The organism is Bifidobacterium sp. LH_417, assembly GCF_056357035.1.
Genome location: NZ_JBKEVI010000003.1, coordinates 1 through 56,666, shown reverse-complemented (window position 1 = coordinate 56,666; position 56,666 = coordinate 1). Strand labels below are relative to the sequence as shown.

General features: G+C 63.9%; 54 protein-coding genes, 3 tRNA genes and 1 pseudogene (1 of these 58 running past the window's edge). 9 read left to right on the top strand and 49 right to left on the bottom strand.

Annotated features, from left to right (window positions below; all coding sequences use genetic code 11):
* The 19 genes from sucC to holA all read right to left on the bottom strand — a co-directional run.
* Positions 1–878: the 5' portion of an ADP-forming succinate--CoA ligase subunit beta gene (sucC, locus tag AC1AYR_RS03250; RefSeq protein ID WP_476511437.1), read on the bottom strand. Its footprint begins 325 nt before the window's first position; the window shows 878 of its 1,203 coding nt (coding positions 1–878); it begins with the start codon at positions 876–878; its stop codon lies beyond the left edge, outside the window.
* Between the two features lie 85 nt (positions 879–963).
* Positions 964–1,545: an adenine phosphoribosyltransferase gene (locus AC1AYR_RS03245; RefSeq protein WP_476511438.1), complete on the bottom strand. Its 582-nt coding sequence runs from the start codon at positions 1,543–1,545 to the stop codon at positions 964–966.
* A 2-nt stretch (positions 1,546–1,547) separates the two neighbouring features.
* The gene (locus tag AC1AYR_RS03240) at positions 1,548–1,970 is read right to left on the bottom strand and encodes a preprotein translocase subunit YajC (protein WP_476511439.1); all 423 of its coding nucleotides are present in this window, start codon (positions 1,968–1,970) and stop codon (positions 1,548–1,550) included.
* Between the two features lie 50 nt (positions 1,971–2,020).
* Positions 2,021–3,103 (bottom strand): Holliday junction branch migration DNA helicase RuvB, encoded by a 1,083-nt coding sequence (gene ruvB, locus AC1AYR_RS03235; protein WP_034528298.1) that lies wholly within the window; start codon positions 3,101–3,103, stop codon positions 2,021–2,023.
* Between the two features lie 35 nt (positions 3,104–3,138).
* The gene (gene ruvA, locus AC1AYR_RS03230; RefSeq protein ID WP_476511440.1) at positions 3,139–3,762 is read right to left on the bottom strand and encodes a Holliday junction branch migration protein RuvA; all 624 of its coding nucleotides are present in this window, start codon (positions 3,760–3,762) and stop codon (positions 3,139–3,141) included.
* Between the two features lie 34 nt (positions 3,763–3,796).
* The gene (gene ruvC / locus AC1AYR_RS03225) at positions 3,797–4,381 is read right to left on the bottom strand and encodes a crossover junction endodeoxyribonuclease RuvC (protein WP_101622990.1); all 585 of its coding nucleotides are present in this window, start codon (positions 4,379–4,381) and stop codon (positions 3,797–3,799) included.
* Positions 4,382–4,388: 7 nt separating this feature from the next.
* Positions 4,389–5,144 carry a YebC/PmpR family DNA-binding transcriptional regulator gene (locus AC1AYR_RS03220; RefSeq protein WP_476511441.1) on the bottom strand — a complete coding sequence of 252 codons (756 nt, stop codon included), beginning with the start codon at positions 5,142–5,144 and terminating at the stop codon, positions 4,389–4,391.
* Positions 5,145–5,323: 179 nt separating this feature from the next.
* Positions 5,324–7,375 (bottom strand): threonine--tRNA ligase, encoded by a 2,052-nt coding sequence (gene thrS / locus AC1AYR_RS03215; protein ID WP_476511442.1) that lies wholly within the window; start codon positions 7,373–7,375, stop codon positions 5,324–5,326.
* Between the two features lie 199 nt (positions 7,376–7,574).
* On the bottom strand, positions 7,575–7,763 hold the full coding sequence (locus tag AC1AYR_RS03210; protein ID WP_476511443.1) for a hypothetical protein: 189 nt from the start codon (positions 7,761–7,763) through the stop codon (positions 7,575–7,577).
* Positions 7,764–7,936: 173 nt separating this feature from the next.
* A tRNA-Asn gene (locus AC1AYR_RS03205) sits at positions 7,937–8,009 on the bottom strand.
* 481 nt (positions 8,010–8,490) lie between these two features.
* Positions 8,491–8,754, bottom strand: a complete 264-nt coding sequence (locus tag AC1AYR_RS03200) for a helix-turn-helix domain-containing protein (RefSeq protein WP_476511444.1) — start codon at positions 8,752–8,754, stop codon at positions 8,491–8,493.
* The gene (locus tag AC1AYR_RS03195) at positions 8,751–9,668 is read right to left on the bottom strand and encodes a Fic family protein (protein WP_476511445.1); all 918 of its coding nucleotides are present in this window, start codon (positions 9,666–9,668) and stop codon (positions 8,751–8,753) included. The genes AC1AYR_RS03200 and AC1AYR_RS03195 overlap by 4 nt, the downstream gene beginning before the upstream one ends.
* Positions 9,669–11,001: 1,333 nt before the next feature.
* Positions 11,002–11,074 (bottom strand) — tRNA-Asn (locus tag AC1AYR_RS03190).
* Positions 11,075–11,123: 49 nt separating this feature from the next.
* Positions 11,124–11,196: transfer RNA gene (locus AC1AYR_RS03185), tRNA-Asn, on the bottom strand.
* Positions 11,197–11,638: 442 nt separating this feature from the next.
* Entirely contained in the window at positions 11,639–12,682 is a 1,044-nt protein-coding gene (gene tsaD / locus AC1AYR_RS03180) for a tRNA (adenosine(37)-N6)-threonylcarbamoyltransferase complex transferase subunit TsaD (protein ID WP_476511446.1), read from the bottom strand.
* On the bottom strand, positions 12,679–13,305 hold the full coding sequence (locus tag AC1AYR_RS03175; RefSeq protein WP_476511447.1) for a GNAT family N-acetyltransferase: 627 nt from the start codon (positions 13,303–13,305) through the stop codon (positions 12,679–12,681). The genes tsaD and AC1AYR_RS03175 overlap by 4 nt, the downstream gene beginning before the upstream one ends.
* Entirely contained in the window at positions 13,305–14,132 is an 828-nt protein-coding gene (tsaB, locus tag AC1AYR_RS03170) for a tRNA (adenosine(37)-N6)-threonylcarbamoyltransferase complex dimerization subunit type 1 TsaB (RefSeq protein WP_476511448.1), read from the bottom strand. Before tsaB ends, AC1AYR_RS03175 begins: the two co-directional genes overlap by 1 nt.
* An 88-nt stretch (positions 14,133–14,220) precedes the next feature.
* Positions 14,221–14,805, bottom strand: a complete 585-nt coding sequence (gene tsaE / locus AC1AYR_RS03165) for a tRNA (adenosine(37)-N6)-threonylcarbamoyltransferase complex ATPase subunit type 1 TsaE (protein ID WP_476511449.1) — start codon at positions 14,803–14,805, stop codon at positions 14,221–14,223.
* Positions 14,802–15,770, bottom strand: a complete 969-nt coding sequence (holA, locus tag AC1AYR_RS03160; RefSeq protein ID WP_476511450.1) for a DNA polymerase III subunit delta — start codon at positions 15,768–15,770, stop codon at positions 14,802–14,804. Before holA ends, tsaE begins: the two co-directional genes overlap by 4 nt.
* A gap of 76 nt (positions 15,771–15,846) precedes the next feature.
* Here holA and AC1AYR_RS03155 point away from each other — a divergent pair, with 76 nt between their 5' ends.
* Together AC1AYR_RS03155 and bcp are read left to right on the top strand one after the other, a co-directional pair.
* Positions 15,847–16,725 (top strand): D-hexose-6-phosphate mutarotase, encoded by an 879-nt coding sequence (locus tag AC1AYR_RS03155; RefSeq protein ID WP_476511451.1) that lies wholly within the window; start codon positions 15,847–15,849, stop codon positions 16,723–16,725.
* On the top strand, positions 16,722–17,225 hold the full coding sequence (gene bcp, locus AC1AYR_RS03150; RefSeq protein WP_476511452.1) for a thioredoxin-dependent thiol peroxidase: 504 nt from the start codon (positions 16,722–16,724) through the stop codon (positions 17,223–17,225). The genes AC1AYR_RS03155 and bcp overlap by 4 nt, the downstream gene beginning before the upstream one ends.
* A 343-nt stretch (positions 17,226–17,568) precedes the next feature.
* On the opposite strand, the gene AC1AYR_RS03145 is transcribed toward bcp, so the two are convergent.
* Positions 17,569–18,492 carry a hypothetical protein gene (locus AC1AYR_RS03145; protein ID WP_476511453.1) on the bottom strand — a complete coding sequence of 308 codons (924 nt, stop codon included), beginning with the start codon at positions 18,490–18,492 and terminating at the stop codon, positions 17,569–17,571.
* A gap of 287 nt (positions 18,493–18,779) precedes the next feature.
* Positions 18,780–21,659 (bottom strand): CAP domain-containing protein, encoded by a 2,880-nt coding sequence (locus AC1AYR_RS03140; protein ID WP_476511454.1) that lies wholly within the window; start codon positions 21,657–21,659, stop codon positions 18,780–18,782.
* A gap of 405 nt (positions 21,660–22,064) precedes the next feature.
* On the opposite strand from AC1AYR_RS03140, the gene AC1AYR_RS03135 reads away from it, so the two are divergent.
* Positions 22,065–23,354 (top strand): alpha-amylase family protein, encoded by a 1,290-nt coding sequence (locus tag AC1AYR_RS03135; protein WP_476511455.1) that lies wholly within the window; start codon positions 22,065–22,067, stop codon positions 23,352–23,354.
* Between the two features lie 26 nt (positions 23,355–23,380).
* Here the strand turns inward: AC1AYR_RS03135 and AC1AYR_RS03130 are convergent, their stop codons facing one another.
* From AC1AYR_RS03130 to AC1AYR_RS03120, 3 genes are all read right to left on the bottom strand, one after another.
* Complete coding sequence (locus tag AC1AYR_RS03130; RefSeq protein ID WP_476511456.1) at positions 23,381–25,204, bottom strand: DEAD/DEAH box helicase; 1,824 nt, start codon at positions 25,202–25,204, stop codon at positions 23,381–23,383.
* Positions 25,205–25,344: 140 nt separating this feature from the next.
* Entirely contained in the window at positions 25,345–26,052 is a 708-nt protein-coding gene (locus AC1AYR_RS03125; RefSeq protein WP_476511492.1) for an SDR family oxidoreductase, read from the bottom strand.
* 168 nt (positions 26,053–26,220) lie between these two features.
* Entirely contained in the window at positions 26,221–26,382 is a 162-nt protein-coding gene (locus AC1AYR_RS03120; RefSeq protein ID WP_476511457.1) for a hypothetical protein, read from the bottom strand.
* A gap of 211 nt (positions 26,383–26,593) precedes the next feature.
* On the opposite strand from AC1AYR_RS03120, the gene AC1AYR_RS03115 reads away from it, so the two are divergent.
* Positions 26,594–27,640, top strand: a complete 1,047-nt coding sequence (locus tag AC1AYR_RS03115; protein ID WP_476511458.1) for an AraC family transcriptional regulator — start codon at positions 26,594–26,596, stop codon at positions 27,638–27,640.
* A 49-nt stretch (positions 27,641–27,689) separates the two neighbouring features.
* Here the strand turns inward: AC1AYR_RS03115 and AC1AYR_RS03110 are convergent, their stop codons facing one another.
* The 10 genes from AC1AYR_RS03110 to AC1AYR_RS03065 all read right to left on the bottom strand — a co-directional run bounded on the left by AC1AYR_RS03110 (position 27,690) and on the right by AC1AYR_RS03065 (position 37,454).
* Positions 27,690–28,991: a uracil-xanthine permease family protein gene (locus tag AC1AYR_RS03110; protein ID WP_476511459.1), complete on the bottom strand. Its 1,302-nt coding sequence runs from the start codon at positions 28,989–28,991 to the stop codon at positions 27,690–27,692.
* A gap of 145 nt (positions 28,992–29,136) precedes the next feature.
* Entirely contained in the window at positions 29,137–29,967 is an 831-nt protein-coding gene (locus tag AC1AYR_RS03105) for a histidine phosphatase family protein (protein ID WP_476511460.1), read from the bottom strand.
* Positions 29,968–30,114: 147 nt separating this feature from the next.
* Positions 30,115–30,816, bottom strand: a complete 702-nt coding sequence (locus AC1AYR_RS03100; RefSeq protein ID WP_476511461.1) for a L,D-transpeptidase — start codon at positions 30,814–30,816, stop codon at positions 30,115–30,117.
* A gap of 133 nt (positions 30,817–30,949) precedes the next feature.
* Positions 30,950–31,927 carry an AEC family transporter gene (locus AC1AYR_RS03095; RefSeq protein WP_476511462.1) on the bottom strand — a complete coding sequence of 326 codons (978 nt, stop codon included), beginning with the start codon at positions 31,925–31,927 and terminating at the stop codon, positions 30,950–30,952.
* A 26-nt stretch (positions 31,928–31,953) separates the two neighbouring features.
* A complete protein-coding gene (locus AC1AYR_RS03090) occupies positions 31,954–32,286 on the bottom strand; it encodes a branched-chain amino acid transporter permease (RefSeq protein WP_476511463.1) in 333 nt (110 codons plus the stop codon).
* Positions 32,283–33,074 (bottom strand): AzlC family ABC transporter permease, encoded by a 792-nt coding sequence (locus AC1AYR_RS03085; protein ID WP_476511464.1) that lies wholly within the window; start codon positions 33,072–33,074, stop codon positions 32,283–32,285. Before AC1AYR_RS03085 ends, AC1AYR_RS03090 begins: the two co-directional genes overlap by 4 nt.
* Positions 33,075–33,223: 149 nt before the next feature.
* The gene (locus AC1AYR_RS03080; protein WP_476511465.1) at positions 33,224–33,775 is read right to left on the bottom strand and encodes a TetR/AcrR family transcriptional regulator; all 552 of its coding nucleotides are present in this window, start codon (positions 33,773–33,775) and stop codon (positions 33,224–33,226) included.
* A 205-nt stretch (positions 33,776–33,980) separates the two neighbouring features.
* Complete coding sequence (locus AC1AYR_RS03075) at positions 33,981–36,446, bottom strand: ABC transporter permease (RefSeq protein WP_476511466.1); 2,466 nt, start codon at positions 36,444–36,446, stop codon at positions 33,981–33,983.
* Between the two features lie 16 nt (positions 36,447–36,462).
* A complete protein-coding gene (locus AC1AYR_RS03070) occupies positions 36,463–37,164 on the bottom strand; it encodes an ABC transporter ATP-binding protein (RefSeq protein WP_476511467.1) in 702 nt (233 codons plus the stop codon).
* 83 nt (positions 37,165–37,247) lie between these two features.
* Positions 37,248–37,454 carry a hypothetical protein gene (locus AC1AYR_RS03065; RefSeq protein WP_476511468.1) on the bottom strand — a complete coding sequence of 69 codons (207 nt, stop codon included), beginning with the start codon at positions 37,452–37,454 and terminating at the stop codon, positions 37,248–37,250.
* Between the two features lie 124 nt (positions 37,455–37,578).
* Here AC1AYR_RS03065 and AC1AYR_RS03060 point away from each other — a divergent pair, with 124 nt between their 5' ends.
* Both AC1AYR_RS03060 and AC1AYR_RS03055 read left to right on the top strand, forming a co-directional pair.
* On the top strand, positions 37,579–38,178 hold the full coding sequence (locus AC1AYR_RS03060) for a TetR/AcrR family transcriptional regulator (RefSeq protein WP_476511469.1): 600 nt from the start codon (positions 37,579–37,581) through the stop codon (positions 38,176–38,178).
* 108 nt (positions 38,179–38,286) lie between these two features.
* Positions 38,287–39,147 carry a LysR family transcriptional regulator gene (locus tag AC1AYR_RS03055; RefSeq protein ID WP_476511470.1) on the top strand — a complete coding sequence of 287 codons (861 nt, stop codon included), beginning with the start codon at positions 38,287–38,289 and terminating at the stop codon, positions 39,145–39,147.
* Between the two features lie 1,326 nt (positions 39,148–40,473).
* Here the strand turns inward: AC1AYR_RS03055 and AC1AYR_RS03050 are convergent.
* The 7 genes from AC1AYR_RS03050 to AC1AYR_RS03020 all read right to left on the bottom strand — a co-directional run bounded on the left by AC1AYR_RS03050 (position 40,474) and on the right by AC1AYR_RS03020 (position 45,800).
* Positions 40,474–40,785, bottom strand: coding sequence for a DUF2442 domain-containing protein (locus AC1AYR_RS03050; protein WP_476511471.1), 312 nt, complete (start codon positions 40,783–40,785; stop codon positions 40,474–40,476).
* Positions 40,786–40,874: 89 nt separating this feature from the next.
* Complete coding sequence (locus AC1AYR_RS03045) at positions 40,875–41,069, bottom strand: DUF4160 domain-containing protein (protein ID WP_476511472.1); 195 nt, start codon at positions 41,067–41,069, stop codon at positions 40,875–40,877.
* 71 nt (positions 41,070–41,140) lie between these two features.
* Entirely contained in the window at positions 41,141–42,418 is a 1,278-nt protein-coding gene (locus AC1AYR_RS03040) for an ISL3 family transposase (RefSeq protein ID WP_476511473.1), read from the bottom strand.
* A gap of 319 nt (positions 42,419–42,737) precedes the next feature.
* A complete protein-coding gene (locus tag AC1AYR_RS03035) occupies positions 42,738–43,217 on the bottom strand; it encodes a flavodoxin (RefSeq protein WP_476511474.1) in 480 nt (159 codons plus the stop codon).
* Positions 43,218–43,294: 77 nt separating this feature from the next.
* Positions 43,295–43,693: a cupin domain-containing protein gene (locus AC1AYR_RS03030; RefSeq protein WP_476511475.1), complete on the bottom strand. Its 399-nt coding sequence runs from the start codon at positions 43,691–43,693 to the stop codon at positions 43,295–43,297.
* A gap of 125 nt (positions 43,694–43,818) precedes the next feature.
* The gene (locus tag AC1AYR_RS03025; RefSeq protein WP_476511476.1) at positions 43,819–45,129 is read right to left on the bottom strand and encodes a ferric reductase-like transmembrane domain-containing protein; all 1,311 of its coding nucleotides are present in this window, start codon (positions 45,127–45,129) and stop codon (positions 43,819–43,821) included.
* Between the two features lie 47 nt (positions 45,130–45,176).
* On the bottom strand, positions 45,177–45,800 hold the full coding sequence (locus AC1AYR_RS03020; RefSeq protein WP_476511477.1) for a flavodoxin: 624 nt from the start codon (positions 45,798–45,800) through the stop codon (positions 45,177–45,179).
* A 477-nt stretch (positions 45,801–46,277) separates the two neighbouring features.
* Between AC1AYR_RS03020 and AC1AYR_RS03015 the strand changes: the two genes are divergently transcribed.
* Positions 46,278–47,324 (top strand): helix-turn-helix transcriptional regulator, encoded by a 1,047-nt coding sequence (locus tag AC1AYR_RS03015; RefSeq protein WP_476511478.1) that lies wholly within the window; start codon positions 46,278–46,280, stop codon positions 47,322–47,324.
* Positions 47,325–47,340: 16 nt separating this feature from the next.
* On the opposite strand, the gene AC1AYR_RS03010 is transcribed toward AC1AYR_RS03015, so the two are convergent.
* The 3 genes from AC1AYR_RS03010 to AC1AYR_RS03000 form a co-directional block, all read right to left on the bottom strand.
* Positions 47,341–47,985, bottom strand: a complete 645-nt coding sequence (locus tag AC1AYR_RS03010) for a hypothetical protein (RefSeq protein ID WP_476511479.1) — start codon at positions 47,983–47,985, stop codon at positions 47,341–47,343.
* 412 nt (positions 47,986–48,397) lie between these two features.
* Positions 48,398–49,084, bottom strand: a complete 687-nt coding sequence (locus tag AC1AYR_RS03005) for an aldo/keto reductase (protein WP_476511480.1) — start codon at positions 49,082–49,084, stop codon at positions 48,398–48,400.
* A 104-nt stretch (positions 49,085–49,188) separates the two neighbouring features.
* The gene (locus tag AC1AYR_RS03000) at positions 49,189–50,727 is read right to left on the bottom strand and encodes an MFS transporter (RefSeq protein ID WP_476511481.1); all 1,539 of its coding nucleotides are present in this window, start codon (positions 50,725–50,727) and stop codon (positions 49,189–49,191) included.
* Between the two features lie 138 nt (positions 50,728–50,865).
* Between AC1AYR_RS03000 and AC1AYR_RS02995 the strand changes: the two genes are divergently transcribed.
* Positions 50,866–51,465: a helix-turn-helix domain-containing protein gene (locus AC1AYR_RS02995; RefSeq protein ID WP_476511482.1), complete on the top strand. Its 600-nt coding sequence runs from the start codon at positions 50,866–50,868 to the stop codon at positions 51,463–51,465.
* Positions 51,466–51,577: 112 nt separating this feature from the next.
* On the opposite strand, the gene AC1AYR_RS02990 is transcribed toward AC1AYR_RS02995, so the two are convergent.
* The 5 genes and pseudogenes from AC1AYR_RS02990 to AC1AYR_RS02970 all read right to left on the bottom strand — a co-directional run bounded on the left by AC1AYR_RS02990 (position 51,578) and on the right by AC1AYR_RS02970 (position 54,978).
* The gene (locus AC1AYR_RS02990) at positions 51,578–51,724 is read right to left on the bottom strand and encodes a hypothetical protein (protein WP_476511493.1); all 147 of its coding nucleotides are present in this window, start codon (positions 51,722–51,724) and stop codon (positions 51,578–51,580) included.
* A 29-nt stretch (positions 51,725–51,753) separates the two neighbouring features.
* A complete protein-coding gene (locus AC1AYR_RS02985; RefSeq protein WP_476511483.1) occupies positions 51,754–52,029 on the bottom strand; it encodes a hypothetical protein in 276 nt (91 codons plus the stop codon).
* Positions 52,030–52,583: 554 nt separating this feature from the next.
* Positions 52,584–52,754 (bottom strand): annotated as a pseudogene (locus tag AC1AYR_RS02980) (MFS transporter); the annotation flags it as partial.
* Positions 52,755–52,867: 113 nt separating this feature from the next.
* Positions 52,868–54,169, bottom strand: coding sequence for an MFS transporter (locus AC1AYR_RS02975; RefSeq protein ID WP_476511484.1), 1,302 nt, complete (start codon positions 54,167–54,169; stop codon positions 52,868–52,870).
* 143 nt (positions 54,170–54,312) lie between these two features.
* Positions 54,313–54,978 carry a TetR/AcrR family transcriptional regulator gene (locus tag AC1AYR_RS02970; RefSeq protein WP_476511485.1) on the bottom strand — a complete coding sequence of 222 codons (666 nt, stop codon included), beginning with the start codon at positions 54,976–54,978 and terminating at the stop codon, positions 54,313–54,315.
* 176 nt (positions 54,979–55,154) lie between these two features.
* On the opposite strand from AC1AYR_RS02970, the gene AC1AYR_RS02965 reads away from it, so the two are divergent.
* A complete protein-coding gene (locus AC1AYR_RS02965; protein WP_476511486.1) occupies positions 55,155–56,396 on the top strand; it encodes a Fic family protein in 1,242 nt (413 codons plus the stop codon).
* Positions 56,397–56,666 lie beyond the last annotated feature (270 nt).

Genomic DNA, 56,666 nt, shown 5'->3' with positions numbered 1-56,666 from the left:
ATATCGAGGAAGTTGGCGGGCTTGATGCCGGTTCCCTGCTCTTCGCCGGCACCGGAGACCGCGTCGAGCGAGCTCATGACAAGGCCCGCGCCGTTGCCGATCACGCCGACCTGGCCATTGAGATGCACGTAGTGCAGGCCATGGTCCTTCGCGCGGCGTTCGAACTCGTCGTTGGCGAGCGGATCGGCGAAGCGCTTCCAGCCATCGTGACGGAAGGTGGCGTTGTCGTCAAGAGAGATCTTCGCGTCGAGCGCGCACAGGCTCTTCGAGGATTCGTCGTCCGGGTCGCCGATCTTGGCGAGCGGGTTGATCTCGACGAGCGTCGCGTCGTTCTCCTTGAAGCACTTCCACATCTTGAGCAGGATCTGCGCGGCCTGATCGACGTCCGCATGGTAGAAGCCGATGCTTTCGGCCATCTTCGTCGCGGCTTCGAGATCGAAGTCGTCAAGCGCCTCGATATGCAGACGCTTGACCGCTTCCGGATGCTCCTTGGCGATCTCCTCGACCTCGGTGCCGCCGTTGGCGGTGGCGAGCACGTCGTAGTCGCGCGAGGTGCGGTCCACGGAGATCGACACGTAGTACTCGTGGAGGATGTTCTTGCCTTCGGCCACGAGCACGCCGTTGACCTTGTGCTTGTGAATGGTCATCGGCAGGATGTCTTCGGCGTCGAGGATGGCCTCGTCGCGCGTCTTGGCGAGCTTGACGCCGCCGGCCTGGCCGCGATGGCCGATTTTGACCTGCGCCTTGACGACGCAGGGGTAGCCGAGCTGTTCGGCGGCTTCGGCGACTTCATGGGAGTTCTGCGCGTAGATGGCCTTCGGGGTGGGGATGCCCTGCTCCTCGAGCAGCTGTCGCGCCTGGTATTCGTAAAGATCCATGGCTCTTCCGTGTGCTTGTGACTGTTGACTATTGATGTGGCCGTCACCATGGGGATGGTGACGGCCGAAAACCATTACGCCGGTTTCAGGCCGGCATGGAGATGAGCGTCGACGTGGGAATGTCTCCGAGCTTGTCGAGACCGTCAAGTCCTTCAAGTCCCATGACGAAGCTGAAACCGGCCACCGAACCGCCAGCCTTCTCGATGAGGTCGGCGCCAGCCTTCGCCGTGCCGCCCGTCGCGATGAGATCGTCGACGATGAGCACGCGCTCCCCCGGTTTCACCGCGGTCGTTTCGATTTCGACGCTGGCCGTGCCGTATTCCAGGTCGTAGGATTCGCCGATGGTCTCGGGCGGCAGCTTGCCGGCCTTGCGGATCGCGATGAAGCCCTTGCCGAGATGATGCGCGAGCGAAGGGCCGAACAGGAACCCTCGGGATTCGAGGCCGGCGACCGCATCGAATGCGTCGGCGGGAACCGGAAGCGCCGCCTCCAGTGCGCGCAACAGGATGTCCAAGCCGCGCGAATCCGCGAGGACGGGCATGAAATCACGGAAGATGATGCCTTCCTTCGGGAAGCCCGGAATCGAACGGACCAAGGATACGAGGTATTCGGCATCCTCGGCACCGACCTTGCTCAGGTCGCGAATGGTGATGTCGTTGCCGGTCATGGTCACTCGGCCTTCTTGGTTTCGGTTTCAGCTTCGGCGTTGTTCTGCTCGACGGATTCGTCGACATCCACCTGCGCTTCCTCGGACTGCGAGTCCTCGGCCTCGTCCTGAGGCAGCGGGTTGCCGTTCTCGTCCACCTCGTCATCGGAGATGAAGGCGGGGCGCTCGTATGCCTTGGCGATGCCGCTGAAACCGAAGCGCAGCAGCGAGCCTTCGGAGTCGATGACGATCTCCTCGTACTGCTCATCGACGGAGACGACCTTGCCGATGATCTGGCCGATGGTGATGACCTCGGTGCCGGGCTTGAGGTTGGCGCGGAAGTCCTTGACCTGCTGCTGGCGTTCCTTGTTCTTCTTGGACTGGAACCACATCATACCGCCCATGACCACGACGAGCACGACGATGAAAAGCATATTGGGGTCCATTGAGGGGTGTTCCTTCCGATCGGGAAAACGACTAGTCCAACTTCTGAAGTCTAGAAAAGCTTGTTGACAACATCATCTTTCGGCCGTATGCCGAGATGATCCCAAGCCTTCTGCGTGGCCACGCGGCCCTTGGGCGTGCGCACGAGGAATCCTTCGCGCACCAAATACGGCTCGCACACCGTCTCCACAGTCTCGGACTCCTCGCCCACCATGGCGGACAACGTGTTGAGGCCGACCGGGCCTCCATTGAAGTTGCGGACGATGGCGTTGAGTACGGCGATGTCGAGACGATCCAGACCTTCGGCATCAATCTGGTAGAGCGCCAGTGCCTCCTTGACGTCGTCCGGCCCCGCTGAGGGCAGATCGTGGACGATCACCCAATCGCGCACACGTCGCAACAGACGGTTGGCGATGCGCGGCGTGCCGCGGGAACGCAAGGCGAGCTGATGAGCAGCCCCCTCCTCCAAGGCGAGACCAAGCACTGTGGCGGATCGTTCGACAAGCTTCTCCAGCTCATCGACGGGATAGAAGTCCAGATGCGCGGTGAAGCCGAAACGCGCACGCAACGGCGAGGGCAGCATGCCTTCGCGCGTGGTAGCGCCGATCATCGTGAACCGCGGCAAGGTGAGTGGAATCGACGAGGCGCCAGGGCCTTTGCCGACCATCACGTCGACGCGGAAATCCTCCATCGCGATGTACAGGAGCTCTTCGGCGGCGCGAGGCAGACGATGCACCTCGTCGACGAACAGCACCTCGCCCGCGTCGAGCGAGCTGAGGATCGAGGCGAGGTCGCCCGCATGCTGGATGGCTGGGCCGGATGTGATGCGGATCGGCACGCCCAACTCGTTGGCGACGATCATCGCCAACGTGGTCTTGCCCAGTCCGGGAGGGCCGGCGAGCAGGATATGGTCCGGTGGCACCTCGCGTTTGCGTGCGGCATCGAGGAACAGCTGCAGCTGCGCCTTGAGCCGCGGCTGGCCGATGAAGCCGTCAAGCACATGCGGGCGCAGCTCCTCGTCACTCACTGGCTCGTTGCCGACCGGCTGCGAGGAGACCATGCGCAGCGATTCCTCGTTCGCGCCGATGTTCTCGTTGCCTTCCGTCACCGTTCCGCTGATGTAGGGTTCGTTCATCCATTCACCTCCTGTCCTGATCGTTCCGCGTCACGTCAGATGCCACGGTCCAGCGAGTTCAACGCGAGCTTGAGCACGCGAGGCACGTCGCTGGTCGGAATGGGCGTGGCGATGCCGTTCGCCTCGCACGCCTCGCGCACGGCGTGTTCGGCGTCCTGTTGTCTCCAGCCGAGCGAGATGAGTCCCTCCACGACCTGGAGCGCACCCTTGTCTTCCGGCTTGGCGGTCGTGACCGATGCCGAAGCCCCCTCGATCTCTTCGAGGTTGATCGATCCCTTGAGTTCGAGGATGATCTTCTGCGCGCCCTTCTTGCCAAGTCCCGGAGCTTTGGCAAGAGCCGTGGCATCGTTGTCGGCCACCGCTTTGGCGAGCTGGCCCGGGTTCAGCGTGGATAGGAGCGACAATGCGACCTTCGGACCGATGCCGGATACCTTGAGCAGCTGCAGGAATGTGCGTTTTGCCGCCGGTTCAAGAAAACCGTACAGCGTGATGGCGTCCTGTGAGACGTTGAGATACGTGTAGACGTGCGCTTCCATGCCGCCGTGGACACGTGACAGGTCGGCTGCGGGCATGCGCACTTCATAGCCCACTCCCCCGACCTCGATAAGCGCGGCCGAGGCGTCGACCGACTCCACCATGCCTTGCAATGAACCGATCACGGCGACTCCTTTCGAACAGCTGTTCGACAGTGTATCACATGCCGCGGTCGGCGTTGAACCGGCGCTTCGTCGCCTTCTTGGACGCTTCCGCCCACTGGCGCTGCGCTGGGGTGAGATGTTCCTCGCGTTCTCCGCCCTGCAGTGCACCGGCAGGACGCAGGGCGTGGCAGATTGCCAACGCCAGTGCGTCGGCGGCATCGGCCGGTGTCGGCATCGTGTTGAGATTGAGGATGCGCGTCACCATGCGCTCGATCTGGATCTTCTGCGCGTGGCCGTTGCCGGTGATGGCGAGTTTCGCCTCGGTCGGCGTGTGCAGCGCCACGGGAATGTTGCGCTGGGCGGCGGCGAGCATGGCGAGTCCCGCCGCCTGCGCCGTGCCGAGCACCGTATTGCGGTTCGACTGGGCGAAGACGCGTTCGATGGACACGGTGTCGGGCGCGTACGTCTCGATCTTCTCCACCAGTCCGTTGTAGATGGCGAGCAGACGCAGATCCTGCGACATGTCGGGTGAGGACCGCACGACATCCACGTGGATAAACGAAAGCCGGCGATGGGCGCCGGCTTCGATCACGCCGACCCCGCAGCGCGTAAGCCCGGGGTCGACGCCTAGGATGATCACGTGCGGACTACTCCTCGTCGAGCTGGGCCATGACCTCGTCGGAGGCGGTCCAGTTGGAGTAGATGTTCTGCACGTCGTCGAGGTCATCGAGCTTGTCGATCAGGTTGGAGACCTTGCGGGCGTCCTCGAGGGACAGCTCGACCTCGTTCTTCGGGGCCATGACCAGATCGGCGGAATCGTATTCGAAGCCCGCGTCGACCAAGGCCTGACGCACGGTGTGCACGTCGGACGGGTCGGTGACGACGGTGAAGACCTCGCCGTCATCCTGCACGTCCTCGGCACCGGCCTCGGCGGCGGCCTCGAACAGCTTGTCGAAGTCCACGCCCTCGGACGGGACCGCAATCTGGCCCTTGCGCTCGAAGTTGAAGGACACGGAGCCGGAGGTGGCGAGGGAGCCGTTGCCCTTGGTGAGGGTGGAACGCACTTCGGCGGCCGCACGGTTGCGGTTGTCGGTCAGGCACTCGATGATGAGGCCGACGCCGGCGGGGGCGTAGCCCTCGTAGACGATGTCCTCGTAGTTGGCGCCGCCGGCCTCTTCACCGGAGCCGCGCTTGACGGCGCGCTTGATGTTGTCGGCGGGCATGGAGGCCTTCTTGGCCTTGTAGATGGCGTCGTACAGGGACGGGTTGCCGTCCGGGTCGCCGCCGCCCATGCGAGCCGCGATTTCGATGTTCTTGATGAGCTTGGCGAAGAGCTTGCCGCGCTTGGCATCGATGGCGGCCTTCTTGTGCTTGGTGGTCGCCCACTTGGAATGACCTGACATATTGCTCCTAGCAGGTTATGAGACGGATAACTGACAAACGAAACGATTGTATGGCGCTAAGCCGACAACAGGAGGACGACGGGAACACGACATGCCGCCATGGGACCATCGCCCCACCTGTCGTCGGATTTCGGGTCCTGTTCCCGAAATCCGACGACAGGATGTTCAGGAGAGAGGCGTCACTCGGCTTCGACGGATTCGTCGGCCACGGCGGCCTTGAAGTCGTCGACGGAGTTGACCTGGACGCGCTTGGCGATAACCTTGAGGATCTGGGCGCGAGCCTCGTCGACCGGGACGCCGTTGAGCTGGCTGCCGTCGCGGAAGCGGAAGCTCACCGCGTTGTTGTTCATGTCCTCCTCGCCGACGATGAGGATGAACGGCACCTTGGACTTGGAGGCGTTGCGGATCTTCTTACCGAAGCGGTCGTCGGAGTAGTCGATCTCGCAGCGGACCATCTCGTCCTCGAGGCTCTTGACGAAGCCGGCGAGGTGCGGGGCGAACTCGTCGGCAACGGGCACGCCGAGCACCTGCACCGGGGCGAGCCACGCCGGGAACGCGCCGGCGTAGTGCTCGAGCAGCACGGCGAAGAAGCGCTCGATGGAGCCGAACAGCGCGCGGTGGATCATCACCGGACGCTGGTGCGTGCCGTCCTTCGCGATGTACTCGAGCTTGAAACGCTCGGGCAGGTTGAAGTCAAGCTGGATGGTCGAGACCTGCCAGGTGCGGCCGATCGCGTCACGCGCCTGCACGGAGATCTTCGGACCGTAGAAGGCGGCACCGCCCGGATCGGCGACGAGGTCGAGGTGGGATGCCTCGGCGACCTCGCGCAGCGTGTTGGTCGCCTCCTCCCAGATCTCATCGGAGCCGACGTACTTGTCCGGATCCTTGGTGGACAGCTCCAGGTAGAAGTCGGACAGGCCGAAGTCCTTGAGCAGGTTCAGCACGAAGGTGAGCAGGCTGGTCAGCTCGTCCTTCATCTGCTCGCGGGTGCAGTAGATGTGGGAGTCGTCCTGGGTGAGGCCGCGCACGCGGGTCAGGCCGTGGACCTCGCCGGACTTCTCGTAGCGGTACACAGTGCCGAACTCGAAGAGGCGCAGTGGCAGCTCACGGTAGGAGCGCTGGCGCGACTTGAAGATCAGGTTGTGCATCGGGCAGTTCATCGGCTTGAGGTAGTAGTCGGCGCCCGGCTTGGTGATGTTGCCGTCGGCGTCGCGCTCCTCGTCGAGGTGCATCGGCGGGTACATGCCATCCTTGTACCAGTGCAGGTGGCCGGAGGTCTCGTACAGGCCGCCCTTGGTGATGTGCGGGGTCTGCACGAAGCTGTAGTGATGCTTGCGGTGCATCTCGCGGGAGTAGTCCTCCATCGCGTTGATCACGGCGGCGCCCTTCGGGTGGAACACGGCGAGGCCCGGTCCGATCTCCTCCGGGAAGGAGAACAGGTCCATCTCGGCACCGAGCTTGCGGTGGTCGCGCTTGGCGGCCTCCTCAAGACGCGTCTGGTAGGCCTTGAGATCCTCCTTGGACGCCCAGGCGGTGCCGTAGATGCGCTGCATGGTCGGGTTCTTCTCGCTGCCACGCCAGTAGGCGGCGGCGGAACGCTCGATCTTGAAGGCCTTGATGAAACGGGTGTTCGGCAGGTGCGGTCCGCGGCACAGGTCCTTCCACACGACGTTGCCGTCACGGTCGACGTTGTCGTAGAAGCTGAGCTCCTTGCCGGAGATCTCGGTGGCGGTGGACGGGTCGAGGTGCGCTTCCTTGTCCTGGATGAGCTCGATCTTGAACGGCTGGTCGGCCTCTTCGGCGAGGGCATCCTCCTCGGTCACGACGCGACGGCGGAAGGACTGCGACGACTTGATGATGCGCTGCATGTGCTTTTCGATCTGCTTGAGATCGTCCGGCGTGAACGGCTGGTCGACCTGGAAGTCGTAGTAGAAGCCGTCCTTGATAATGGGGCCGACGCCGAGCTTGGCGTTCGGGAACAGTTCCTGCACGGCCTGTGCCATGACGTGAGTGGCGGAGTGACGCATGATGCCGAGGCCGTCCTCGGAGTCGAGCGCAACGGGCTCGACGACGTCGCCCTCGGTCAGGGGCGTGTAGAGGTCACGCAGTTCGCCGTTGAGACGCACCGCGATGATGTTCTTGTCGTCCGCGAAGAGTTCGACGCCGGTGGTGGTTGCTTCCACCTCCTTCGATTCGCCGTTGACTGTGATGGAGATGGAGCTTTGCGCCATGATGGTGTCCTTTGCTATCTGGGTCCGCGTTACCAATGTGCAGGCCTGGACGTGTAATCAACAGTTGCACACTGTAGGGCGGTGACGAGACATGCGCAAGCGCCGTCCGTCAGACGAACGCCCGGGTGAACCGGGTACATACGCATGATGGCTGCAAGACGACATAACAGGACATGCAATGCGGGTCATGCGGTGTTGCTCAGGCGCGTTGCACGAGCCATTCGGCGGCGACCTTCTTCGAGGGGAATACTCCCTGTGCGCCGTTGGCTCCGTCCGCGAGCCACATGCGTTTCAGTCCCACCGTCTGCCTGCGCACGGTTCCGGCGCCGACGCCGTCGTGCAGCACGGCGAACACGCCTCGCTCGATTTTCAGAATTCTCACGTTCATGACGACGGCCTCCTCGCCGTGATCCCTCTCGTTCGTTTTCGATGGTATCGCCACTCCCGTTTCCGCCATGGGGCGACGCGCCGAAGTTGTTGCGGCAAGGGTGCGGCTACGTTGTCACGACATCTCCGACATGCAGAAAGCCTCAGGCGCAAACCTGAGGCTTTCCAGTGAAGCTCCTGCGACTGGGCTTGAACCAGTGACCGTCCGATTAACAGTCGGATGCTCTGCCAACTGAGCTACGCAGGAATATTCAATTATCACATCCCATCCGAGCCGAGGCCCTTCCGGGGTGAAGCTCCTGCGGCTGGGCTTGAACCAGTGACCGTCCGATAACGCTCCCTGGGCAAGCTACCCGCAGGCTTTGCAACGAGTGGAAAATATACGCGCCGAACCACTCCGGCGCAACCCGGCGTGTCGCGGTGGTTCGTCTTGGCCGCGTGCTGCCTGTACGGTCTGTGTCTGGACCCAGACCGCATGGGCGCGGAGCGGTCGATCCGCCCGCCGTCGCCCATGTCCCCGCCCTGCGGACCGGTATGCCACGCCAGCGTCACCACCACCATGCGCTACGTCGAAGCTGTCGAGGACGAGATGCATGCCGCCGTCGGGGCCGCCACCCGCACCGGACTGGACGGCTGAACTGGCTCAACGGACGTATCCGGCGCGCTTCGACGACATCAACGAAGCACGCGCGTCTAACTCGTCCCGGATGATCGCGGTACGCAAGGGTTCACCTCGTACGAGTCCGAACCGGGATGCGCGAATCCGGTGTGTCGTACATGCCGATTTCCTCCGCGGCGTCCCTCATGTCCCCCAACGCGATCTTGCGTCGTCGCTCGGATTCCCGTTTGAACCTGAGCACGTCGTCGGCCGCGACCATTCGGTGCCCGGCGCGCCCGGCCCGCTCGAACGGGATCGCGCCGGAATCGAGGATGCGGGCGACCGTCTTGGGAGAGACGTTGAGCAGACGCGCCGCCTCACCGGTGGTCATCATCGCGTCGGCCCATCCGCCCTGTTCGTGGTGTCGTGGAGAAAGACATGGCCGGCGTCCCATCCCGTTTCGATGGGAGCCCCCCTGCGGAGATCGCCGACGATGCGTTCCTGGGCCGCGGTCTCGTGCAGGATTCCGTCGGCCAGGATCCGGCAGAACGGCAGCGGGTCCTTGTCGACCTGCCAACGTTCCAGGGCGGAGCCGTAGGAGCGTCCGGCGTCGTGCTTGAGCGCGACGGGCTGGTAGCCGGCCTCGATCAGCATGAAGTTCAGGAGCTGGCGGCCGGCGCGGCCGTTGCCGTCGGCGAACGGGTGGATGTTCTCGAACATTGCGTGGAACCCCGCGGCCTTGAGCACCGGGTGGGCGTCGCTCTCCGCCACGGCCCGGACGAGCTTCTCCACGTCCTCGTAGATCTCCAGGGGGTCGGCGGTCTTGACCCTCGTGGCGACAATGCGCGCCAAGTACCCGTAGGGGCGGAAACGGCCGCGCAGCACCGGCTGCACGTCCAACGCCGTGACCTCGTGGATTCTCTGGATCAGTTCGACGCTGAGGGGACGCCGTTCGGCGGCGTACCGCCGCGCGTAATCCATGCCGTCGGCCACGCCTCGCGCGGCGAAGATATACCGTGCCGGCGAATCGGTGGGCACGAACTCGCCCTCAAGCACCAGCTCGGTGTCCTCCAACGTCAGCGTGGACCCCTCGATCGCGTTCGAGTTGAACGTGTAGCGGGCGAGCCAGTCCCTCCGGTAGTCGTCCAGCGCGGACTCCTCGACCCCGTCGAGGGGCGAGAGGCGGGCCAGCCGTTCCTTCGCCGCGTCGACGTCGCGCAGCAGTCGCACGACCTCCGCGTCCCTGCCCACGGCCTCCAGCTCGCCGGGCAGGCCCTCGATCCGTTTCGTCAGTACGGCGTTCGGCATCCGTCCTCTCCTTTCCTGTCGATCCCCATGCTACGGCAAAACGACGGGGACGGGCGCTCCCGCTCCCAGCCCCTCTCCCAGCGTCATAAATCCCGGAGGACAACGGCTTCGTCCGGGATTCCTGACGCTGAGTCATTCCCAGCGTCACATATCCCGGAGATGAGCGGCTTCATCCGGATTTTGGGATGCTGAGCCATTCTCAGCGTCCCGGATTCGGGAGAACGGCCCCGTCGTCCGGGATTTCTGACGCTCAGTCCCCCCAGCGTCATAAATCCCGGAGAACAACGGCTTCATCCGGGATTCCTGACGCTAGGGAGGAGCGGCCGGGCTGGGAGCGACCTCCCGGGGTGATGCGGGAGGCCGGCCTTCGAACCTGGGGATGTCCCTGTGCTCCACAACGCTGTGCGGGAATGGTGTTGTGGAGCAGCGGTGCTCCACAACAGGGTCGTAAGAGGTGTTTCGTGGGAGTCGTGGCGCAATATGAGGGTCCTTCTGCTCCACAACACGCGGTGGGAGCGATACCGGCGGCTGTTGTGGAGCGGGCACGCTCCACAACAGGGACGGGAACGGGGATTCCAGGGAGTTGTGGCGCGGTTTACGGGCCTGGAACGCCGAAAACAGGGGTTTGCACGGAGATCGCAGCGGGAGGCTGCTCCACAACAGGCTCTCCGGCACGTGTCGTGGAGCAGCCCCGTCCGGGACACAGGACACAGGACACAGAGTACGGAGATGGGACACAGGCAGCGGGATATGGGAAGCCACGCGCCGCACACACCCCGAAAACGGCCGGCTCTACACCCGAAACACCCAGCCCCGCAACGGCGGACGCATCGGATTGCGGCCCGCGACCACCCTCCGACACCACGGCGTTCCAGCCGCGACCACCCTCCGGCGCCACGCGTCACCTCCCGCCAGCGGGAGGGGAATAACGATCACCCCGCAGTACAAACCCAATCACGGAGCGCACTGGCAGCAGCCTTGGGCATTCAGTGCTTCACGATGACCAATAGATGAAAGGTCGAGTTTCTTGGTCGGTGGCCACACACGCCGGCACGCGAGTCCGACGTGATGTGGCGTTGCGAGACCGGATTCAACCCGAGCCTGTCCAGGCCGAGCAGCACCCGGCCGTCGAACGCGCTAGACTCGGAACCAAGCCGCGCGGTTTCAATCACACACCGAATAAAACCGCACGGCCCATGCACACCCAAATGCGAAGAGCCCGATTTCCTCGGAACCACATCACAGTGCATTGATGGATGACGCTCTGCTGAAACAGCTTCGAGCCGTGGATAACAAGAAAGCCACCGGCGACACGCCGATGGCTTCTGATAAGCTCCTGCGGCTGGGCTTGAACCAGCGACCGTCCGATTAACAGTCGGATGCTCTGCCAACTGAGCTACGCAGGAATATTCAGTTATCACGTCCCATCCGGGCCGAGGCCCTTCCGGGGTGAAGCTCCTGCGGCTGGGCTTGAACCAGCGACCGTCCGATTAACAGTCGGATGCTCTGCCAACTGAGCTACGCAGGAATGCGTTCCGCACTTGATTTCTCTCGTGCGCACAAGACGAGTACTTTACAGCATCATCGCCCAAAACGGTAATTCGGCGTGTCTCGGCCTGTTGCAACGGTTTTGGCTCGTCAGACCGTCTCAGACCGTCTCAAACTGCCTCAATTCATCTGACTATGTTGCCGAAATGCCGTCCGCCGAGGCACCGCCAGCCGCGCCTCCGTCCCATTACCATGTTTGGTAGGCCTCGATGGTCGGGGCCGGGTCGCCGGTCCTGGTATGACTTTCTCGCCCTGTCGTTGATGATCCGGGGGGTGTTGTCGCCGGGAGCGGGGGCGTCCGCAGACCGCTGATAGGAACCAGGCCGGCCGCATGGACGCGTCGGGGGCGCATGGCGCAGGTCTTGCCGTAATGTGGGTGCGGCGCGGACGTCCGGACTCCATACCCCGGGGTCCACGCCCCCCTACATCACCACCTTTGTCAACGGCATGGCCGAGTCGATGGCGAAATCGGGGGCGCTCGGAGCCACGCCCGCCTCGACCAGGTTCACGCCGAGCATCGCGACCATGGCACCGTTGTCGGTGCACAGTTTCAGTTCCGGGATACGCACCTCGACGCCGTTGGAGCGGCCGAATTCGAGCAGTTTCGCCCTGAGCTGCGAGTTCGCGGAGAATCCTCCGCCCACAATCAGCGTGTCGGAATCGTATTGGCGGCAACCGCGCATCGCCTTTTTCGCGAGCACGGTTGCCACGGAGTCGGCGAGCGAGGCGCACACGTCGTCGACGGGGATTTCCCGCCCTGCGGCCTGCTCCCCCTCCACCCAGCGCGCGACGGCGGTCTTCACGCCGGAAAAGCTGAAATCGTATGGGTGTTTCGCACCGGCCTTGCCTTGCGTGAGTCCCTGAGGCACGCGGATGGCGTGCGAGTCTCCATGCTGCGCGTGGCGGTCGATGTGAGGGCCTCCCGGGTAGGGGAAGCCGAGCAGTCGCGCCACCTTGTCGAAGCACTCCCCCGCCGCGTCGTCCAGCGTGGTGCCGACCACGTCGATATGCCGCGCCACGTCTTCGACGTGCAGCAGCGACGTGTGGCCGCCGGAGACGATGAGTGCGAGCGTGTCCTTGGGGAACGGCCCGAACTGCAGCTGGGTGACGGCGATGTGGCCGATCACGTGGTTGATGCCGTACAACGGTTTGCCGCTCGCCCATGCCAGTGCCTTCGCTCCGGAGACGCCGACGGCGAGACATCCGGCGAGTCCGGGACCGGCGGAGACGGCGATCGCGTCCACGTCGGACAGCTCAAGTCCGGCGTCGGCCAATGCCTTGGATACGCATGGCACGAACGCCTCGGCGTGCGCGCGTGAGGCGATTTCGGGGATGACGCCGCCGTAGCGCGCGTGCTCCTCCATCGAGGAGGCGACCACGTTGGATCGCAGCGTGCGTCCTTGGACGATGGCGGCGGCCGTCTCGTCGCAGGTGGATTCGATGCCCAGTACGATCGGTTCGCTCATCGGGTCTCCTCTTTCATGCCTTTTATGTCTTCCGCGCCTTCGGCGGTTTTCGTATGATCCGTATCCGCGACGCCTGCCGTGTCGGATCCCGCGAATCCGACGATGCGCGGAATCAGTTCCAGCGCCATCACGTATGCGTCGATGCCTTCCGGCTGGTAGTAGCGTCTGCGCAGTCCGATGCGTTCGAAGCCGAACCGTCGGTAGAGTGCGATGGCGGGGTCGTTGTTCACGGCGACCTCGAGCAGCATGCGCCTCGCGCCTTGTTCGCGCGCATGGCCGATCAGCCAGGTGAGCATGCGCGCGGCGAGTCCGCGATGCTGGTAGCGGCGGCTGACGCCGATGTCCATGATCTCCGCGTCGTCGCCGTCATACCAGTATCCGGCGAATCCGCGTATGATACCCGGCAAGCAGCCGTCGGGACCGGGGATGTGCCCACTGAGCGCGCTACCGTCGTCACAGCCTTCCTCGCGTTCGCAGTCGAACACGTAGGTGCGTGCGGGCGCGTCAAGCTCCTGCCTGACGGCGTTCTCGCTCCACGCGTGGTTGCCGAACAGCTCGACTTCCAGCGCGCGCACGGCGGCGACGGCGGTCTCGCGATCGAGTTCTTCGAGCGGGACGAGCATCAGTCCTTCCTCCCCGCGCCCTCATGTCCGAGTACGTGCTTGAGCGGAGCCGGCACTTCGGCGTCGGGACGGCGCAGATACAACGGTTCGATGGGAGTCTCCGGATCGCGCGCGTATGCGGCTTCGGCGTCGCTCGCGAAGATGCCGACGCCCTGCCGCCCCTGGTCGAGGACGGAAGCGTCGGTCACATCGCCGAGATGGTCGATGCCGTGCAGCACTTCGGCGTATTTCGTCGCGCCATGGCCTATGACGTCGACGACGATCTCGCCGTCGACTGTGGCCGCGTATTCACGTACGGCGGCGTTCACACGTTCGATGATGGACGTGGGATAGTCGATGTCCATCGCGATGAGCGGCCGCGCCGCGGCTCCGCGGCTTTCGCCGGAGCCGTCGGCGGAATCGTCCGCGTCGAAAGGACCCGCGTACAGCGCGAAGTACAGTTGCTTGCGGCGTGCGTCGTTCACGGCGAGCGTGAGCACGTGGCACGTCTGCGGTTCTTCCGATGCGTCTGCCGCACTACGGCGGATGATATTCCAACGCGTCTGCGGTTCCAGTACGTTATGGCCGATGAGTTTCGCGCCGGTGGCGAACGCCAGCGCCTTCGCGGCGACGATGCCGGCGCGAAGACCGGTGAACGGGGCGGGTCCGGTGCCGACGATCACCGTGTCGATGTCGCGCGGCGCGTATCCGGCTTCTTCGACCGCACGGGAGATGTTCACCTGCAACCGTTCGACGTGGGTGCGCGAGTCGGTTTCGACGATCGGCTCATGCCCCACGACGCCTACGGTGGAACCGTATGACGTGTCGATCACCAATGTGCAGCCCATGCATCCTCCCCGGTGTTTGCCAACGATTACTCTGGCATGATTCTTCAGACCTGTAGAGAGTGTACACCGCCGGAGGATGGCCGCCCGTTCAGAGCGTGAATCCGTTCCAGCGTGCGCCGACCGGCACCAGTGTGACGATGCGCGTGCCGTTGCTGGTGAGTTCCTCGTTGACCGTCGAGACATCGTCTGCCGCGACGGCGTCGAGTGGACGGGCGATGTGGATTTCGAGCCGCTCCGGCGCGAGAGCGGCGGCCATCTGCTCACCCCATTCCATGAGCACGACCGTGTCGTCGCTGGTGTCTTCGAGTTCCTCGTCGAGTCCCAACGATTCCAGTTCGTCGAGGAGATGATTGACGGCGGCCTGGCCGGGCGCGTAGTCGGCTCCGCCGAGGCGGTATGCGTCCACGTGTACGAGATGCGCCGTGCTGCCGTCGGCGAACCGGCCATCGAGTTCACGGGCGATGGTGAACGTGGGCGAGACGATCGGCTCGCCGATGCCGAGGCCTTCGCCGAACCCTTGCGCGAGCGTGGTCTTGCCCGCGCCCAACGGCCCGGACAGGAGCAGCACGTCGCCGCCGCGCACGCGCGATGCGATGCGGTGTCCCAGCGCGCGCATGTCATCGCCCGTGGGCACGTCGATCCTGATCGTTCCGTTCTCCTGTCGCTCGCTCATGCCCGTCCTTTCGTCGCTATCGTTTCGATGCTGCGTTCCAGCGCGTACATGGGGTCTCCCCCGTTGGTCTTGCACTCCTCATCCGCCCATGCGAGCGTGCGGATGCATGCGGCCATGCCGGCGGACGTCCATCCGCCGAGCCGCACGTATTTGCGCGCCCACGGCGACATGCCGAGTTCGGCGGCGCTGATTCGTCCCGCGTTGAACGCGGACACCTTCGCCACGGCGCGCAGCTTCGACGCCAGCGCGCCGATGAGCGCTACCGGTTCGACGCCTTGTTCGACCGCGGAACGCATTTTGACGATCGCGTCGGCCGCATTGCCGGCCATGGCGGCATCGGCCACGTTGAATCCGGTGACCTGGGCGTTGGCGGTCAGATACTGGTCGACGCGATCCAGTCCGATGGGATCGTCGTCGAAGTCGAAACACAGCTGTCCGCACATGGCGGTGAGTTCGCCGATGCTGCCGCCGAGTACGTCGACGAGTCGTTGGGCGGCGATGGGCTCGACGCGGCGTCCTCGTCGTTCGAAGCATTGCAGCACGTAATTGAGTTTCGCGTCCGGCTTTTTGAGGTCGGGAACGTCGATTTTCCTCGCACCGGCGCGGATGAGCCGGTCAAGCAGTCGTTTGCCTTTGTTGCCGCCTTCGTGCCGGCAGATGACGATGCTGGCGTTGTTCGGGTCGGACGCGGCCTGTGCACAATAGTCGACGATGCTGTCGCCGAGCTTCTCGTCCGCGGATTGGAGGTTGTCGACGCGCACGACGGCCACGTCGGCGAGCAGGGAGGGACTGACCGCCTCGTCGAACGCATACCGGTCGACCGTGGCCGCGTCGAGTTCGACGAGTTCCGCGTCCGGTCGGCTTTTCAGTGCTTTCTCGCACTCCTCGCGCACGGTTTCGACGTTCAGATACGGGTCTCCCCCGCACACCACCGCCACCGGCGCCTTCCCTGCCTGTCTTGCCATGTTCCCCATCACCCCACATCCGCTGGACAACTGGCATAATGGAGGGAATTCGCCCATCGTGTGGTTTGGAGGAAACATGGGTTCGTCATCATCGTTCGTGATTCGTGATCTCGTTAACGCCGACGGTTCGGCTTCGATCAGCGACTACGGCGCGCACGTGCTGCGTTGGGCGCCGCAGGGCCAGCCGGATGTGGTGTGGCGTCCGCGTTCGATCTATCTCAAGGAGGGGAAGGCGATTCGCGGCGGAGTGCCGCTCATCTTCCCTTGGTTCAATTCGGGCTATGATCCGCATGACGACGCGCCGAAGACGCCGAAGCATGGGTTCGCGCGTTCGAGCTTCTGGCATCTTGACGCCGAATCGTTCACCGACCGCCATGCCCGTTACACGTTCGATTCGGATGCGATCGACGCCGCGACGCTCTCGCAGTTCGTCGGCAACGACGCGCCGCGTTTCCACGCGGTCTACGAGGTGACGGTCGGCGAGTCGATCACGATGGCGCTGACGGTCACGAACGACGGCGACGCCGCGTTCTCCTATGAGGCGGCGTTGCACACGTACCTGCATGTGGGCGATGTGATGCGCGCCGGCGTCGTCGGATTGGATGGTGCCGATTATCTCGACACGACGCTGCCCGGTTTCCCGGTGTGCACGCAGTCCGGCGACGTGACGTTCGACGGTACGATGGTCGACCGCATCTATCTGACGGACGCGCCGCTCGAACTGCGTGACGACGTGCTGGGACGCACGATCGAATCGTCCACGTCCGGCGCGACCGCCACGGTCGTGTGGAATCCGGGCGAGCAGGCCGGTAACGCGATCGGTGATCTCGACGCGGGTGAATGGCGCGGTTTCGTCTGTGTGGAGGCGGCCGCGAACCGTGAACGGCTGCTCACGTTGCAGCCGGGCGAATCGCACACGATCGCGCAGACGCTCGCCGTGAAGGAGACCCGATGACGGACGATGCCATGGAGCTGCCGGTCCGTCTTGAAGTGGGACAGGCCGCCCCCGACTTCACCCTTCCCGCGGTGAATCCGGACGGTGACGAGACGGAGATCTCACTGTCCGCGCTCACTGCTCATGGGAAGAAGGTGCTGCTGTACTTCTATCCGGCGGCGATGACACCCGGATGCACCACCGAGGCGTGTGATTTCCGCGACAACATGGCGCGTCTCGGTTCGCTCGGCTATACGGTGCTCGGCGTGTCGAAGGATCCGATCGTCAAGTTGCAGCGCTTCCGCGAACGCGACCATCTGTCGTTCCCGCTATTGAGTGACCCGGATCTGACGGTGCACAAGCGTTATGCCGCCTATGGCGAGAAGAAGCTGTACGGCAAGACGCACGTGGGCGTGATCCGTTCCACGTTCGCCATTGACTCGGATGGCGTGATCACGCTCGCCCGCTACAACGTGCGTGCCAAAGGCCACGTGGATTCGCTGGTGAAGCGGCTCGGCTGACGCGCCCTTCGTGCCGCCGACCGGCCCCAGGCTCGCGAGTCCTTCTTCGCCTTTGTACCAGTAGCCGGGCAGCCCGGACTGGCCGATCCGCATGATCGGCGCCGCGTTCGCGGTGGCGGCTCCCGCCATGAGCGCGCCCGCGGCCACGAGCGTGGCGATGGTGGCGCGTGCCGCGTGTTTCCAACCGAAACCCATACCGGTTTCCTTTCCTCTCGGGGAATGTACGCCACCCGCCTATGCGGATCGGCCGATGCCCCCGAAAACAGGCGGCCGCCCGGAACGCATCCGAGCGGCCGCCCACGAGGAAACGGAAAGGGAGAAGGAGATTGTCAGCGGGAATAGATTAGTTCCATTCGATCCAACCGCTACAAGAACTACCGTTGACGGAGGGGTCAACGGAACAACCAACCCAATTACCGTCGCCGGACAATTCGGCATCTCCGCCGACAGTGACGCCACCGCTGTTTCCGCCGCTGGGGGTGCTGGGCGCGGCCGCCTGGCCACCACCGGAATAGCCGCCACCCGTGTAGCCCGAACCACCGGACGTGTAGCCGGTGTTCGCATAGCCCGAGCCGGTGTAACCGCCGTTCGCATAGCCAGTGCCCGAGCCGGCCGTCGCGGTCGAACCGGCCGCGGACGCCTGGGCCGACTGTTCCGCCTCGGCCTTGGCTTTCGCGTCCGCGTCCTGCTTGGCTTTCACGCTCGCGTTCACCGCGGCCGTGGCCTCGCCGATCGCGTCCAGGTCGCGCGCCTTGATGGCCTTCGCCAGCCGGTCACGCGTCTTCGAGTCCGCGACCTTCCCATCCGAGGATTTCAACAGGGCGTTGGCGGTGTCCACGGTCTTGTCGAGCCTGGACGCCTCCACCGCCCCGACCGCCTTCTTCAGGCTCTTCCTGTGGGTCTTGTACCAGTCGGCCTGATCGCCGAGCCGCGTCACGGCCGCGTCCAACCCGGACTTCGAATCGGCCGTGCAACCCGCATACTCCGGCGTCTCCACGTTCACCGCCTTGGCGAGAGCGTCCACGGTTTTCGCGTCCTTCACGTCCGACGGTTTCACCTCCGCCATGCCGGCCGCATCCCCGTTCAGGAGCGTGTTGTACTCGTTCGCCGCCACACGCGCCGAATCCGCGGCCTCCGCACACGCCGCCCTCGCCACGCCCAGCTCACGCGCGTTCCACGCCGCATACCCGCCGAACCCGCCACCAGCCAGGACGAGCACCGCGACCGTCGCGGCCACGGGGAGCAGCCACTTCGGACGCGGCCTCACGGTTGCGGTTGAGACAGAAGTAGCACCGGCGACAACACCGGCACCCACATCCGCGGAAACACCCACATCCACACCATCCGGCAACGGTACTGGATGCGTTCCTCGTGTGCCTTCGGAAGGCAGAGGCACCGGGTTTCTTTGTTCGTTCATCGTCATCGTCCTTTGCTGAACAACCTCATTAACAGGTACGGCTGAGAGATGCCGTCGAACCGTCGACATCCCTCAGCCCATGGGAATCGGAAAGCTTCTCAACCTCGCAGCAAGTCGAGAAGCTCGTTACCGGTCAATCAGTCGATCCAGTGATCGGCGTGCTTGGCGGTCTTCCTGCGGATGAGCACGCAGCCGGCTCCGGCGACCGCGAGGATCGCGGCGAGCGTGAGCGTGGTGGTCGAGTCCGAGCCGGTCGTGGACAGTTCGCCCTGCTGGAGGGCGTCCACCTTGGCTTGGGCCTCGTCCACACCGTGCCGCGCGTCCTTCACCGTGTCGGCGGCCGCCTGCTGCTGCTTGGCGGCGTCGTCGGCCTGCCGCTTCGCGTCCGCTTCGGCCTGCTTGGCGGCGGCGAGCTCCTTGTCGGACGCGTCCTTGTCGGCCTTCCTGGCCTCGTAGTCGGCCTTCGCCGCATCCAGCTTCTTGTTCGCCTCGTCGAGCTTCGCGTTCGCGTCGGCCAGCTTCGCGTTCGCCTCGTCCAACGCCTTGTTCGCCTCGTCGAGGCGGGACTGGGCGTTCGCGTACCGGTCGATGTCCTTGTTCGCCTGGTCGAGATCAGCCTGGGCGTCGGTCTTCGCGGTCTCGGCGGCCTTCACCTTCGCGGACGCGTCCTTGACGGCCTGTTTCGCGTCGGCCAGCTTTTTGTCGGACACGGCCTTGTCCGCGTCGGCCTTCGAAGCCTCCTGTTCGGCGGCCTGCAACACGGTCTTCGCCTGCTTCAGCTCCGCTTCGGCCGCGGTCTTGTCCTCCGCCGCCTGGTCGATGCGCTTCTGCGCGTCCGCGGCACGGGATTCGGCGTCGCCGAGCTTCGACTGCGCGTCCGCCACGTCCTTCGACGCCGCGTCCACGGCGGCCTGCGCGTCCGCGGCCTTATCGGCGGCCGTCTTCGCAGCCGAAGCGGTCTTCTTCGCGGTCTGTTCGGCGGTCTCGCGGGCGGTCTGCGCGTCCTTGAGCGTGTCGGCGGCCTTCGCGGCCTCCTCCTTCGCCTGCTTCAACGCGGTCGCCTTGTCGCCCTGCGCGGCCAGCGCGTCCTCATACGCCTTCCTCGCCTCGGCCAGCGCCGCCTGCGCATCCGTGAGCGTGCCGTTCGCCTTGTCCAACGCCGTCTGCGCGGTCTTCGCCTGTTCGGCGAGCTTCGCATACGAGTCCGCGGCCTTCGACGCGGCCGCTGAAGCCGACTGCGCCGCCTTCAACGCATCCTGGTACGCTTGGGGCGCGTTCTTCAACCCGTCCATGTAGCCGGTGAGCTGCTTCTCGTACTCCTCGACCGTCAGATCGCCCGCGTTCTCCGCCTGCAAGCCGTAGTTCTGCGACTGGGTGCTGTTGTTGCCGTACCCGGAGCCGACCGTCCAACCGCCGCCGATCGTGCCCGCATGCGGGTCGATGATGTTCTGGTAGTGGCCGACCTTGTCGGCGAGCACCGGGTCTTTCGCGGCGAGCCCGTAGGGATTGTTGCGATACTGCTCCAGAGACGGGTCTTTCGCCACGGCCGCATCGAAGATGGCCTTCTCCTCCGTATACCAGCCTTCCGTCGGGTCCTCATACCCCCACGCGAGGTTCTGGCTGTAGTCGGTGTAGGCGTGGCCTCCCCACGCGCTGAACGTGTTGAAATCGGCGTTCGCCTGCGAGCGGATGTTCTGTCGCGCGCTCCACTGGAGCTCGCTCAAGCCGAGGCTCTTCCTGATCTCGTTGACCCTTTTCATCGACGCGATGGCCTTGACCATGTTGTCGAGGCTGAACGCGCTGTCCTTGTCGTAGGGGCGGATGTTGCCCTTGGCCACGTCGGACTTGAACTCGTCCGACCAGTAGCCGCCGTCGTTCACATAGTCGAGCGCCCCCTGGTACCCGTAGGTCTCGTAGAAGCCGAACGCGCCCTTGTCCCACTGGGCCTGCGCGTTGTCCGCCGCGGTCTTCTTCTCGTCCGCCGTCTTCTGCGCTTCGACGGCCTTCGCGTTGAGCGCGTCCGCGTCCGCCTTGCCCTGCACGGCCGCCTCGTCGGCCTTCGCCTTCGCCTCGTCCGCCGTCTTCTGCGCCGACTGGGCGTCCTTCACGGCCTGTTCGGCGGCGGCGAGCTTTGCGGCCGCGTCGTTCAACCCGGCGTCGCCCGACTCCAACTGCTTCACCTTCTCGTCGGCCGCCGCCTTCGCCGCCTTCGCGTCCGCCTCCTCGGCCTGATGGGCCTTCAAATCCGCCTGCGCCTTCGCGTCCGCCGCCTTCGCGTCCGCCGAAGCCTTGTCCGCGGCGGTCTTGCCGGCAGTCGCCTCGTCGAGACGCGACTGCGCATCCGTCTTATCCTTCTCCGCCAAGGTCTTGTCGCTCTCCGCCTGAGACTTATCCTTCTCGGCCTGAGCCTTATCCTTGTCGGCCTTGTCCGACTTCGCCTGCGCGTCGTCCACCGCGGACTGGGCCTCTGTCTTCTTCGCGTGCGCATCCGCGGCCGCCTTGTCGTTCACGTCAGCCTCGGCCTGCGCCGCCTGCTCGGCATCCTGGGCCTTCGACTGCGCGGCCTGCGCGTCCGACAGCGACTTCGACGCGTCGTCGAGACGCGACTGCGCATCCTGGGCGGCCGACTGGGCCTGCTCCAGCTTCGCGGGCGCATCCTCGGCATCCTTCGCGGCCTGCTGCTGGGCGGCCTGAGCCGACTGCTGATCCTTCACGGCCTGCGACTGGGCCGAATGGGCCTGCTGCTGGGCCGACTGCGCGTCCGACAACGCCTGCGACGCGTCGGCCAACGCGGACGCGGCCGCATCCGCCTTCGCCTGCGCCTCCGGCACGCCCGACGGGGCCACAGCCGCGACCTGCGCCTGCGCCTGCTCGACCTGCGCCTGCGCGTCCGACACCTGCTCCTGCACCGCGTCCGACACCGGCGTGGCCGTCTCATCCGCCATCGCCGCCTGCGGAGCCAACAGCGAACCCGCCGTCACCGCCACCGCGATAGTCGCCTTCGTCACATTCCTCATCTCGAGTCCTTCCACTCTCGGGGCGTGTGTCCAATCGTCTGCACGGGGGCACCCCTATGCCCCGCGCAGACCGTCAGGCGACCGTGGATTCGCTCCACGATTCCCTGACGTTCACCACAACCGGACAATTCGGTGAAAATCCGCATGAACACCGTCGTTCGAGGCGTGTCGCACATGTTGTTCACCGAAAATCCCGACCGGGTGAATCAGTTTGACAAGCCCATGATGCAAGCCCCCCCCCCGACAACATGCGGGCCGGAGACCATTATTCGGACTGTCTGTTCCGACTGTCGCGACGCAACGGCGCGCCATGCCTGCGGAACCGCCCTCCGCGTGAGAAAATAGACAAGGTGTCAATGCGGATGCGACGAAGGACAGGCATCCGCTTCGGACGGGAGGTACCTGATGGTTGCGAACAAGGCCTGCGAACTGCCTGACTGGGTGCGCTACGGCGTGTTCTGGCACGTGTATCCGCTCGGTTTCTGCGGCGCGGACATCCGCCCGCAAGGCCAGCGGGAATTCCACGGACGCGGACTCGACGCAATGATCGACTGGCTGCCCTACATGCGCGATCTGGGAGCGTCCGGCCTGCTGCTCGGCCCGATCTTCGAATCAGCCACACACGGCTACGACACGCTCGACCACATGCACGTCGACGTGCGTCTCGGCGGTGATGAGGCGTTCGACCGTCTCGCCGAGGCATGCCGGAACATGGGCATGTCCATCATCCTCGACGGCGTGTTCAACCACGTGTCCCGCCGCCACCCGGCCGTCCAGGCCGCCCTCGACGAAGCCGACGGCACGCTCTCCCCCGCCGACGACCCGTGGCACGGTCTCGTCAACACCACAATCGGCGCGGACGGCAAGCCGACGCTCGGCGTGTTCGAAGGCCACGGCGACCTCGTCGACCTCGCCCATGGCAGTGCTGAGACCGTCGCCTACGTGACCCGCGTGATGAACCATTGGCTCGATCGGGGCGCGTCAGGCTGGCGTCTCGACGCCGCCTACGCGGTGCCATCCGGATTCTGGGCGAACGTCCTGCCGCAGGTGAAGGCCGCACATCCGTACTCGTGGATCTTCGGCGAGGTGATCCACGGCGACTACCCGCGCATCGCCGTGGAATCCACCATGGATTCGATCACGCAGTACGAACTATGGAAGTCGATTCGCCATGCGCTCGAAACCGACAACTTCTTCGAACTCGATTGGAACCTCACCCGCCACAACGCGTTCCTCGACACGTTCATCCCGCAGACGTTCATCGGCAATCACGACGTGACGCGCATCGCCTCCGAAATCGGACCGGAGAAGGCGGCACTCGCCCTCGCCGTACTGATGACGGTCGGCGGCGTGCCCAGCATCTACTACGGTGACGAGCAGGGCTACGTGGGAGTCAAGGAGCAGCGGTTCGGCGGCGACGACGACGTGCGCCCCAAATTCCCGGACACGCCGGACCAGCTGTCGAAACTCGGCGAACCTACCTACAGACTGCATCAGGCGTTGATCGCGTTGCGCCGCCGCAACCCGTGGCTGCAGGACGCACGCGTCGAGAAGGATCAACTGGAGAACAAGCGGTACACGTACCGTTCGGTCGCGGCCGACGGGCACACGCACCTCCGCGTGGAACTGGACATCGAGCATACGCCGACGTTCACGATCTTCGATGCGGATGGTGCGGTGCTGTACCGGTACTGACGTTTCCCCCGGAGGCGCAGACGGCTTCAGCGGGAACGGAAGGGAACCGACTTGCGCTTGGAGTGACGGCGACGCGGACCGTCCGTCGAACCGTACTTGGCGATCATGCGACGGTCATGACGCTTCGCAGCCTCGCCACGCTCATCCCGCACGACGCGGTTCTCGTCATGGCGGTGGATGCGCTTGCCCCCGTTGCCGCCCTTGCCATTGCGGTCCTTACGATCGTTACGGCCATTGCGATCCGCACGCTCGTCGTCACGGCGGCCGCCTCGCTTGAAACGATGCGAGTCGCCGGTCTCGAAACGACGTTCACGGCGTTCCGCCTCGACGTCGCGCATGCCGGCACGACGTTCGGCACGGTTGCGGCGCTCATCCACCGGTTCCTCGTGACGTTCGACGAACGTGATGTTCGCGGGACGATTCGGCCTGGTCTCACCATCGCCGGCATCGCCACGGCCCTTGCCGCCCTTCACACGCTTCTCGGTCTTGGCGGCTTTGCCGCCGTTGTCCTTGCGCTTGCGCGGGTTGCCGGCCGGCTGCGTATCGTCGAGGTTCCAATCCTTGACGATCGGGGCGCGCTCCCCCACGAGCTCCTGCACTTCCGGCGAATCATGACGCACGGCCACCGGCTTCACGTCGATGCCGGCCGCCTTGAGCATGCGCTTCGCCTCGCGACGCTGGAACGGCAGCACGAGCGTCACCACGTCGCCCGTGTGACCGGCGCGCGCGGTACGGCCGGAACGATGCACGAACGATTTCGGATCGTCCGGCGGATCGACCTGCACGACGAGTTCGACGCCGCTCACGTCGATGCCTCGCGCCGCCACGTCGGTGGCGACCATCACGTTCACGTCGCCGTCCTCGAACGCGGCGAGATTACGGTCGCGCTGGTTCTGGTTGAGGTTGCCATGCAGCTGCGCCGCGGGCACGCCGCTGTTCGTCAGGCTCTTCGCGAGTTTCTTCGCCTGGAACTTGGTGCGCGTGAACAGGATGCGCTTGCCGGTGCCGGCGGCCAGCTGGCGCACCACCTCGAACTTGTCGTCCTTCGGCACTTCGAACACGTGCTGGGTCATCGTGTCGACCACGGCCTCGGGCTCGTCCACGCTGTGCGTCTTCGGATCGCGCAGGAACTCACGCACCAGACCGTCGACGCCATGATCGAGCGTGGCGGAGAACAGCATGTGCTGCGCATCGGAACGAACCTGCTTGAGGATGCGGCGCACCGGCGGCAGGAAGCCCATGTCGGCCATCTCGTCCGCCTCGTCCATGACGATGATCCGCACGTCGGACAGGGTGAGCAGCTTCTGGCGCAGCAGATCCTCGAGACGCCCCGGGCAGGCGACGACGATGTCCGCACCGGACTTGAGGTCGCGCACCTGACGGTTCTGCTTGACGCCGCCGTACACGGTGGTCGTGGTCATGCCCATCATGCGGGCGAGCGGTTCGAGCACGTCGTTGATCTGGTTGGCGAGCTCACGCGTCGGCGCGAGGACGAGACCATGCGGGTGCGGCAGGAATCCGCGCTCCTCACGTTCGGCGAGACGTTCGCGGCGGATGAACTTGACATTGCGACGGAATTCGGACATCGCCATGCCCGGCTCCCAGGCGGCCTCGCACAGGCGGGCGGCAAGCGGGATGCAGAAGGCAAGGGTCTTACCCGAACCGGTGCGGCCGCGTCCGAGGATGTCCCGGCCGGAAAGGGAATCGGGGAGGGTGTCCTCCTGGATGGGGAACGCCTCGGTCTTGCCGTCCGCATCGAGCACGCGGCACAACGGCTCGGGTACGCCGAGTTCGAGGAAGGTCTTGGCGCGCGTCTCGACGACGGGCGTGGAGAAGGTTGTATCTGGCACAACGGCCTTTCATGTCATATGGGATATGCGCGGTTTGCGCAAACCATACGACAGTACCGTAAGGCCGATACTTTGCGTGCGGAACCCGGCCGGGTGGCGACGCCGCAGCAGCGCGGACGCCTGACCGGGCAACGCGGCCGTCACACGTAGTTACGTTCGATGAGGATGTCGGAGACGGTGAGGTTCGCATCGTTGACGAGGTTGAACAGGATCACGTCGGCCAGCTGGCCCGGATCCATGAACGTGTGCTGCTTCTCCTCGGACACGTAGTCGTGGCTGTCACGGTAGAACGCGGTGTCGATGCCGCCCGGGTAGACGCCGACGATCTTCACGCTGGTGCCCTTGTATGCGGCCTTGAGGCTCTGCGTGTAGCCCTTCTCGCCCCACTTGGTCGCGCAGTACACGGATTCGTTCGCGTTGCCGCGCGTGGCGGCGGTGCTCATCACGTTCGCGATCTTGAGATCGGCCTCGCCGTCCGCCTTGAGCGTGGCGACGGACCACAGGATCATGCCCTTGAGACCCTTGAGACACTTGTCCACGTCGGCGGCCTCATAGGCTGTGGGTACCTTGAACGAGGGCTGGCCCGCGTTGTTGACGAGCAGGTCGACGTGTCCGATCCGCGCGATCTCGGCGATGGACGCGTTCACGAACGTCTCGTCGGAGACGTCGCCGACGAACGCCTTGTAGGATTCGGCGCCGAACTCGGCTTCGAGCTCGGTCTGGCGTTCGGCGTTGAAGTCCACGCCGGCCACGAACCAGCCCTTGGCCACCAGTCGCTTGGTCAGCTCATAGCCGAGACCGAGCGCGCTGCCGGTGACGATCGCGATGTTCTTTCCGTCCGATTGCATTGCCATATCCAGATCTCCCTCACGACGATGCGGGTTGCCTTGGTTCATGGTTCAGGCTATCGAACCGGTCAGACGCTTCTTTGCCGCGTCTCACGTCTCGCGTTTCGCCCGGCGGCGCACCGGTCCGGCCGACGATCCGGCCCGACGTGCCATGACGGCCTCGGCGCGTCACGCCATCTGCGCGACGTTCTGCGGATACCAGATGGAGAGCCAGTCGTCCTCGTACGGGCTGACGAGCCGCTCCGCCATCCACTCGCGGCAGGCGGCGAAGAAGCCCTCGAGAATGGAGACGGCCTTGACGTTCATTTCGTTGTCGATGATGCTGCGCATGGGAATCACTCCTTTGGTTTCGACAGGTCGAGACATGGCGCAATCGTCCACATCCCGACAGGTCGCATTCCTTTTTCCGTTCTTCCACTGCAGTGCGAAGATGCTTTAATCATATGGCTCCGACACGTTCCGACATGTCCGCATCATTGCGGCAACGACGATGATAATATCAAAATCGTATAAATCCCGTATCGGATGGAGGCCTGCGACGATGCCGGTGGAACCCGCGAAGAAGATCACCGTCTTCTCGGACATGTCCGAGCACATCTACTACAACATTCCCGAACTGCCGATTTACGCGCGCTGCGACCCGTTGTCCACGTTCGCCGACTACCGGTGCCCCTGCCATTGGCATCGCGACCTTGAATTCATCCACGTGGTGAGCGGCGACCTGCATTACTTCGTCAACGGCCGGGTGACGGTGCTGCATCCGGGCGAAGGCATGGTCGTCAACTCCAGTAGGCTCCACTACGGTTTCTCGCCTGACCGGCGTGAATCATGGTTCTCCTGCGCGGTGGTCTCCCCCTCGCTGTTCGAGAACCTGACCGCGGCGACGGGCACGCGATGCGCCCGCGCGTTCGCGCAGGACACGGCCGATTTCCTGACGCTCTCGCCGGATGTCGACTGGCAGCGCGAGGTGCTCATGGGCGTGGAGGACATCGTGCGCCTCATGCCCGGCGGCGGACTGCGGAGCTCCGCCGCGAGGGCGGCCAGACCCGACGAGGTGGCCGTCGCGAATCCGCTGCCGGCGGTGGCCGCCGCGATCTGTCTATGCGATTCGGTGCTCGACCGGTTCACACCGTGTTACGGCGGTGCCGGGAATCCAGAAGACGGGAATCCAGAAGACGGAAGCGCAGGCGACGGGAACGGGCGGCACGCGGAGCAGAGAAACGTCTCTGGAGGCCGGGACGCGAACCCGCGCGATCTTATGACCGTGCTCAACATGACCGGCCTCGTCCAGCAGCGTTTCGCCGAGCCTCTGGGATTGGACGACATCGCGGCGGCGGGAGGTGTGAGCCGCAGCCAATGTTGCATCCTGTTCCGCCGATACGTGCGCCGCACTCCCAACGAGTTCCTCGTCGAACGCCGGCTGGAGGAGGCGAAGCGCATGCTTGCCGTCACCGAAGCGTCGGTGGCGGAAACGGCGCGCGCCTGCGGGTTCTCGTCGTCGAGCTATTTCATCAGCGTGTTCCGCAGACGATTCGGCATGACCCCGAGGGAATACCGCAACCGCGATACGAAAAGCCCCGTCGCGTGAGCATGGTTCGCATACTCACGCGACGGGGCCTGGAACGGGCAATCCGGGATTAGAGGATGTCCGGATCGTCCTTCTCGATGGTTCCGGTGGCCTTGCCGATGGCCTTGAGACCGTGGTAGGCGACGAGGATCACGATGGTGCCGATGGCGATGCCGTTGAACGAGATGCCGTTCACGGTGAACGCGAACTGGCCGATCGCGATGATCATCGTGATGGCGGCGACCATGATGTTGAGCGGCTTGTCGAAGTTGACCTTGTTCTCCACCCAGATGCGGATGCCGATCATGCCGATCATGCCGTAGAGCAGCGTGGTGACGCCGCCGAGCACGCCGGCGGGGATCGTGTTGATCACGGCGCCGAACTTCGGGCACAGCGAGAGGATCAGCGCGAAGACGGCGGCGCACCAGTAGGCGGCGGTCGAATACACCTTGGTGGCGGCCATCACGCCGATGTTCTCACCGTACGTGGTGGTGCCGGAGCCGCCGCCGAAACCGGCGAGCGTGGTGCCGAGACCGTCGGCGAGCAGCGCGGTGCCCATCTGGTCGTCGTAGTCACGGCCGGTCATCTGCGCCACGGACTTGACGTGGCCGACGTTCTCGGCGACGAGCACGAGCACGACCGGCAGGAACATCGGCAGGATCGTGAAGTCGACCTGCGGGGTGTGGAAGTGCGGCAGGCCCACCCATGCGGCGTCGGCGATGGCGGAGAAGTCGACCTGACCGCGGAAGCAGGCGTACGCGTAGCCGACGATCACGCCGAGCAGGATGTTGAGTCGGCCGAGCAGTCCCTTGAACAGTACGGCGATGAGCAGCACGGCGAGCAGCGTGACGATGGCCGTGTCGGGCGCGGCCTGGAAGTTGTTCCACACGCTGGGCGCGAGGTTGAAGCCGATGATCGCGACGATGGCGCCGTTGACGACCGGCGGCATGATGATGTCGATCCACTTGGCGCCCGCGTAGTGCACGGCGACGCCGATCAGGGCGAGCAGGATGCCGGTGGCCATGATGCCGAAGCTGGCGACGGCGATGCCCTTGTGCGCGGTGGTGACCGCGGTGATCGGCGCGATGAAGCCAAAGCTCGAACCCAGGTAGCTGGGCAGCACGTTCCTGTTGATGAGCAGGAACAGCGCGGTGGACATGGCGGTGAAGAACAGCGTGGTGGACGGGTCGAATCCGGTGAGGATCGGCACGAGGAACGTGGCGCCGAACATGGCGATCACGTGCTGCGCGCCGATGCCGGCGGTGCGCGTCCAGGTCAGGCGCTCGTCGGGCTCGACGACCTCGCCGGGCGCGAGCGTCTTGCCGTCGCCGTGCAGCTTCCACTGGAAGATGTTGCCTTTGGGTTCGCTCATAAGATGGCTCTCCTTAGCTTCTCTCTTGCGGGGCGTACCTCACTCCCCGCGATTCGAAGCCATTGTAGCCGCCCTATGGTCACATGCCGTCACGGTCGGGTTCGATCCGTCGGGACGTCTGGCCGTCGGGACGTCCGGCCGTCGGTCACCTGCCGTGGTATTCGAGCAGATGCGGGTCGACGGCGTGCACCACGTCCACGAGGTCGCCGTTGGACAGGTAGGGGCGTTTGAACTCGCGCCACGGGTCCACCTTCACCTCCCATTTGCCGGTCTCCTCGTTGAGGACGGGGCGCGCGGTCTGCTCCCAGTGCATGCGTTTGGCGGTGCGGCCGGTCTCCGGGTCACGGCGCGTGTAGTGCAGGCAGGTGCAGTTGGTGATCGCCCAGTCCGGGGATGCGGCGCGGTGCAGGAACTCCTCGTCGGAGAGATCCTCCAACGTGAGCATAAGCGCGAGCATGAAGTCGCCGTGCGTGACCATGACGACGCTGCCCAGATCGGATTTGCGCGACAGGGAGCTCAGCACGTTGTGCACGCGGTCCTCGGCCACGTCGGCCACGGATTCGCCCGCCGGCGGCCGCCAGTACAGCGGGTCCGTGTTCTTGAACATCCAGTTGCGCGCGTAGTTGGTTTTGAACTCGTCCTTGGTAATCGTGTTGATCTCGCCCCAGGAGCGTTCGCGGATGACGCGGTTCTCCTCCCATTTCGCCTTCGGCAGGGCCATCGTGGCGGCGGTTTCGCGCGTGCGCACGTATGGGGAGACGAGGTAGCGGTCGAACAGCTGCTGCTGCCCGACGAGCCAGCGGCCGATGCAGTCGGCCTGCTTGCGCCCGGTGCCGGTCAGACGCCACGAGCGATCGGGGACGGTCACATTGTCCTGCGTGTACAGCGAGTTGTCGCCCCGGTCCCCCGCCTGGACGATGATGTTCGCCTCGGATTCGCCGTGTCGGATCACGTACAGGTCGAGCGGCATGCTCATGAGCGTCTCCTTTCCGTCGTGCCATCCGCGATGATCGTGTTCCGGAAACGGCCGGAACATGCGGCGCATACGGTTTTTCCAGCATAATCGAAAAGCCGTCCCGCGTATGGGCGTCATACGCGGGACGGCGGAAAGTTCACCGAGAATTCAGGCGATGGTGACGGGCGTGCCGTCGGGCAGCTGCTCGTACAGCCATTTCGCGTCGGCGACGCTGAGACGCACGCAGCCGTGCGATGCGGGCTGGCCGAGTTTCGCCCCTTCGTCCTCCAGATACTCGCCGAAGTTCTGGCCGGTGGGTACCGTGTGGAACAGATAGGGGCCGTAGAAGCGCACCCAGTAGTCGGCGCCCATGCCTTCGGACGCGTTGAAGAAGTGCGTGCCTCGCGCGTCGACGGTGTAGGTGCCGTACGGTGTGGAATCGTCCATGCCGGTGCTGGTGATCATCGTGTAGATGGTCTGCCCGTCGGATTTGACGTACGCCTTCTGGTCGGCGATGCTCACGTCCACGCTGATGTTCGCGTATTGCGAGAGGTCGGGTTGGGGGCCACCGGTGGGGTTCGTCCATCGCGCGCGCTGCTCCTCGGCCTCACGCTGCTTGGCGAGCGTCTCGTTGACTTTGGGGACGGACTTGCGCTTCAGCGAGGCGGATGAGGTGTCGACGCGTTCGATTCCGGCCTTGCCGTTCGCCGCTGCGAGGGCGGCGTCGCGTTCGGAGGCGCGGGCCTGCCATAGGGCGACGGTGCCGCAGAGGACGACGGCGAGCACGGCGCAGAGCATGGTCTCCCCCATCAGGAGCCAGTCGGTGCGTTTGCGGTGCAGTCCGACGTATGTCGAGCGGCGTCCAGCCATATTTCCCCCAATGTGTCGCGATTCCGATGGTGCGATGGCGGACACGCGAATCCGTGGTTCCGCCGGAATTCCCCTTGATGATACCTGACTGCGGCGACTCGCGCGGGTGGTGCGACGGCGGGTCGTCACGCGTTCAGAACACGAGGAACGAGACGGCCGTGAGCGTGAACAGGCTGGCGACGGTGGTGACGAGCACCATGCCGATCGCGTATTCGGGCTGGTTGTGTTCTCGTTCGGCGAACATGACCATGGTGCTCATGGTCGGCAGTCCGGAGACGAGGGTCATCATGTGCACCATGTCCGGGTTGGCGGCGCCGAGGCCGATCATCGGCGGCACGAACGTGAGCAGCGCGTAGAATCCGACGGGGACCGCGAGCATCTTGACGGCGACGCCCACGTACAGCTCGTATTTGCGCAGGATCCCAGTCCAGTCGCGGATGGCGAACAGCCCGCCCAGGTACACCATGGACAGGGGTGAGGCGGTCGAGCCGAGCGTCTTCAACGGGGTGAGCACGACGTCCGGGATGGTCACGCCGGCGAGGATCAGCACGACGGCGAGCACAACGGCGATGAGCGCGGGGCTGACGAGCGGCGCGAGACGGTCAAGCCAGCCGTGCGCGGGACGCTCGTCGGCGATGGACTGCCGGTCGTCGACTTTCTTGCACGTCCACACGCCGTACGTCCACAGCAGGAACTGGTCGACGATGGACATGAGCGCGAAGTACAGCGCGCCCTTGCCGGGGAACAGGGCGAGGATGAGCGGCAGACCGATGAACCCGGCGTTGCCGAACGCGAAGCAGCCGCGGAACATGCGACCGCGTTCGCGCTTCAATCGCAGTACGTAGGAGAGCAGCGTGAACAGGCCGATGAGCAGCGCGTACATGACGAGCGTCATCGCGATGATCGCGTCGGAACCGATGAGGTCGGCGCGCGTGGTGCCGGACACGGCGTTCGAGAAGACGAGCAGCGGGATGCCGGCTTTGAGGATGAACGCGCAGACGCCGTTCAACGCGGCCTCGCCGAGCACCTTCGTTCTCACGCAGATGTAGCCGACGATCATCATCACGGCCATGCCGATCATCTGCTCCAGCACGATGCCGAACTGCTGCATTGTCTACTCCCCCTTCGTAGCGGGTCTCAGAACACGAGCTGCACGAGCAGCATGTACACGATGGTGCCGCCCGCGATGGAGAGCAGCATGCTGCGCCGCCACAGGTGCAGCGCCACGATCACGAGGCAGGCGATGAGCTCGGGCAGGCCGTGGCTGCCGGTCAGGACGGGCGTGTTGCGCAGCGAGTAGACGACAAGCAGTCCGGTCATCGCGTACGGCAGCACCTTGCCGAAGTATTCGATGATGCGTGGCGGCTGCTTCGACTCGGGGAACACGAGGAACGGCAGGAACCGGGTGAGCATCGTACCGGCCGCCACCACGGCCACGGTGAGCACCCCTTGGATCATCGTCATCGTCATCGCGTCGTCTCCTTTCCGCCGTGTTCCGCCGATTCGGCGGCGTCTTCGTCGTCACTGTCGGTCGTTCCGTGCAGGTCGTCGAGGCGCGGGCGCAGCAGGACGAACAGCACGATCATCGCGACCAGCGAGGGGATCATGAAATCGTCCGGACCGAACGCGACGAGGCAGGCGAGGGACGCGAGCACACCGACGACGGCGCTGACCCGGCCGCGGCGACCGGTGCCCGCGCCGAGCCACTGATCAAGGAAAATGACGAGAAACAGTGCGGTGAGCACGAATTCAAGGCCGTCCGTGTCGAACGGGAGGTTCGAGCCGATCACGCCGCCGAGCGTCGCGCCCGTCACCCAGTACGTCTGGTTGAGCACGGTGACCCACAGGTAGAACCAGCCGCGGTCCACGCCGTCGGGAATCCGCGCGGAGGAGTTGATGGCGAACGTCTCGTCGCACATGCCGAAGATCAGATACGGCCGTTTCCATCCGAGACCGCGGAACCTGCCGAGCATGGACAGGCCGTAGAACAGATGGCGCGCGTTGACCATGAGCGTAAGCAGGAACGCGGCCACGGGGTTGAACGCGGAGAGCAGCAAGTTCACGGTGACGAACTCCATCGAACCGGCGAAGATGAACGCGCTCATGCACATCGGCCAGACGAACGAGAATCCCTTCGTGCCCATGAGCATGCCGTACGAGCACCCGAGAAACAGGAATCCGAGCGCGATCGGCACGGTGAGCGGGAACGCCGCCTTCAATGCCTTGAGGCGCATGCCGCGCCGTTCCTGCCGTCCCATGGGCATCTTCCTCCGCTTCTCCGATGGAATCGATTGCGGCGGATATGGTAACACGATGCGGACTTGCCATGACCGAGCAGGTTCATTTCGCCCGACTTGCGCACCGTGCGGCACATCGTCTTGCGGTGAAGGCCGCGGCCGGCTGGCGGTCAGTCGGCGTGGACGACGCGACGCACGGCCTCGCGCACGGCCGCGGTGTCAAGCGTGGCGTCGCCGAGCGCGCGATGCAGGGTGAGGCCTTCGATGAGCGCGTCCAGCATCGCGGCGGTCGGAGCGTCGAAGAACCGTTCCAGTTGCGCACGGCTGGCGGCCATCCATCGCTCGGTGATGTCGCGATAGGAGGCGTCGCGGGCGGCGATGGTGTACAGCTCCATGTTGATGGTGAGATCGCGCTGCGTGCTCACCAGATCGGTTTCGACGTGGCGGGCGACGGCCTCGCATGCGCCGTCGGCATCGGTCGCCTCATCCATGCGCGCCGTGAACGCGGCGATGCAGCGATCCGCATACCGGTCGAACGCCTGGTGCAGTAGGTCGGCCATGCCGTCGAAATGGTAGGTCATCGACCCGAGCGGCACGGTGGCGGCCGCTGCGATGACGCGATGCGACGCGCCGGCGACGCCCTTGTCCGCGATGACGTCGAGACACGCTTCGATGATGCGTTCCTTGCGATCCGGATCGAAACGACGGGTCGACTCCCCCATGGCGCACCTCCTGGTCGGTTGTTCGTTTCCCCAGCCTACACGCCATAGTGTACGTTCGTACACTCCGATGTGTACCATCGTACACATCGCCGCCGGTATCGTATTCCCGCCGACGGCGCACCTTGTCTCGAACGACATGTGGGCCCCGCACCCTCTTGCCGCAGGATGCGGGGCCCACGCCGTTGGAGCCGAAGCTATGGCGACGTCACTCGGGGCTCTTCAGCGCGCCGACCATGTCGATGCGGTCGAGCGAACGGTCCGTCGCGCGACTCACCAGCAGGGTGAACAGCAATGCCAGCGCCGCTGCGGCCGCATAGCAATACCACGGCACGTTGGGCACGATGGTCATGCCCGGCAGGTCAAGTCTGCTCACGAGGAAGCCGAGCAGGCCACGGCCGCACGGCAGGCCGATGGCGATGCCGAGGCACGCAAGCAGCAGCATCTCCTTGTCCACATAGCCATGCACCTCGCGTCGGCGGAAGCCAAGCACCTTGATGGTGGCGAGTTCGCGCTCACGTTCGGAGATGTTCGTGGAGGCCAGCGTGTACAGCACGACGACCGCGAGAATCGCGGCCATGGCCACGATGAAGCCGATCATCACGAAGAAGATGAGGAAGCTCTTCGAGAAATCACGCTCCTGCTTGGCGGAACTCGTCACGGACAGGTACTCGCTCTCGCCGGCCAGTCGGTCGGCGAACGCGATCTGCGCGTCGTCGTTGCCCTTCACCTTGATGAGGTCGGCGTTCGGCGCATAGTCGGCATCGAACGCCTTCTCGTACGCGGATTGCGTCATGAACACGACATTGCCCGTGTAGTACTGGGCGATCACGAACACGGTCCGTTCGGTGGAGTTCGCCATCGCATCGGTCACATCGACCTTGGCCCCCTCGACGAGCGAGAGCTTCCTCGCGGCATTCTCGGTGACGACGATGCCGCCTCCGGTCAGGTCGTCGCCGTCCGCGCCGTACAGGTCAATCGGAGTACCCGCTGCCGTCTGTACGTTGATGTAGCCGTTGAGCGACTCGCCGTCCGGGACGACCATGAGCTGCGCGGTGAGTTTCGCGTCGTGGTCGTCCGCGTCCGTGGAGGACAGCGTGACGGAACCGAGTTGCAGCGGCAGCGCGGATTCCACGTCGCCGTCCTCGTCGAGGGCCTTCTGCGCCTTGCCGTGGTCGGCGGCGGAGGTCACGGCCATCACGTCGTAGACGGAGATCTCCGAGTGCTGGCGCGGCATGAGCGTCAGCGCGGAGGAGCCCACGCCGAATCCGGCCGTCATGAGCGCGGTGCAGCCGAGCACGCCGATGATGACCATGAGCGCGCGCGACTTGTAGCGGAACAGGTTGCGTGCGGTCACCTTGCCGAGGAAGCTCAGATGGTTCCAGATGAAGCCGATGCGCTGCAGCACGATCGTGCGGCCGGCCTTCGGCGCTTTGGGACGCATGAGTTCGGCGGGTTCCAGTCTCAGAGATCCCATGCAGGCGATTACGGCGGCACCGGTGATGACGACGACGAACAGCAGCACGCCGGCGACGGCGAGACGCCAGTCGACGAGCAGCGGGTATGAGGGCAGCACGTAGATGCGGCTGATGAGTCGTCTCGTGAACACGAACGGCAGTCCGATGAGGCCAAGCAGGTCGCCGATCACACCGCCGAGCAGGCAGGCGGCGAAGGCGTAGACGAGGAACTTGAGCATGGTCTCGTGACGCGTGTAGCCGAGCGCCTTGTAGGTGCCGATGAGCTGGCGGTCCTCCTCGACCATACGCGTGATGGCCGTCAGGCTCACCAGCAGCGCGATGACGAGGAACAGCACCGGGAACAGCGTACCGAGACGGGAGATCATCTCGCTCTGCGTCTTCACGTCCTCGTAGCTGGTCACGGCCGACCGGTCGCGCACGATCCATGTCGCGTCTTCCGACGTCGTCGCATCGACGGCGTCCTTCGCGTCGTCGACCGTCGCGAGATAGTCGTCGTCGTAGGTGTTCATCGCCTTCGCGCCTTTCACCGTGACGACGGCCGACGTGTACGGGACGGCATCGTTCGCGACGGCGTCGGACGAGACGAACATCGGATAGACGGTCTTCGCGCCCGTCACGAGGGCGAGCGGGCCGGTCGGGTTCACGATGTCGTTCGGGTCGATGACGACGCCGACGATCGTGTACTCGCCATCGTCGAAGACGGCGGGCGGGCCACCGGCCGCGGAGGCGTCGGGCGTGAACGTCATGGCGTCGCCGATGCGCTTGCCGCTGTCGTCGAGATACTGCCGCGTGACGGCGATTTCGCGCGCGGCCTTCGGCAGGCGGCCGTCGGTCAGGTACGGCTTGTCGATGCCGCGACCGTTCGTCGCCGTGACCGTGGCCGACGCGCTTCTGCCGTCGATTCTCGTCGTCACGCTCTGCGCGTGCACGCCGGCCGCATCGGCTACGCCGTCGACGTTGCGCAACGCGGCGATGTCGCCGCCACCGAAGCCTCGCGTCGAGACGATCGACACATCATGCATGTTCGTTTCGTCGAAGAAATCGTCCAGACCGGCGCGGATGTCCTTGCCGACGGTGTTGAGCCCGCCGAGCATCATCGCACCGACCGCCACGATGACCACGATCGCCGCGAAGCGTTTCCCATTGCCGCGGATCGCCCGCCACGCGTCCTTCCAGAGTGCGGTCTTCCTCAGCATCGCGAGTTGCGCTCCCCTACCATTCGATGTCGGCGATGGGCGTCGGATTCGCATTGCGCGTGATCTCGGTGACCTTGCCGGAACGGAAGCGGATCAGACGGTCGCCCATCGGCGCGAGGGCCGAGTTATGCGTGACGAGTGCGACGGTGATGCCGCGCCGGCGGCAGGAGTCCTGCAGCAGCTGGAGCACCTCTTTGCCTGTGTTGTAGTCGAGTGCGCCGGTCGGCTCGTCGCATAGCAGGAGCTTCGGGTTCTTGGCGAGGGCGCGCGCGATGGACACGCGCTGCTGCTCGCCGCCGCTCAACTGCGCCGGGAAGTTGTTCAGGCGTTTACCCAGGCCGACCTTCTCCAGCGTCTCCTTCGCGTCAAGCGCGTCGGGGCAGATCTGCGAGGCGAGCTCGACGTTCTCCAGGGCGGTCAGATTGGGCACGAGGTTGTAGAACTGGAAGACGAAGCCCACGTCGAACCGGCGGTAGTCGGTCAGTTGCGCCTCGTTCGCCTTGGTGACGTCCTTGCCGTCGATGACGACCGAGCCCGAGGTGGCGCGATCCATGCCGCCGAGGATGTTCAACGCGGTGGACTTGCCGGCGCCCGAAGCGCCGAGGATGACGGCCAGTTCGCCTTTCTCGATGTCGAAGGTCGCATGGTCGAGCGCAAGCACGGCGGATTCCCCGCTGCCGTACCGGCGAACCACGTCATGGAATTCAAGGAAGCTCATCGTTTCACCTCTCTATATCGACGCCGATGCCGTCTTCCATTCTTCACCGGGCACCTGAGAGCGTAACCCATCACACCGTAGGGTTAAATCCCCATATCTCGATACCATGTCGGGTTTATCCGCCGGAAACCATGCCAGACAAGCATGAAACCGGCCCATGCAGGGTTGTCCGGCACATTGCCCTGCCAGACAACACCAAATCCCCTTCGCGCGTGGTTGCCCGGCAGAAATCCATGCCACATAACCAAGCAGAAGCGCGAAATCAGGTTGTCCGGCACATGTCCTCCCATGATCCGCATTCCTCGTTGCCCGCCTCCCCTGCATGCGGACCAGGAATCACACCCGAAGGAACGAACCCGATAGGATGTTGGGTTATAGTCATGTCGCCATGGCGAACAGGGACGAGGAGGGCATGTGGCACGACCGAAAACCGGCGAACGAACGGCACCGGAGAGGATGCAGGAGGCGTTCTGGAGACTGCTCGAACGCAAACCCTATGCGCAGATCACCATCAGCGACATCACACGCGAAAGCGGACTGAACCGTAGCGCGTTCTACTACCATTACGCCAACATCCCCGAACTGGCGGACGACGCGATCGCCGCCATCTACGAACGTCCCGAGGTGACCGCGTTCATCGCGCACATCATCCGCAGGGACAGCGACATCGGCACGATGCGCGAACACGCGATGCGATACGTCGCCGACCCCTCCTGCCGCACGAGCCTCCATCGGCTTTCACTCATCGTCGGCCCCCACGGATCCGCCGGGCTGACGACGCAGCTGAAAGGCTATCTGCGGACGATATGGCTGTCGATCATCGGCGTGGACCCGGAACGGCTCGACCTGAACCAGCAGATCGTCGTCGAATTCGTGTCGAGCGGTATCCTCGGCCTCATCGGCAGGGCGCCGACGCTGTTCACCCCCGAAGGCATCGACGCACTCGCCTGCTCCGCGCTTCCGGACACGATCTCCCGACTCATCAATTCACTCAGGACGGACGATACGGACTGACGGTTCGGGCAGGCGGAGGCCCTGCCATGCCGCCGGCATCCGCGCATCTACAATGGTGGCATTGTAGTGGAATCGTGAGATGACACGGAACGCGGGAGGGAGACGGTCATGGAGCTGCGCGTATTGAGGTATTTCCTTGCGGTGGCCGAGGAGGGCAACATCACGTGGGCGTCGCAGCTGCTGCGCATCTCGCAGCCGACCCTGTCGCGTCAGCTGAAGCAGCTTGAGGAGGAACTGGGGGTCACGTTGTTCGAACGCGGCCCGCATGCGATCGCCCTCACCGAGGAGGGACGTCTGCTGCGCGACCGTGCGCAGACGATCATCTCGCTGGCCGACAAGACCGAGGGCGATCTGAAGCGTTCCGCCGGCGAGCTGGGCGGCGACATCACGGCGGGATGCGGCGAGATGGGAGGCATGGCGTATCTGGCGCGCCGCATGGCCGACTTCCGCGCGACGCATCCCGGCGTGCGGTTCCATGTGGTCAGCGCCACGGCGGACACGATCCAGGACCAGCTCGAACAGGGGCTCATGGATTTCGGACTGCTCGTCGAACCGGTGGACACCGACCGGTACGAGTACATGCGCACCGACATCACCGACCATTGGGCCGCGCAGGTGCCCGAAGGCCATCCCCTGTACGACCATGAGTCCGTATCGCCGTCCGACCTCGCGGGCGAATCCCTGCTGATGCCCTCGCGCGAGCCGGTGCAGCGGATGGTGCTCAACTGGTTCGGCCCGCTCGCCTCCAAGCTCACCGTCGTCGGTTCATGCAACCTGCCGGCGAACGGCGCGGCCATGGCGGCCAGCGGACTGGGTCTGTACCTGGGCCTCGACTACGGCGTCAGACATTCGGGCGTGCGCGCGGTACCGTTCGCACCGACGCTGAAGAGCAATTCGGTGCTCGTATGGAAGAAGCAGGGCGCCTCCTCCCCCGCGGCCGCCGCGTTCGTCCGGTTCCTGCGCTCGTAGGCGGCGGGGTGGAAGGCAGGGGAATACGGCTCTTCGTATTTTGGTGTGTATGGGCCGTGCGGTTGTGATTTTCATCTTCCTCCCGCTGGCGGGAGGTGGCGCGCAGCGCCGGAAGGTGGCCACGAGCGGGCAGACGCCGGGATTCCACCCCCTCCCCGAGGGGTGCCGCCACCTCCGCCACCGGCAGGACGACACACGTCGATATACGCGCCCCGACGTCAGCAATCCCGAAGATAAGCGGCCTCATCCGGGATTCCCGACGCCGGGCCTTCTCCCCCAGCGTCCCGGATTCGGGAAACGAGCGGCATCATCCGGGATTCCTGACGCTGAGTCATTCCCAGCGTCACATATCCCGGAGATGAGCGGCTTCATCCGGAATCCGGGATACTGACCCATTCCCAGCGTCCCGGATTCGGGAGAACGGCCCCGTCGTCCGGGATTTCTGACACTAGGGAGGAGCGGCCGGACAGGGAGCGACCTCCCGAAAGTGATGCGGGCGGCCGGCCTTCGAACCTGGGGATATCCCTGTGCTCCACAACAACGTGCGGGAATGGTGTTGTGGAGCGATGGTGCTCCACAACACGGTCATGGGAGGCAATTCGCGGGAGTTGTGGCGCAATATGAGGGTCCGGTCGCTCCACAACGCGCGGTGGGAACGATACCGGCTCCTGTCGTGGAGCAGGCCCGCTCCACAACAGGAGCGGAACCCGGGAATCCGGGGAGTAATGGCGCACTTTACGGGCCGGGAACGCCGAAAACAAGGGTTCCCACGGGGAACGCCGCGGGACTCCGCTCCACAACAGGCCCTCCGGCATGTGTTGTGGAGCAGACCGACCGAAACCGGGGCACAGAGAACCACACGCCGCACGTATCCCAAAAACGGCCGGCTCTACATCCGAAACGACCAGCCCCGCAACGGCGGACGCGTCGGATGCACATACCCTGCATAAACAAGCCAGCCGCAATACCAAAGAGGATCGCACCGTCTAATCGGCAGCGACATGTTTGGCATGGTGTCCGATTCTTTGCGAAGCGACGGGGCCGGGCACCATCGGGTCAACGGTACCTGAGCCCGAAAAGAAGGAAGCGGTGCCCAGTGTTTTGCGCACTTTGGTTCTCGCCCGGGGTGATGATCAGTTTGCTGCCGCCACGGCCGTAACCACGCCGGCGCCTGCCGCATCGGGGAGCATCTAAGCATGCCCCCTATGCGGGCGCACCTGAACCTCGAACACGGTTCGAGACGCAACGGCGAGGCAACGATCCGCACGTCCTCGGCAGGCGTTCGTCGATGACGTATACATTCTCGGCGCAGCCGCTGCACACGGTTCAGGCCGAGACGAGTTCCCCGTGGGGCGAGTATTCGTACGAATGGTCGTACAGGTACGAGGGCGAAATGTCGATGTCGCCGTCGCACCAGGTCAGGACGCCATGGTCGATGCGGAAGCCTTCGAACGTCCGCTCGTCACGCAACGGGGCGAAGGCCGGCATGTCGTCGTACATCTCGGTGAAGTCGCACAACCGCGTCTCCCCGGTGGAGAACGTCACCAGCATGATGTGGTCGCCAGTGACGCGGGCCGACCGGACCTCCAACTCCCGGACCGGCTCATCGGCATACAGAATCCCGTTCCTCTCGAACACGCGAAGCTCCTTTCCCTTACGAAAGCGGCTTGATACGGTCGAACGGACGACCGGACACGGCCTCGTTCCACGCCTTGTATAGCTCATCCTCATGCAACACAAGCCACGCGGCCACCAGGCTTGTACTGCTTCGCCGGCAACGAACCAGCCAGCAGCCCCCCATCGATGCTGATGGACGCCTTGAAGTCACCGTAGTACACGTGGACATGCGGCTTATGATGCTCGCTCTCATCCTGGTACATCATGCGAACAATGATTCCGAAGAACCTACTCAACTCCGGCATACCCCGCCTCCAAACCTTCCACGCATACGACAGCACCCTGCCTCAAGTGAGGCTTCTGCTGTTTTCGTGGGTTAGGTTTTTGGTTGGGGTAGGCGTATGTCGAGTCCTCCGCATCGGAGCATGATCAGGGCGATGAGGTTGTTCACGTGGCGGAAGCCGTAGGCCATGCGGATGGTGACCTTGATCCTGTTGTTGAACGCCTCGAGCCTCGCGTTCGAATAGCCCAACTCGATCGTGTGTAGGATGTCGGGTCGGCGTCTTCTGATCTTCTTCGAGAGTTCGACGATCTCGGGGATGCGGCTGTGGGACGCCCAGAACACCCAGTGGTTCAGCTCTCCCCTGGCCTGGTCGAGCGGGTGCTTGAGCAGTGTCCGGAGGAGTTCCTTGAGCTGCCATGAACGGTAGAGCTGTCCTTTGGGGTCTGTGTTCCGCAGGCCTTCGAACGCCTCCTCCTGCCTGTCGGTCAGCCGGTCGGGGTTCTTCAGGACCGCGTATTTGACGCCGCGCATGCGTCTGGTCGCCTCGTCGTCCCCGTCATGCCGCGCCTGGTTCCACAGGCGCTTCCTGACTTTATCGAGCGCCCCGGTCATCCAGGAGACGATGTGGAACCCGTCCAATACGCGCTCGGCGTTCGGGCAGTGCTCATGCACGCATGAGTCGATCCACCTGGCCCCGTCGCCGGTGACGACCCTGATCGACGCCTTCTGCTCGTCGGTCAGCTGCCGGAAGAACATGTCGAACACGTCCCTGCCGTACCCGTCGTGCGCCCATATCACCCGATGCCGTTCGTGGTCGACGACGACGGTGATGTACGTGTGGCCTTTGCGGTAGCTGGTCTCGTCCACGCCGACCGCGTGCAGGCCGTCGAACGGCGACGGCATCGACGCCCTGAGACGCCCGGCGACGCGGCGGGCGATGTCGCCGGCCGTCCTCCACGCCACGTGCAGGAAGCCGCTCACGGTCCTCTGGTTCGCGACCGTCATCAGCCACGCGCACTCCGCCTCGAAATCCCGGGTGAACCGGCTGCCCGGCTCCGCCCAAGGCACCTGGGCGACCACGACCCCGCATTCCGGGCAGTCCACGCGGGGCATCGCCGACACCAGTTCGACCCTGAAGCAGCCGAAGTCCTGACCACGCCAGCGACGTACGCCGCCGCCTTGGTCGTAGCCGTGCCGGCGTCCGCCGCACCGGGAGCATCGGAGCATGCCCCTGCGTGGGCGTACCCGGATCTCGAGCACGGGTTCGGGACGCAGCGGCGAGTCCGTGATTCTCGCGTCCTCGACCACCGCGCCTTTGACGTTCAGCAATCTGGTGAATAAGCTTTTGCTCAGGCGTTCTTCGTGATTCATTTCTTTGGTCGGAAAACAGAATACGCGGGAACGCCCCTTACACTTACGGAATCAACGGCCCGACGACGAACCGACACCCACGAAAACAGCAATAGCGCCCCTCAAGTATATTCCCGGAACAAATCAGCTGACTTCGCCATCGAATGCGTGATCAAAATAGTGCTGTTGCCGTTTTCATGGGGCGAGGTTCGTCGTTGGACCGGACCGTTGTGGGAGCGAGCGAAGAGCGCTTGTGGGCAGGATGTCACGCCTGATGAACGGCAATCAATCGCAGCTTGGCTCGGCTGGGGAGGAACGACACAACCGAGCCAAGCCACGGTCACGCGGCCACTGATTCGGCCCACTTGGCGAGCTTGGCCTCGCTTTCGTTGGCGCCGATGCGGCGGCCGTCCCCCCAGTGCGCGGCGGGCGCGGAGTCGTGCAGCTGCACGCCGTCGGCGCCGCGGGTGCTGGAACCGGACGTGGCGAACGTCACGATGGTCTTGCCGGCCCAATCAGCGCCCTCCAGGAACGTGCGCACCACGCGCGGCGCGGTCTCCCACCACAGCGGGTAGCCGACGAACACCACGTCGTACGGTGCGACGTCGACCGGCGTGGCCAGAGCGGGGCGCATGCCGCGGTCGCGATGCTCGACGCTGGAACGGCTGTTCGCGTCGCGCCAGTCGAGGTCGGCCGCGGTGTACGGCTCGGCCGGTTCGATCTCCTTCAGGTCGGCGCCGATCGCGTGCGCAAGACGTTCGGCGACGCCGCGCGTGGTGCCGGTGGCGGAGAAATACGTGACCAGAATACGATTACCCATGATGAATCTCCTTACGGTGTTTCCCTATACATGTGCATGATTCGCCGCCGGATGGGCCGACGGCGAATCGGGACGGTTCAGGCGAGGCTGCGGTACTGTTCCTCGTCGACCGGTTCGAGCCATTCGTTCGACGCGCCCTCCTTCTTGGGCATGACGGCGATGTGCGCGAACGCCTCGTTCGGGGAGGCGCCATGCCAGTGCTTGGTCTCCGGCGGGATGTACGCCACATCGCCGGGCTTGAGCTCGACCGGCTCCTGGCCTTCGATCTGGTAGTAGCCGCGGCCGCCCACGGCGATGAGGATCTGGCACACGCCGTGGTGGATGTGCCAGTGGTTGGTGCAGCCCGGCTCGAAAGTCACGTTCGCGACGTTGACCTGGTCGTCGCCGGCAAGGGGCGCGAGGTAGCTCTGGCCCTCGAAGTACTGCGCGTACGCGTCGTTCGGGTTCCCCATCGGGAATGCGCTCGGATTATCCATGACGTTGCCGTCCTTTCATAGGTTCTTTGTTTTCTCCCATTAGACATCCGGCCGCCGGCCGTGTCCAATGCCTCGCATCCGCGTCACCGTCATGCCCTTGGAGCATGGCGGCGGCGCCCCGACGTCTACCATGCGAACGGCTCGTAACAGACGTCCTCGGCGCTCACGCCGGACGCGCGCAGCATGCGACGGACGGCGCGGGTCATGCCGGACGGCCCCGCGATGAGATACACGGCGTCCGGCACTACGGCCCGTCGCAGCTCCTCGTCCGTGAATCTGCCGACATTCAGCGCCAGCCGGTTGCCGGGGCGATGGCTCCACTCCTCAAGCTCGCTCCGACACAACAGGCCGGACGCGTCGTGCGCGCAGTACATGACGTGGACCGGGCGTTGACCGTCGCCGTAGCGGAAGACGACCGGCAGCAGCGGGGTGATGCCGATGCCTCCGGCGAACACGACGATCGGACGGCGCTCATTCACCGCTCCCCCATCGCCCCGCTCGTCGAGGAACCGCCGGTACCGGCCGAACGGCGCGAGCACGCCGACCCGCACGCCGGAAGCCGCCACGGACGGCAGCCGTCTGGTGAAATCGCCATCCCCGCGGATCAGGAAGACGGCGAGATCGTCATCGTTGGGCATGTTGGCCATGGAGAACGGGTGGTATTCCCTCATGCCGGCGATACGGGGGAAACGCAGGAACACGAAATCCCCCTCCTCCCATCGCCTCCCGATGCCGGGCACGCGCACGCGCAGCTCGCACACGTTCGGCGCGACCATGCGGCAGTCCACGACGCGCCCCTGCAGCGCGCCGAACCGTTCCCGCACACGGCTCGCCACATACCATGTCAGCACCGCGATCGTCGCTGAATCGGACAGGACGATAAACGGCGTGACCGTGACGATGTAGCGGATCGCATGGAAATGCGCGCACACAAGCACGACGGACACGAGGATGATCCGATGCAGCCATACGTTGATCTCATGGCGCAGCACGCGTTCCAACCTGCGTTTGAGCCATCCGATCGGCGGGACCGCTTCGGCCACCCAACGCGCCATGAAGACCACCGCCAGCGCCACCACGGCGAACAGCAGCCAGAACGCGATCTCGCCATACGTCTTGGCCGGGCCGAACGTGGGCAGGTCGGCACGGTGCAACGCCGCCAGCGCCAAGGCCAGCATGCCGAGCACGCCGTGCATCATGTAGATGTTCGGCAGCCCGATCAGCCGGTCGAGCCAGCGCGGGCGGCAACTCAGGTACACGGCCTCCAGCATCCACACGTAGGCGATGACGCCCAACGCGATCGGCGTCATGAACGCCGTGCGGTACACCGGACGGATGAACACGGCCATCGTGGCCACGAACGGCGCCGGCACGACGGCGAGCGCGACTGTCCAGGCGCCGGCGAGTCTTGCGGTGATGCGGGTGCTGAATCGCATGGGGATGTGTCCTTTCCGTTTCGTCCGATTCTTGGTCATTGGGTGGGTCACGCTAGGCCGTTGTCGGACAGCCACTTGTTCACGTCGTCGGTGGCGTCGCCGGCGCTGGAGCCGTTGACCTGGAGCGGGTCGAGGATCGTGGCGTTGGGTTCGCGTTCTTTGAGGGAGGAGACGTATTGGTCGCAGGTGGAGCCACCGGAGGTGCAGAATGGTGCGACCACTTTGCCGGATAGGTCGTAGTCGTCGAGGAAGGTGCGGATGATCATTGGTTCCTCGTCCCACCAGATCGGGGTGCCGAGGTAGATTACGTCGTAGTCGTCGATGTTGTCGATGGTCGCGGCGATTTCGGGTCGGGCGTCGTCCTGGTTTTCCTGTTGGGCGACTTCGAGGAGGGTGTCGTAGTCGTCGGTGTAGGGGGTGGCGGGTTCGATGCGGAACGTGTCGGCGCCGGTCTGCTGGGCGATGATGTCGGCGGCGGTTTTCGTGTTGCCGGTTTGGGAGAAGTAGGCGACGAGCTTGTCGCCTTTGGCGGCTTCGGCTATGGTGGCGTCGTCCGCTTGGCTGCGGTGGGTGTTGGAGGAGGATGTGGTGGAGGTTTGCGCGCCTCCTCCGCAGCCTGCGAGCGCGGCGATCAGCGTTAGGGACAGCAGGGAGGTCAGTGTTTTCTTCATGGGGGTTCTCCTTAAGGTAGGTGCATTGGGGGAACACGTACCATTGAAAACGAATTCGCCGTTGTATTCCAATGTTTTCGAGGCAAGGGAGCGCATAGCGTCGGCGTATGGGAGCCGGCCGGCCGCTCCTCTGCGTGGGGGTTCGTTCGATCCGCTATTGCGGACGGCGTTTTGTGTCCAATGCGTCTTTTCGAATGCGGTGTTATGCGCATGCATGCTGCGGCGGGTGGCGGGCGGTCGCGGCAGGTTCGGATCGGAGGCGGGGAGGTTTCTGCCCGTTGTAGTGTCGTGGTTATCATGGAGTGAGTCGCGTTCGTTGTTGTCGCAATGGAAGGGCCGTCGCATGGGAGAGTCTCCGTCGCTTGAGGTGCAGGCGATGCGCATGCTTGCCGCCGATGATCTGACTGATGTGAGCGTGATTCGTGAATCAGAGTCGAACATCGATCTGCTGTAAACCTTTATCCCTAGGAAGTGGGCATGACTCAGGATTCGCCTCGCAATAGAGCCTCTCGCTCGGAGATCGTCATTGGGATTCTCGAGCTGCTCGAAGAGAACACGGATCGCGAGCACGGAATCACGGCCGCGTGGATCGCCGAGCAACTCGGAGTCACCGTGAAAACGGTTCGCGGTCATCTGTATGCGTTGAGACGAATGCAGCCGTTCGGCCGCAGGGTCGACCGGCTGGAATACGGCGACCTCAAGAACGCAGAGTGCGTTGATTCATGCCCCGGCTGGTATATCGAACCGGTCTTCGACACCGCGCAGATGCGCCTGCTCGCCGACGGCGCGGCTCTGTCGCGTTCGGACGGCGAATACCTGCAGGACCTCATCGCCAGAATCTACGCCTTCGCGGGGCGCGCCAGACAACTCAGCCTGCGCGGTCCGCTACTGACCCCCAAACACTACAACCGGGAGTTCCTCAACAACATCGAACGGCTGAACGACGCCATCGCCCACGAGCGGAGCATCCGATTCCATTACTGCACGTACGACGTCACTGGCGAACTCGTCCCCCGCCTGATGCCGGACGGCAGTCCGAAGGAGTACGCGGCCGATCCTTACGATCTGCGCTACAAGAACGAGAAGTACTATCTCATCTGTCATCTGCAGCCGTACGACAATCTCGCGTATCTGCACGTCGAACGCATCCGTAACCTGACCATCGACGACACCGACCACACGCTGCAACGGACGTTCGACAGCTTCACCGACGAGCGCGGCGATCCCATCGACCTTGCGGTTTTCATGGACGAGCGCCCCTACCCCTCACCTGGCGAGGCGATACCCGTGCGATTGCGTGTCGAAGGCAATCTCGAGCCCGTGTTCGACTGGTTCCCCGACGCCAAGGCCACGCAGGTCGGCGACGACACCTATGAGGTGACCGTCAAGGGCACGCCGTGGGCCACGATCTGGTGGGCATTGCAGTACACCACCAGCGGCGTCCATATCACGGTACTGGAACCGCAATCGATCCGGAACGAATTGCGCAGAGCGGGCCACATACTGCTCGACCGATACGAATGATCGGACTGGATGTGGATCACCGGCCGCACCTGCGGACGGCATGGCGAAACAGGTGAGAGAGCCGCATCGCGTCACGCGCGATGTTCAATCCCCGGACGAGGTCCCTCACCCAATTGGGGGTCAGACACAGGACACGGTCGCACGTCCTCGCGACCAAGAAACCTGTCGTGAACGCGGACATGCCGCCCAGCATCCCCAGACGGCATCCGACGCGTTCGACCATCGGATCCCAACCGGCCATCCTGATGCCTGTGCCGTCCGTCAGGACGCATGTCCCGGCACGAAGGTCGATTCTCGCAACGCTCTGTCCACCGATGCGAACCAGGTCATCCAGCAGCGTCATCAGGTCCGTCATCTTCCATTCGTCGTCGTCATAGGAGGTCTCGGCGCAGACGAAGGAGGCCTCCCGATCCTCCTCCATGTAGGCCGGTTCCCACTCGTCTCTTCCCTCGGGCTTGTTCATGCCATATGGGAGGAGCTCAACATGATCTCCAACTTGTTCGGCATCCGCATCCACACCGGTGACGGCGTTCACGAAGGACAGCAGCTGGTACGCCGCAGAGCGAAATTCGGCTCTGCTCAGCTTTTCCAGATAATCATGGTCGAACACGGCGTATGAATCCTCCGTGATGTCGATGCTCCATTCAAGATCGATGCTCATGCCTGGCCTTCCGAGACGCGTACAGGATGTCATCATCAAACATACGAGCGCCTTGATCCGGCAGGTAGTTTTCTACCTGCCGATGAATCCGCACCGTATCGTCCCGGCCACAGCCGAACCGGGAGACCTTGTTCATTGGCATAATCACCGGATGAGCATGGCGAAGGACAGTCGACCGCCTTCACACAGGACACTCAGCAACGCCTGACCCATCGGGATGACGATGACGGAACATACGCACCGTCGCGGCGAAGTCTTGGAGGCGGCCATACTGGACGCTGCATGGGAGCAGTTGTCCACTGCGAGCGCCGACGAGTTCCATCTTCGACAACGTCGCCGCCATGAAACGACATCGCGCCCGGCTCGGCCGGCGTCATCTCATGCAGCGCCGGCCGCAGGAATCGTCGCCTGTTCAGTGGTTGAAGGCCATGACGCCGACGGGCTTGTGCGGCACGTACGGTTCCTCCAGGTAGGCGATCTCCTCGTCGCTGAGTGTCACGTCGAACGCGGCGAGCGCGCCGTCGACGTGATGCGGTTTGGTCATGCCGACCACGGGCGCGGTGACTTTGGCGAGCAGCCAGGCGAGCGAGATGGCGGTCATCGACGTGTCGTGTTTGGCGGCGATTTCGGCCACGCGGTTGACGATCACGTCGTCCTGCGCCGCGGTGGCGTCGTATTTGGAGTGTGCGACCTGGTCCTCGATCAGTCTCTTGGTCGTTTCGGCACCGGGCAGGCGGGATAGTCTTCCGGCGGCGAGCGCACTGTACGGGGTCATGGCGATGTCGTAGAACGTGATGCCGTGTTCGAAGCCGTACTTGATGATCTCGCGCGAGCGGTCCGCGTCGAGGATCCAGGACCTGCCAATAGTGTCGTCATATGCGATTCCATACTGTGCGGGCATGGCACACCGACGGTCCGGCTCCAATGCGCGGTCGCGCTTTCGCCGTGGTTGCGGGCAGCTGGAACCGTCCGGCTGCCAGCCGAAGTTGCGGTATCCGTCGATCGTCATCGACTCATAGTCGCCGCTCACGCGCACGGACGTGTATTCATAGCCGACGAAATCCCGGCCCGTGGTGTCATTTGGTTGCGCAGTCGTCATGATCCGTTCCTTCGTTCATACGACCGAATCGCTGTCGGCCTGGTCGGCATCGTGCTGCTGCTCACGCTCATCCCGCTGTGCATGGGCCTCAAGAACTGATTACGCTAACGCTCGGCCGGAACGACATTTGTTGTCCGTGACATCAGTGCGACCACGACTGCGGTCACTGCGATGATGACTGCGGCGACGGTGAAGCTGCCGAACATCGCGGATTGATATGCGCTGTCGGCCACCTGCCGCAATGTCTCACCCGCCGCACCGCCGATACGGACCGCCTGTTGGACGTCGAGCGCCACCGAACCCGCGGATTGCCAGCTCAGCCCAGATGCGACCGCAAACCCGTGGAATTCCGCCGCGTATCCGCCGCTTTGGATGCTTCCGAACAGGCCCACTCCGATGATGGAGCCGAACTGGCGGAAGACGGTGAGCAGACTGGAGCCGGCACCGAACCGTTCGACCGGCACGCGCCCCATGGCCCAGGTCAGCATCGTCGGCTGCCCTGCGCCGAGACCGAGACCGGCCAATGCCTGACCGGCCATCAACACGCCCAGCCGCACCGCATCGCCGCCCGGGAGGCGCATGGCCGATCCCATCGACAACATGCCACAGGCCAAGCATGCGAGCGCGAGCAGACTCGCGCCGCGCAGGCCGATGCGTGACGCGACCTGGCCATTCACCAAACCACCCGCGATGGAGGCGACGACCAACGGCATCAGCAGCATGCCTCCAAGCAATGGGCCGTGCCGCAGCACCGTCTCCAAGTACGTCGGCAGGATGAAGATGATGCCGTACATCGAGAAATTCAACATCAACAATGCCGGAACGCATGCAGCAAAAGCGGAAGCGCGCATCAGACTGAAATCCGTCAGCGGGTTGCGCGCCCTGCGGTCGTGCAGTATGAATCCGACGATCAGCACGGCGCCGATGGCCAGCAAACCCCATGCCGAAGGTGCCGCCATGCCATGTTGGGCGTTGACCAAACCAGCCGAGAACAGCACGAATCCCGCCGACATCATCCCGACCGACGACCACGGCACATGCAGAGCCTTGCCGGCGTTACGCCGACGAGCCCCGAAACGGTCCGGCACACTCAATCGAATCAGTACGATTACCGCGAGGAACACCACGGCGTCGAATCCGAAGATGCCGCGCCATCCCATCGCCGCGGTCAACGCCCCTCCGACCAATGGTCCGAACGGAATGCCGAGCGTGCCGGCGATCGCCCATGCGCTCATGGCGCGGGACAGCCGGTCTCCTCGAAAGAGGATACTCAGCAACGCTTGTCCCATCGGGATGACGATGCCGGCACCCGCGCCCATCAGCGATCTCGACACCAGCAGCACCGGCACATTCGTGGAGGCAAGACCGATTCCGGAGGCAACGACGAACATAGCCAACCCGATTGTCATCGTCTTCGTATGGCCAAGCCTATCCCCCACGAAGCCGGCCAACAGCACAATCGCGGCGAACGTCAGGTTATAGGAGGAGACGACCCATTGCTGCTCCGCCATACTCGCCGCGAACGAATCGGCGATGTTCGGCAGTGCTACGTTGAACGCGGTCGTGTTGATCATCATCACCATTTCGGCCGCGCACAAACACAGCATCGCACGGCCCGACGCGTGTTCCTCAAACTCACTCATGCCCAAACCCACTTAAGATACTTCTTAGTTTCTTATATTGTCGAGTATCGACTATAGTCACACGACTGTAAGAAACGAACTAGTATCTTCAAGAAGAAGCATGCGAATCGATCGCTGACTTATATACAGGAGATGCATATGCCGGAACGTACGCGCCGCCGCGGCGAAGCCTTGGAAGCGGCCATCCTGGACGCGGCATGGGAGCAGCTGTCGACCGCGAGCGCCGACGAGTTCACCTTCGACAACGTGGCCGCCAGGGCGCATACCAGCAAGCCGGTGCTGTACCGCCGCTGGCCGAACCGCACGGAACTGTTCGTCGCCGCCATGAAACGACATCGCGGCCGGCTCGCCATCGAGCGGCCGGACACCGGCACATTGCGCGGCGACGTCATTTCCGTGCTGCGTCAGCTCAACGACAGACAGTCCGATTCGGTGATGGTGCTGGCGAAGTTCGGCGTGTACGCCAGTTGGCTCGGCGTCAGCGCGCACGAGCTGTACGAACGGACGACGATCAGCGACCAGCCAAGTATCGCTGTGGCCGTCGAGAACGCCCGGAAACGCGGTGAGATCACCTGCGAACTGCCGGCCTCGCTGCTGCGCATGCCCGGCGAGCTCGGGCGTGCGGCCATCCTGCGCGACATGCGACCGCTGTCCGATGGGGACATCGTCGCCACTGTGGACGAACTGTTTCTGCCGTTGGTCGATCACTACGAACAGCAGGCGAGAAAGCGGCCATGATGCCGCGAAAATGCCGTTATGGTGATCCCGAAGCTTCGTGATCACCATAACGGCATGAATGATGTTCACACTGAACCCGTCTGGCGATTCACGCGGATTCGGCGATTATGCATCAGAAGCGGATCAGCGCCTTGATGACCTTGCGCTGGTCCATCGCCTCGTAGGCGTCCTGAATGTGGTCGCCAGTGACGCGGGCAGACCGAACCTCCAACTCCCGGACCGGCTCATCGGCGTACAGAATCCCATTCACCTCGAACATGCAAGACTCCCTGAATCACGCCGAATCGCTCACTTCGCTTTTATCAGACGTTCGTTGCAGATGACGGGCGCGCTCTCCACGGCGGGCCGCAGCGCGTCGAGCTGATCGGCGAGCTTCGCCTCGTCGACCACGGGCAGGTCGAGCAATGCGTGGGCCGCGGCGTGCAGGTACGCGTTCAACGCCTCGATGCGCCCTGGCTCCAGCGGGTAGGCCGGATCGTTTCCCAAGGTCACGTCTAACGCGCGGCGCAACATTTCATGCTGATACGCTCCCATGATGGCCGCGCACCGGTAGAGGAACGTCATGCGCGAATTCGACGGCTGACGCTCGCGCAGCACCTTCGGCGTCCACGCGCCATGTTCCCAGTCCGCGCGCATGTCGTTCTTGTACAAGGACATGCTGTGATCAAACAACGGGGCCGGGCCAAGGATACGACCGGTACGGTTGTCACGCAGAAAACCGTAGTTGTTGGCGTGACGGCTTTCCATAGTTCCAGACTATTGCCCGTATGCCGCCACGCCTTCGGGAACTGGCAGCCGCCCGTCATCCACTCGCTCGACAAGCCGATCGCATGCTTCTCGCTCGACGTATATCCGGTGTACGCGACGATGGCGAGCGTCTCATCCCACGGGTTCTCGTACAGGTTGATATCCGCGAATTTCAGATTCTCACCGTCCCGTTCGACCCAGAACGAATCGTTGACCGACAATCCCTTGCACAGATCGATGATGCCCAACGTGTCCGCAATGTTCAGCCCGGCCTGCGCGAGAATCTGCGCCGCGAACTCGCGGTTCTTCGGAATCATGCGCCGCTCCAGCCACGTCGTAAGCTTCGCGTCGTCCGGCTCCGGCGCCAACGGGAACGGCAGCCCTGCAAGGACGATGGTGTGATAGTTCATGCCTGATGCATTCAGCGCCATGCCTCCGATTAGAGAGCCGACCGCGTCGCCACCATTGAAAGCAATCTGCACAGCGTCGCCACCGATGAGCTCTCCGCCACCTTTGCCCGCTTCGGCCATGAGGAGACGTTCAGCGAAGCGGCCGTTTGTGGCAGAATGCTCATCATCATGAATTCGGCGGCGCCGAGCACGAACGCACCGGCCAACAACACTACACTGTCACGTGCGTCGAAACACCATATCCCTTATTTCGCATCGGCAATCGAAGCCTCCGCCGCCGCGCGGGAGAACCGCCGCGAGACCCGTGCCATCGGCATCGCGCAGACGAGCGCCAGCATGAACGTCGCGGACAGCACGGCGCTTGCGGGCAACGCCCCGTACGCCCATCCGTAGGCGATTTGGCCGAGTGGCTGGGCACACATGCTGGTGGCCAGCGCAAGCGACATGACCTTGCCGGTCAGGCTTTCGGGGCAGCTCATCTGGATCGCCGGAACGCTGATGAGGTTCGACAGGCAGACCGCGACCATCGTGCCGCAGGTGCCTGCGGTGAGCACGACGAGACGAACCCACCTGTCGACGGGCATGCTCATCGCCACTGCCTGAGGCAGGATCGTGCACGCGAAGGCGACGATCGTCGCGGGAAACCACTTCATGGAAAGCCTGTCGGCCACGCGCCCGCCCGCCAGCGCCCCCAACAGGCCGGATACGCCGATCAGCGCGTAGACGACGCCGTACGTCGTCGCATCGAAGCCGAGCGTCGTGCGGACCGTGTAGGGGAAGCCGACCTCGGCGTATCCCGTGATCAGAAAGTTGAGCACGGCGCAGAAGAGCAGCAGCTGGAAGACGTGGACGCGTTCGCGGGTGAGGAACCGGGCGGCGGTTTTCAGATCGTCGAGCGGCGAGGAATGGTCGGAGCCGTCGCGCTCGGGGCGTTCGAGGCGAATGAAGCATTCCACCGTCGCGGCGATGGCGAATCCGACCACGGCGATGATCATCATGGGCGCGGCTCCCACAAGCGCGTACAACACGCCGCCAAGCAGGGCGGGGACGAGCGTGCCCGCCTGATTCACCATGTTGACCGTTGCCATCGCCCGACGCATCACGTCCTCGCCGTGCTGTCGGAACATCTGCGGGAGCGCGGCCTGCACAGTGGGAGTCTCCAGCGCGTCGAGCACGGCGAGCGTCACCTGCATGACCGCGATCGCCGCGAGGTTGAATCCCAGGATCGAGAACGCTACTGCGCATACGAGCACGACCGCGGCCGATAGCGCGTCGAGTGCGACCATGATGGTCCTTCGGTTCATGCGATCGGCGAGCACGCCTCCGAACGGGGTGAGCACGATGGTCGGGATGACGGACGCGGTGAGGATGGACGCGAACGCCGCGGCCGATCCGGTTTCGTCGAGCACCCACATGGACATTGCGAAGCGGAGCATGAGATTGCCGAACAACGATATGCCCAGTCCGGCGATGAGCAACGCGAAATCGCGCGTACGCAAGGGGTCGGCGGCCGCCGCAGGATTGGCTGGATAAACACGTGTTGTCATGATTGGACTCTCCTGTTGCTGATTGTTGGTTGTTGATGTGTCGGAGTATCTTTTCATTCCGACCGTCGGTATGATTCCGAACGACAATTGCACCGCCGGTTACGGCGACGCAACACTGCCAGAACAACGACGAGACGGGACTGCTACGCCGCGGAGCCACTCCCTTGCGACGCAAGGGCCACGAGTCCGTCGACGGCCTGCTCCGCCGCGTCGCCGTCGAACAGATGCACGTCGATGGCATCGAGCATGGCGGACAGGCATCGCACGCGGCTCTCCATCTCCGGGCGCGATGCGGGATAGAAGCACGGCAGGAGCCAGTAGTTGCACAACAGCGCGATCAGCTGCGCCGCCTGCATGGGGTAGGCGGTGGGGATCGAACCGTCCTGCATGCCCTCTTCAAGCAGTGGAAGCAAGGACGTCGGCAGTTCCGAGGACCAGAACCGCATGCTGGCGGTGAAGGACGCGGGGTCGTCGAGCGTCGGCAGCTGCGAGCGTACGAGGTCCAGGTGTCCCGCGTCCCGTACCGAGGACAGTACGAGCGTCCGCAGTTTTTCAAGCGCGTTCAGATTCCGCCGTTCGAGCAGTTCGTCGCGCAGACGGACGCTTTCGGACCATTCATCGGCGTTCAGCCGTTGCAGAATCGCGTCCTTGGATTTGAAATGATGGTAGATGGCTCCCTTTGACAGATCGCCCAGCGCGTTCACGATGTCCTGGATGGACGTCCTCTCGTAACCCTTCTCGACGAACAGCGACCGGGCTGCGGCGAGGATGCGCCGTTCGGTCTCTTCGGGATGTGCATTTCGTGCCATGCCACGCCTCCTTCCTGTGTCGACACGTTTCTCCGTGTCGAGCACATACTATACATACCGCCGGTCGGTATGTCAAAATATACCGTCAAACACAACTGTCAAGACGCAAGTCTGAATGTGCTCCTATGTTATAGTCTCTATAATCTAGGCGCATTCAATAAAGGCAGGTCACTTTCATGAGCATGAAATATAGAAGTTTGGCACGCATATTTCACGCCGACAGGACGAATGACTCGTACAACAACCACGAACGACTCGCACGGCAACGGCTCGAAGCCGAATCCACATTCCGCACCGGCGTCATCACCCCGCTGGGGGAGCTATTCAGCGCCACGCCCCGGGAGACGACCATGCTCACGGAGCATATACTCCTCGCCGAACGACGTGTATCAAGGCTATGGAACCAGATACCCGGCGTGATGAGGTGGGATTGGATTCGGCATTCCATCAGCGAGGAACTGTTCGCCACCAATGAGATGGAAGGCGTGCGCAGCACGCGCAAGGAGACCGAGCATGCAGTCGCGGCCGCGGAACGGTCGATGAAGGAAGGGGATGATTCCACGGCGAGATTCAGCGAATTCGCGAAACTGTACCTGAATCTTACCGACAAGGACTCCTCGCTTCCCGCCAGGATAGCCGATATACGCGCCATCTACGACAAAGTGGCATTGAATGAGGTCGAAGAATCGTACAGGCCGGATGGCGAACTCTTCCGGAAAGACGACGTGGAGGTGCTCGGCCCGCATGGACTGCCGATACATAACGGCGTCAAAGGCGAGGGGAACATCAGCGCGCTGCTTGCCGACATGATTCATCTGGCGGAATCGGAATCGATTCCACGTCTGCAGGCCGCGATCATGTCGCATTTCCTGTTCGAATACGTGCACCCGTTCTATGACGGCAATGGACGGACGGGACGATATCTGCTGGCGCTCTACCTGAATCACGATCTGACCATGCCGACCGTGCTCTCACTGTCCAGAACCATAGCCGAGAACAAGAACGCCTACTACAAGGCATTCACCGAAGCGGAGGACACGTTGAACTGCGGTGAACTCACGTTCTTCGTGAACACGATACTCGGCTTCATCCAACAAGCCCAGGACAAGCTGGTCGACGAGCTCGGCGAAAAGGTGGATCGACTCGTCAAAGGCGGCGACATCTGCAAACGAATTGCCGAAGAGCGCAGACTCTCCAGCCATGCCTTCGACTTGCTGTGCTCCATCATGCAGGAGGAGCTGTTCGACTCGACGAAATACGTCTCATTGGACGACGCCGCGCATCATCTCGAACTGTCCAAGCAGAGTGCACGGAAATACATCGGCGAACTGCTGGATACCGGACTCGTTGTCAGAATCGGCACGCGACCGATGAAAGTGCGGGCTTCCGAGCGGCTGAGAAAGACTCTCGCCATATAACGCGCCGACCATGCGGACGAACGGTCGGCGCTTAATTGCTCATCAGGACCGCCAAGCGAGTCCGAATTGGTCTTCAGCGCATGGAAGAAAAAGTTGAGGTCTTTGGAATCATGGGATTCCAAAGACCTCAACCCCGTCAACGAATCATTTCTGGCGCTATTGCTGTTTTCGTGGGTGTCGGTTCGTCGTTGAGCCAGTTCGTCGTTGAGCCGTTGATTCCGTAAGCGTAAGGGGCGTTCCCGCGTATTCTGTTTTCCGACCAAAGAAATG

Coding starts and splice junctions, on each gene's coding strand:
- AC1AYR_RS03245 (WP_476511438.1), bottom strand. CDS start 1,545: ATGACCGGCAACGACATCACCATTCGCGACCTGAGCAAGGTCGGTGCC.
- AC1AYR_RS03240 (WP_476511439.1), bottom strand. CDS start 1,970: ATGGACCCCAATATGCTTTTCATCGTCGTGCTCGTCGTGGTCATGGGC.
- ruvB (WP_034528298.1), bottom strand. CDS start 3,103: ATGAACGAACCCTACATCAGCGGAACGGTGACGGAAGGCAACGAGAAC.
- AC1AYR_RS03220 (WP_476511441.1), bottom strand. CDS start 5,144: ATGTCAGGTCATTCCAAGTGGGCGACCACCAAGCACAAGAAGGCCGCC.
- thrS (WP_476511442.1), bottom strand. CDS start 7,375: ATGGCGCAAAGCTCCATCTCCATCACAGTCAACGGCGAATCGAAGGAG.
- AC1AYR_RS03210 (WP_476511443.1), bottom strand. CDS start 7,763: ATGAACGTGAGAATTCTGAAAATCGAGCGAGGCGTGTTCGCCGTGCTG.
- AC1AYR_RS03200 (WP_476511444.1), bottom strand. CDS start 8,754: ATGATGACCACCGGTGAGGCGGCGCGTCTGCTCAACGTCTCTCCCAAG.
- AC1AYR_RS03195 (WP_476511445.1), bottom strand. CDS start 9,668: ATGCCGAACGCCGTACTGACGAAACGGATCGAGGGCCTGCCCGGCGAG.
- tsaD (WP_476511446.1), bottom strand. CDS start 12,682: ATGAGCGAACCGATCGTACTGGGCATCGAATCCACCTGCGACGAGACG.
- AC1AYR_RS03175 (WP_476511447.1), bottom strand. CDS start 13,305: ATGCTCGTCCCGCTCGAAGAACTCGATCGCGAGACCGCCGTCGCCGCC.
- tsaB (WP_476511448.1), bottom strand. CDS start 14,132: ATGGGCTGCACATTGGTGATCGACACGTCATACGGTTCCACCGTAGGC.
- tsaE (WP_476511449.1), bottom strand. CDS start 14,805: ATGAGCGAGCGACAGGAGAACGGAACGATCAGGATCGACGTGCCCACG.
- holA (WP_476511450.1), bottom strand. CDS start 15,770: ATGGCAAGACAGGCAGGGAAGGCGCCGGTGGCGGTGGTGTGCGGGGGA.
- AC1AYR_RS03155 (WP_476511451.1), top strand. CDS start 15,847: ATGGGTTCGTCATCATCGTTCGTGATTCGTGATCTCGTTAACGCCGAC.
- bcp (WP_476511452.1), top strand. CDS start 16,722: ATGACGGACGATGCCATGGAGCTGCCGGTCCGTCTTGAAGTGGGACAG.
- AC1AYR_RS03140 (WP_476511454.1), bottom strand. CDS start 21,659: ATGAGGAATGTGACGAAGGCGACTATCGCGGTGGCGGTGACGGCGGGT.
- AC1AYR_RS03135 (WP_476511455.1), top strand. CDS start 22,065: ATGGTTGCGAACAAGGCCTGCGAACTGCCTGACTGGGTGCGCTACGGC.
- AC1AYR_RS03125 (WP_476511492.1), bottom strand. CDS start 26,052: ATGCAATCGGACGGAAAGAACATCGCGATCGTCACCGGCAGCGCGCTC.
- AC1AYR_RS03120 (WP_476511457.1), bottom strand. CDS start 26,382: ATGCGCAGCATCATCGACAACGAAATGAACGTCAAGGCCGTCTCCATT.
- AC1AYR_RS03115 (WP_476511458.1), top strand. CDS start 26,594: ATGCCGGTGGAACCCGCGAAGAAGATCACCGTCTTCTCGGACATGTCC.
- AC1AYR_RS03110 (WP_476511459.1), bottom strand. CDS start 28,991: ATGAGCGAACCCAAAGGCAACATCTTCCAGTGGAAGCTGCACGGCGAC.
- AC1AYR_RS03105 (WP_476511460.1), bottom strand. CDS start 29,967: ATGAGCATGCCGCTCGACCTGTACGTGATCCGACACGGCGAATCCGAG.
- AC1AYR_RS03100 (WP_476511461.1), bottom strand. CDS start 30,816: ATGGCTGGACGCCGCTCGACATACGTCGGACTGCACCGCAAACGCACC.
- AC1AYR_RS03095 (WP_476511462.1), bottom strand. CDS start 31,927: ATGCAGCAGTTCGGCATCGTGCTGGAGCAGATGATCGGCATGGCCGTG.
- AC1AYR_RS03090 (WP_476511463.1), bottom strand. CDS start 32,286: ATGACGATGACGATGATCCAAGGGGTGCTCACCGTGGCCGTGGTGGCG.
- AC1AYR_RS03085 (WP_476511464.1), bottom strand. CDS start 33,074: ATGGGACGGCAGGAACGGCGCGGCATGCGCCTCAAGGCATTGAAGGCG.
- AC1AYR_RS03080 (WP_476511465.1), bottom strand. CDS start 33,775: ATGGGGGAGTCGACCCGTCGTTTCGATCCGGATCGCAAGGAACGCATC.
- AC1AYR_RS03075 (WP_476511466.1), bottom strand. CDS start 36,446: ATGCTGAGGAAGACCGCACTCTGGAAGGACGCGTGGCGGGCGATCCGC.
- AC1AYR_RS03070 (WP_476511467.1), bottom strand. CDS start 37,164: ATGAGCTTCCTTGAATTCCATGACGTGGTTCGCCGGTACGGCAGCGGG.
- AC1AYR_RS03065 (WP_476511468.1), bottom strand. CDS start 37,454: ATGGGAGGACATGTGCCGGACAACCTGATTTCGCGCTTCTGCTTGGTT.
- AC1AYR_RS03055 (WP_476511470.1), top strand. CDS start 38,287: ATGGAGCTGCGCGTATTGAGGTATTTCCTTGCGGTGGCCGAGGAGGGC.
- AC1AYR_RS03045 (WP_476511472.1), bottom strand. CDS start 41,069: ATGCCGGAGTTGAGTAGGTTCTTCGGAATCATTGTTCGCATGATGTAC.
- AC1AYR_RS03040 (WP_476511473.1), bottom strand. CDS start 42,418: ATGAATCACGAAGAACGCCTGAGCAAAAGCTTATTCACCAGATTGCTG.
- AC1AYR_RS03035 (WP_476511474.1), bottom strand. CDS start 43,217: ATGGGTAATCGTATTCTGGTCACGTATTTCTCCGCCACCGGCACCACG.
- AC1AYR_RS03030 (WP_476511475.1), bottom strand. CDS start 43,693: ATGGATAATCCGAGCGCATTCCCGATGGGGAACCCGAACGACGCGTAC.
- AC1AYR_RS03025 (WP_476511476.1), bottom strand. CDS start 45,129: ATGCGATTCAGCACCCGCATCACCGCAAGACTCGCCGGCGCCTGGACA.
- AC1AYR_RS03020 (WP_476511477.1), bottom strand. CDS start 45,800: ATGAAGAAAACACTGACCTCCCTGCTGTCCCTAACGCTGATCGCCGCG.
- AC1AYR_RS03015 (WP_476511478.1), top strand. CDS start 46,278: ATGACTCAGGATTCGCCTCGCAATAGAGCCTCTCGCTCGGAGATCGTC.
- AC1AYR_RS03010 (WP_476511479.1), bottom strand. CDS start 47,985: ATGAGCATCGATCTTGAATGGAGCATCGACATCACGGAGGATTCATAC.
- AC1AYR_RS03005 (WP_476511480.1), bottom strand. CDS start 49,084: ATGACGACTGCGCAACCAAATGACACCACGGGCCGGGATTTCGTCGGC.
- AC1AYR_RS03000 (WP_476511481.1), bottom strand. CDS start 50,727: ATGAGTGAGTTTGAGGAACACGCGTCGGGCCGTGCGATGCTGTGTTTG.
- AC1AYR_RS02995 (WP_476511482.1), top strand. CDS start 50,866: ATGCCGGAACGTACGCGCCGCCGCGGCGAAGCCTTGGAAGCGGCCATC.
- AC1AYR_RS02990 (WP_476511493.1), bottom strand. CDS start 51,724: ATGTTCGAGGTGAATGGGATTCTGTACGCCGATGAGCCGGTCCGGGAG.
- AC1AYR_RS02985 (WP_476511483.1), bottom strand. CDS start 52,029: ATGACGTTCCTCTACCGGTGCGCGGCCATCATGGGAGCGTATCAGCAT.
- AC1AYR_RS02975 (WP_476511484.1), bottom strand. CDS start 54,169: ATGACAACACGTGTTTATCCAGCCAATCCTGCGGCGGCCGCCGACCCC.
- AC1AYR_RS02970 (WP_476511485.1), bottom strand. CDS start 54,978: ATGGCACGAAATGCACATCCCGAAGAGACCGAACGGCGCATCCTCGCC.
- AC1AYR_RS02965 (WP_476511486.1), top strand. CDS start 55,155: ATGAGCATGAAATATAGAAGTTTGGCACGCATATTTCACGCCGACAGG.